Genomic DNA, 56956 nt, shown 5'->3' on the forward strand with positions numbered 1-56956 from the left:
GCGCCCGACCACACCACCCCCAGCAGCGCGACCAGCATGTGCGCCCGCCGCGAGCTGAGCACCGCCACCCGCGCCCCCGCCACCGCACCCCGACCGCGCAGCTCAGCACCCAACCGCGAGGCGGCCGCGACCAGTTGCCCGTAGGTCAGGACGGTCGTGCCCGACACCACCGCCACCGCGTCCGGCGCCACCTCCGCCCGCTCACGCACCAGGTCCACCAGCGTCACCGGCGGCAGCTCCACCACCGGACCGTCCCACGACGCCAGCTGCTCCCGCTCCGCCACCGGCAGCAACTCCAGCTCGCTGAGCGGAAGTTCGGGAGTGACGGTCGCCGAGCCGAGGAGGTGGAGGAAGCGCGCGACGAGGCGTTCGGCGGTCGTGCCGTCGAAGAGGTCGGTGCTGTGGATGAGGATGCCGACCATGCTGCCGTCGGGCTGCTCGTAGAGGTCGAGGGTCAGGTCGGTGCGGGCGGAGTGCCAGCCGAAGGGGAAGGGTTCGGCGTCCAGGCCCGGGAGCGGTTCGGCGACGGTGCCGTGCGTGTGCAGGGCGAAGAGTGCCTGGTAGATCGGGGTGCGGCTGAGGTCGCGCGGGACGCCGAGCGCGCCGACGAGCTGCTCGAAGGGCACGTCGGGGTGGGCGAGTCCGGACAGCACGCCGCGCCGGGTGGCGCGGACCAGGTCGGTGAAGGACGGGTCGCCGCTCAGGTCGCAGCGCAGCACCATCGTCGTTGACAAGTAGCCGACGACGCGCTCCAGTTCGGGGCGCCCACGCCCGGCGGCCGGGGTGCCGACACAGAAGTCGCTCTGCCCGCTGTGCCGCGCGAGCAGCACCTCGTAGGCCGCGAGCAGCACCATGTACGGCGTGCAGCGCGTCTGCCGGGCCAACGCCTTTACCCCGTCCGCCAGTTCGGAGTCGAGGGTGAAGCGGACCTCGCCGCCGTCGGTGGTGCGTTCGGCCGGGCGTGGCCGGTCGGTGGGCAGCTCCAGGTCCGGCGCGCCGGACAGCTGCTCGACCCACCAGGCGGGGTCGGCCTGGGTGTCGCCGGCGGCGGCGACCACGTCGGCGAACTGCAACGGCGGTGCGGGCAGGGCCTGTCCGGCGTAGTGGGCCGCGACCTCGTCGCGCAGTACGTTGAAGGACCAGCCGTCGCTGTTGATGTGGTGGGTGACCACGCACAGCACATGGTCGTCCGGCGCGATCCGTACCAGCGTGACGCGCAGCGGCGGTGCGGCGGTGAGGTCGAAGGGGGCGGTGGCGCGGGCGGCGACGACGCGTTCGGCGTGCTCGGCCGACTCCGCCGCCGTGACCTCGACGCGCACCGGGCTCGGGTCCTCGACCACCGCGAGGGCCGTGCCGTCCTGTGCGGTGAAGCGCGTGCGCAGCGCCTCGTGCCGGGCGACGACGGCGGTGAAGGCCGCCTCCAGCGCGGGAACGTCCGGTGCGCCGCGCAGCCGGTAGGCGTAACCGGCGTTGTGCGAGGGGTCCTCGGGGTCGAACTGGTGCAGGAACCACAGTCTCTGCTGCCCGAACGAGAGCGGTCCGGTCTTCACAGGTCTCTCCCCCGTGCTGTGCTGTGCGGTACGTGTGCGGGTACGCCTGCCAGGCGATGGTGCGTGCGGTACGTGGCCTCGGATCCGTCACGGTGCGTGTGCGTGGCGCGACCATCCGGAGCAGGTGCAGCCGGGAAGAGAGCCACGGGATGGCGGTCTCGGGGCGGCTGTGACGGATGCGGCGGCGGTGAATTTCGTAAACTCAGCCGACACATTTTCGAGGGTTGACGGTTCTGGGTGACGATGCCAGGGTGAGGCCCGCTCAGTCAATGAGCGTATTTCGGGGGATGCGCTGCACCGCGCTGTGGCGTCGATCCCGTCAATTGACCGGCTATTGCCCGGTTTTGGCACAGGGGGATCAGCACGTGAGTACGATCCTTTCCGAATTGCTGCGCGCCCGCGCGGTAACGGAAGCCGATCGTCCGGCTTTGAAAGTTGCGGGGGCAGGAAACCTTACTTTCGAAAGCTGGTGGCGCCGCTCCGACGCTGTCGCCGCAGGTCTGCTGCGCCGCGGTGTCACTCCCGGCGACCGTGTCGGGCTCGTCTTCGGCAACGCCGACTGGATCGACTACGCGGTGGCCTTCCTCGGCACCCTCAAGGCCCGTGCCGTCGCCGTACCGCTGTCCGACCAGCTCGGGCCCGCCGATATCGACGCCCGGCTGGCCCACTGCGGCGCCGCGCTCGTGCTGCGTGCCGGTGAGCTGCCCGCGGCCGAGGCGGAACCGGGTACGGACCTGGTCCGGCCCGCCCCCGGCGACCTCGCCCAGATCCTCTACACGTCCGGAACGACCGGCCGTCCCAAGGGAGTCGCGGCCACCCACGCCAACCTCGGCCACGGCTGGGGCGGCCGCCGCAAGCCCTTCACGCACTCCGAGACACTCGCGCACGCCTTCCCGATCGGCACCCAGGCCGGGCAGTGGATGCTCGCCAACGCTGTGGGCGCGCACCCCACCGTGGTCACCCTCGGCCGCTTCACGCCCGGCCGCTTCGCCCGCGTGATCGAGGAGCACCGCGCGGGCACCGTCTTCCTCGTCCCCACCATGGCCATCGAACTGCTGGCCAGCGGGGCGCACCTGAAAGCCGACCTGTCCAGCGTGCTGCTGCTCGGTTCGGCCGCGGCGCCGCTGCCCGCGCGGATCGCCGGCGAACTCGCCGCAGCCTTCCCGCGTGCGACGATCGCCAACTACTACACCTCGACCGAGGCCGCGCCCGCGCAGACCGTGATGCTCTACAGCGCCGGGCGCCCCGGCAGTGTCGGCCGTCCCGCCTCCGCGGGCGACGTCCGGGTGGCCACCGCGGAGGGCGAGCCGCTGCCCGCGGGCGAGACCGGCGAGGTCTGGATGCGCTCGCCCACCGCGAGCCGCAGCTACTACGGCGACGCGGCCGCCTCCGCGGGCGTCTTCCGCGACGGCTGGGTGCGCATGGGCGACCTCGGCTACCTCGACGCGGACGGCTACCTCTACCTGGTCGACCGGGAGAGCGACGTCGTCAAGTCCGGGGCCCACAAGGTGTCCACGCTGCACGTCGAGGAGGCCGTCTACGCGCACCCGGACGTCGTGGAGGCCGCCGCGTTCGGGGTGCCGCACCCCGCGCTGGGCACCGCGGTCGCCGTCGCCGTCGTCGGCCCCGCCGACCACACCGCCCTGCGTGCCTTCCTCAAGACCCGGCTGGCGTCCCACGAACAGCCGCACCACCTGATCACGCTCGACGCCCTGCCGCGCAACCACGGCGGCAAGGTGGACAAACGCGCCCTGCGAGAGGTCGTCCGATGAAACGCCAACTCTCCTTCACGCAGCACGGAATGTGGATCGCCGCGCGCATGGGCGCCGGCACCGCCTACCACATGCCCCTTGTCATCGCCCTGGACGGCGACGTGGACCGCGGCGCGCTCGCCAAGGCCTGCCACGCCGTCGTCGAGCGCCACCCGCTGCTCGGCTGCGCGCTGAGCGACGCGGACGGCGACCCGGCGCTCGTCCCCGCCGGGCGGCTGCCCGCGCTGGAGGAGGCCGGAACCGTGGCCGAGGCCGTGACCCGGCCCTTCGACCTGCACACCGGGCCGCTGGTGCGCTTCGTGCTGGTCGGCGGTGACACGCTGGTGGTCGTCGCCCACCACCTGGTCTTCGACGGGGCTTCCAAGGACCTGCTGGTCGCGGACCTCGCCACGTACTACGAGGGCGGCATCCCCGCCGAGCTGGAGGAGACCGACCACGCTGCCGCCCAGCGCGAGCGCGTCGCCGAACTCCTCCCGCAGGCAGCCGAGTTCTGGGCCGCGCGGTGGCACGAGCCCGCCGCCACCGCCGTGCCCGGGGGCGCGCTGCGCTCGCGTGGCGCCGCCGACGCCGACGTGCTGGAGATGCCGCTGTCGCTGCCCCGCCTCGACGGCCTGACGTCCTTCGAGGTGCTGGTCGCCGCGGTGCACGTGCTGCTCGCCTCGTACGGCAACGCCGAGGTCGTCACCGCGCTCGACCTCGCCACGCGTACGGAGGCCGAGGCCGCGCACATCGGGGCGTACGTCAACGAACTCCCGCTGTTCTCCCGGCCGTCGGGGCAGCAGGTCTTCGCCGACTTCGCCGCCGGGCTGCGGACGGAGCTGCGCGAGATCTACCGCTACCGCGAGGTGCCGCTCGCCCGCGCCGTGCCCGGACTGCGGCCGCACGCCGCGCTCGCCCCGGTGTCGATCAGCTACCGGCGGCTGCCGGACACCCGCAGCCCGCTCGGCGAGGTGCGGTGGCTCGCCTTCAACCACAGTGTGCGCGGCGCGCTCCAGCTCCAGGTCGCGCACGGCCCGGCGGGCGCGGTCGCGAGCCTGCGCTACGACCCGCTCGAACTCCCCGCCGCCGGGCGCTTCGTGGACGACCTCACGCGGCTGCTCGACGCGGCCGGACGCGACCCGCGGCAACGGCTCGCCGACCTCGTCGACTTCACCGCGCCGGTCGTCCAGGGCGAGGAGGACGCGGACGAGGCGCCCGCCGCCGCCCCGGCCGACGACGCGCTCGCCGCGGGCGACCCGCTGGTCGATCAGGTGCGGGAGATCTGGGAGCAGGTGCTCGACATGGCGCCGATCGGCCTGCACGACGACATCTTCGACCTCGGCGGCCACTCGCTCACGATCACCCAGATCATCGCCCGCATGCAGCAGCAACTCGGCGTGGAGATAGGCCTGGACGACTTCTTCGACAACTCCACCGTCGCGGGCGTGGTCGCGGTGATCCGGCGATGACCGTGGCGAGCACAATCTGGGAGCGCTCCCACACGCTGGGCGACGTCCCCTCCGACGACGACCTCACCCAACTGCTCACGATCCGGGCCTTCGAGCTCAAGCTCCTCGACCTCTTCGACCGCGGCATGCTCAACGGCACCACCCACACCTGCCTCGGCCAGGAGTACGTGCCCGTCGCGCTCGACGCGCTGCTCGGTCCCGCCGACCACGTCTTCAGCAACCACCGCGGCCACGGCCACTACCTCGCCCGGCACCGCGACCCCGAGGGACTGCTCGCCGAGATCATGGGCCGCCGCGGCGCGATCTGCGGGGGCGTCGGCGGCAGCCAGCACATCAAGCGCGACCGCTACCTGTCGACCGGCGTGCAGGGCGAGTCCCTGCCCGTCGCGTGCGGTGTCGCCCTGCATCTGAAGCGCACCGCACCGGGCGCGCTGGCCTGCGTCTACATCGGCGACGGGACATGGGGCGAGGGCGGCGTCTACGAGGCCCTCAACCTCGCCGCACTGTGGCAACTGCCGCTGCTCGTCGTCGTCGAGAACAACGGCATCGCCCAGTCCACGCCGACCACCCGCACCATGGCGGGCAGCATCGCCGGACGCGCCGCGGCCTTCGGGATCGACCACGTGCGGACCGCCTCCACCGACCTGGACGAGATCCGCACGCTGCTCGCGCCCGCGGTCGCCGCCGTACGCCAAGGGCGCCCGCTCGTGGCGGAGTTCGCCACGCACCGGCTCGGCCCGCACAGCAAGGGTGACGACACCCGCGGGGCCGAGGAGATCGCCGCCGCCCGCGCAGCCGACTGGTACCCGCGGCTCGCCGCTGCCGAACCCGAGCGCTTCGCCCGGCTGGACGCCGCCGTCCGGGCCCGGATCGACGCCGTCGCCGAGGACGTCACCGCCAGGGAGCCGGTATGAGGGTCGCCGAGAACCTGAACGCGGCGCTGCACGGCCTCATGGAGCAGCGGCCCGAACTCCACGTCCTCGGCGAGGACATCGCCGACCCGTACGGCGGCGCCTTCAAGATCACCCGCGGGCTGTCCACCCGCTTTCCCGAGCGCGTCCTGTCCACGCCCATCAGCGAGAACGCCATCACCGGGGTCGCGGCCGGGCTCGCGCTCGCCGGGGACAGCGCGATCGTCGAGATGATGTTCGGCGACTTCACCGCCCTCGCCTTCGACCAACTGGTCAACTTCGCCGCCAAGTCCGTGACCATGTACGGCTCCCCGGTGCCGATGCGGATGGTGCTGCGCTGCCCGGTCGGCGGCGGGCGCGGCTACGGCCCCACGCACAGCCAGAGCCTCCAGAAGCACTTCGTGGGCGTCCCGAACCTCGCGCTGTACGAGGCCTCGCCCTTCCGCGACAGCGCCGCCGTCCTCGCCGAGATGCTCGAACGCGGCGAACCCGGCGTGCTGTTCGAGGACAAGGTCCTCTACACCAAGCGGATGTACGAGGTCGAGCCGCCCTTCGCCCTCGCCGAACGCGACGGCGGCACCGCCGAGGTGAGCCTGCCCGGCGAGCGGCCCGACTGCGTCGTCATCGCGCCCGGCGGCGTCGCCCACCGCGTGCTGGACGCCATGCGCACGCTCCTCGTCGAGGAGGACATCGCCTGCACGCTGCTGGTGCCCTCCCGGCTCTACCCCTTCGACGCCGACGACCTCCAACTCCCCGACGTGCGACAGATTTTCGTCGTCGAGGAAGGCACCGCGGGCGGCACATGGGGCGCCGAGGTCGCCCACGTCCTGCACCGCCGCCTGTGGTCGCGCCTCGACGGCCCGGTGACCCTCGTCCACTCCGCCGACTCCGCCATCCCCACCGCCGCACACCTCGAACGCGCCGTCCTCGTCGGCGCGGAGGGCGTGCACCGCACGATCCTGGAGACGCTGCGTGGCTGAGCTGCTCGTACCCAAGCTCAACAACAACGACACGGAATACGTCCTGACGGACTGGCTCGTCCCGGACGGCACGGACGTCGCCGTGGGCGACCCGGTCGCCGTCGTCGAGACGTCCAAGGCCGCGGAAGAGCTGGAGGCGACGTCCCCGGGCACCCTGCGGCACGCCCTCGCGGCGGGCGCGGTGTGCCGCCCCGGCGAACGGCTCGCCGTCATCGACGACGGCACGCAGCCGGCGCCGGTCCCGGCCGCCGCCGCGGTGGGCGCCGTCGACCAGCTCGTCACGCGGCCCGCGCAGCAGCTCATGGACGAGCTGGGTGTGTCCGCGGCGGAGGTGGCCGCGCTCGGGCGCGCGGTCGTGCGGCGGGAGCACGTCGCGGCACTGCGGCCCGGTGCGGTGGTGCCGGGTGGCACCTCCGTGGGCAGCCCGGGACCGGCCGCACCCGCGGGAGCGGTGCGGACCGCAGGCACCGGAGCGGCCCCCGGCGCGTCAATGGCACCGCCCGGCCCCGTACCCGCGGCGGCCGGGCTCGCCCCCGCCGAGGGCGGACCGGTGGTCGTGGCTCCCGTGGCTCCCGCGACACCATCGGCAGTGCCGTCCGGTGGGTCGGAGGCCGCCGGCTTCGCCGGAAGCGGACCGGTGGCGGCCGACGCCCCCGGCGTCACCCGTCTCGCGCTCCCGCGCGTGCAGCGCGGGGTCGCGCGGGCCGTGGAGATCTCGCACCGCACGATCCCCGCCGCCTACACCGTCGTGCGGATGGATCTCGGGCCCGCGCTCGCGTATGCGAAGCGGGTGACGCGGGAGGTGCGGCGGCCGGTCGGGGCGGGGGAGTTGTTCGTCCGCGAAGTGGCGCTGCTGCACGCCGAGTTCCCCCGCTTCTTCGCCAGCGTCGAGGGCAGTACCGCGCTGCTCGCGGACGCCCCGCACATCGGGGTGACCGTCGATCTCGGGGAGGGCCTGTTCGTGCCGTGCGTGCGGGACGCGGCCGGGCTGTCGATCGGCGAGATCGCGACGCGGCTGATGACGTTCCGGCTCGCCGCGACGACCGGCTCGTTCCGTGAACGCGACCTCACGGGCGCGAACTTCACCGTCACCCTGCACACCGACGCCGACGTGGTGCTCGCCGTGCCCTTCGTGCTGCCCGGGACGGTGTGCGCGCTCGCGGTCACCGCGCCCGGCGACGGTTCGCCCGCGAACATCGGGCTCGCCTACGACCACCGGCTGATCAACGGGCGCGAGGCGACGCTCTTCCTGCACGCGCTCAAGAACTCCATGGAAAGGCTCGCCTGATGACGTCGGCCGTCGAACTCTCCGAGGCGAAGCGGGAACTGCTCAGGCGCAGGCTCAGCGGCAAGCGCGGCGCGCAGGGCATCCCGGCGCGCCCCGCGGACGCCCCGGCGCTGCTCGCGCCCGCGCAGGAACCGCTGTGGTTCATGGAGCAGTACATGCCCGGCACGGGCACGTACACCATCGCCCTCGCGGTGCGCCTGTCCGGACCGCTGGACGTCGCGCGGCTGACCGCGGCGCTCGCCGAACTCCCGCGCCGCCACGACAGTCTGCGGCACCGCTTCCCCGCCGACGACGAGGGCCATCCGGCCGTGCACGTCCTCGACGAGGCGCCCGTGCCGCTCGCGCGCGCGGAGGCGGCGAGCGACGAGCAGACCCTCGCGCTCATCGGCGAGGAGTGCGCGATCCCGCTGGACCCGGCGGACGGCCCGCTGCTGCGGGCGCTGCTCGTGGAGCGGCTGGACGCGGCGGAGGGCGCCGGCACCGAGACCGGCGCGGGCAGCGCCGAGCACGTCCTCGCCCTGCTCGTGCACCACCTGGTGGCCGACGGCCAGTCCGCCCAGCTGCTCGTCCGCGATCTCGTCGCCCTCTACCGGGACGAGGCCGCGCCCGCGCCCGCCGTGCGCTTCGGGGACATCGCCGCCTGGCAGCGCGACCGCACGCTGGAGCGCGAAAGCGCCTACTGGCTGCGGCAGTTGGACGGCCTGCCCCGGCTGGAGCTGACCACCGACCTGCCCCGCCCGGCCCGGCAGCGCTTCGAGGGCACCTCGACCGTACGGCTGCTGGATGCCGAACTGACCTCCCGCATCGACGCGTTGAGCCGCGAGCACGGCGCTACGCGCTTCATGGTCGTGCTCGCCGCCTTCGAGGCGCTGCTGTCCCGCTGCACCGGGCAGCGGGAGTTCGGCGTGGGCACGCCCGTCGCCGGACGGACCCGGCCGGAGTTCGAGGGCGTCGTGGGCATGTTCGTCAACACCCTCGTGCTGCGCGCCGACATGGCCGACGACCCGGCCTTCACCGAACTGCTGACGCGCACCCGGGACGTCGTGATCGACGCGCTGGACCACCAGGAACTCTCCTTCGCCCGGCTGGTCGAGGAGCTGAACGTGCCGCGCGACCCGAGCCGTCAGCCGCTCGTCGACGCGCTGTTCTCGATGCACGACTTCCCCGTGGCCACGGGTGACGACGACGGCGCCGAGGTGCGCGTCGCGGACTTCCCGCTCACGCCCGGCTCCTCGCGGCACGACCTGGAGCTGTACGTCGTACCGTCCGGCGACGGCGGTCTGGCCTGCACCTTCACGTACAAGACCTCGCTGTTCACGGCCGGGACCGTGGAGCGGATGGCCGGACACCTGGAGACGCTGCTGCGCGCCGCGCTCGACGCGCCCGGTACGGCCGTGAGCCGTCTTCCGCTGCTGGACGCCGCCGAACGCGCGCTGCTGGACGGCTGGAACGACACCGCCGCCGACTACCCGGCGGACGCGACGCTGCACGGCCTCGTCGCCGACCAGGTCCGCCGCACCCCTGACGCGCCCGCCGTCACCTTCGACGGCGCCACCCTCACCTACGCCCAGCTCGACACCCGGGCCGACCGGATCGCGCACCGGCTCGCCGCCGAGGGGGTCGGCGCCGGCTCGCTCGTCGCCGTCTGCGCCGAACGCTCCCTCGACCTGCCCGCGGCGCTGCTCGGCGTGCTGCGGACGGGCGCCGCGTACGTCCCCCTCGACCCCGAATACCCGGCGGAGCGACTGGAGTTCATGCTCCAGGACGCGGAGGCCCCGGTCGTCCTCACGCAGAAGAGGCTGCTGGACGGCACCGCGCAGGGCGCGCTCGGCGAGAACGCGGGCACCGCGCAGGCGCTCACCGCGAGCAGCGCGACCGTCCTCGTCCTGGACGACCCGGCGGTGTGGGAGGACGGGCCCGGCACCGCGTTCCCGGCGGCGGGCGAGCCGGGCGCGGCCGCGTACATGATCTACACCTCGGGCTCCACCGGCCGTCCCAAGGGTGTGCCCAACAGCCACCGCGGCATCGTCAACCGGCTGGACTGGATGCAGAAGCGCTACCGGATCGGCGCCGCCGACAGCGTGCTCCAGAAGACCCCGGCCGGATTCGACGTCTCCGTGTGGGAGTTCTTCTGGCCGCTCCTGTCCGGCGCCCGCCTGGTGCTCGCCGAGCCCGGCGGCCACCGCGACCCCGGCTACCTGCGCACGCTCATCGCCGAACAGGGCATCACCACCGCGCACTTCGTCCCGTCGATGCTCGGCCTCTTCCTCTCCGACGACTCCGTGGCCGAGTGCACGGGCCTGCGCCGCGTCATCTGCTCCGGCGAGGAACTGCCCGTCGATCTCGCCGCGCGCTGCCTGCGCACCCTGCCGGACGCCGAACTGCACAACCTCTACGGGCCGACCGAGGCCGCCATCGACGTCTCGTCCTGGCAGTGCACACCGGAAGAGCTGGAGGGTCGCGCCCGCGTGCCGATCGGCCGCCCCATCCAGAACGTCACCCTGGACATCCTCGACGCGCACGGCGAGCCCGTACCCGTGGGCGTACCCGGCGAGTTGACGATCGGCGGGGTGGCCGTCGCGCTCGGCTACCACAAGCGGCCCGAGCTGACCGCCGAGCGCTTCGCGGGCGGCCGCTACCGCACCGGCGACGCCGCCCGGCGGCTGCCCGACGGCGCGATCGAATTCCTCGGCCGCCTCGACAACCAGGTCAAGCTGCGCGGCCTGCGCATCGAACTCGGCGAGATCGAGACGGCGTTGCGCGACCGGACGGGCGCCCGCGAGGCGGCCGTCGTCGTCAGCCCCGACCAGCGGCTGATCGCCTACCTCGTCGGCGGCCCCGACGACCCGGCCGACGCGCGCGACGCCGTACGCGGCTACCTGCCCGACTACATGGTGCCCTCGCACGTCATCGCCCTCGACGCGCTGCCACTCACCCCGAACGGCAAGCTCGACCGCAGGGCGCTCCCGGAACCGGAGGTCACGACCGCCGCGTACCGCGAGCCGACCACCGAGGTGGAGCGGATCGTCGCCGCGGTGTGGGCGGAGGTCCTGGAGGCGACACGCATCGGCCTGGACGACGACTTCTTCGACCTCGGCGGCCACTCGCTGCTCGCCATCCAGGTCGTCGCCAAGCTCCGTACGGCGCTGCCCGCGGGCGGCCGCCCGGTCGGCCTGGTCGACATGTTCTCGAACCGCACCGTCGCCGAACTCGCCGACTTCGCCTCGGAGTCCGCCCCCGAGGGCCCGCGCCCCCTGCTCCAGCGCCTCACCCCGCGCCGCAAGTCCACCCGCGTGACGTACGTGTGCGTCCCGTACGGCTCCGGCAGCGCCATCGTCTACCAGCCGCTCGCCGACGAACTCCCCAAGGACGAGGCCCTCTACGCCCTCTCGATCCCCGGCAACGACATCGGACTCGACGAGGAGCCGATGGAGTTCGACGAGCTGGCCGCCCGGACCACCGAGGAGATCCTCGCGATCGAGGGCCCGTTGGTGATCTACGGGCACTGCGGGGTGGGCGCCGCGCTCGCCGTCGAGCTGTCGCGGCGCGTCGAGGCCGCCGGGCGGGAACTGGAGGCCTGCTACATCGGCGCGATCTTCCCCTTCGCCAAACCCGCGGGCATGTGGCGGCGGCTGGTCCGCCCCGAGTTCTTCGAGCGGCTGCGCAGCAGCCAGAGCGACCTGGACTCGCTCAAATCCCGCGGTGTGGACCTCGACGAGCTGGACCCGGCCGTCGCCGACCGCATCATCCGCACGATGCGGCACGACTCCCGATCCGCCGAGGAGTACTTCACCAAGCTCTTCGACCAGCCCGACCGCCGCAAACTGCGGGCCCCCGTCGTGTCGTTGATCGGCGAGCGCGACCCCGCCACGCAGATGTACGAGGAGCGCTTCAAGGAGTGGCGCGCCTTCACCGACACCGCGGCGCTCGTCGTCCTCGACGAGGGCGGCCACTTCTTCCTGCGCTACCGCGCCGCCGAGGTCGCCCTCGCCCTGCGTACCCACACCCAACTGCCCGACCCGCCACGGCGGGTGGACGGCGACACCTGGTGGGTCGAGGACGTCGCCACCGAGGAGTCCGAGGCGGCGCTGAGGGCCGACGCGGACCGGGTACGCCCCAGCATGGGCCGCTTCCTGACCATCGCCAGCGGCCAGCAGATCTCCCTCATCGGCTCCGCGCTCACCGGCTGGGCGCTGCCGCTCACCGTGCTCGTGGACAACAAGTCCCTCGCGCAGTTCTCGCTCATCGCCGTGCTCAACCTCGCCGGGCTGCTCATCTCCCCGCTCGCGGGCGCGATCGTCGACCGCGGCGACCGGCGGCGCGTCATGCTGTGGGCCGACGCCGCCTCCGGCATCATCGAGGCGATCCTGTGGGCGCTCATCCTCGCCGGCGGCATCCACGTCTGGCAGATCTACCTGCTGGTCACGGCCCTGTCGATCAGCACCACCTTCCAGCGCCTCGCCTACGGTTCCGCGGTGCCGCAACTCGTGCCCAAGCAGTACCTGGGCCACGCCATCGGCGTCACGCAGATGACCAACGGCGTCGCCCAACTCGTCGTCCCGCTCATCGCGGCGGGCATGCTCAGCGTCATCGGACTGGACGGCATCGTCCTCATCGACGTCATCAGCTACGCGTTCGCCGTCGCCGTCGTCCTCTTCGTGCGCTTCCCCAACACCCTGCCGTGGCGCCCGCGCGAGCCGCTCACCACCGAGATCGCCAAGGGTTTCAGCTACACCTGGAACGACCGCGGCCTGCGCTCCGTCCTCAGCTTCTTCGCGGTGCTCAACCTCTTCATGTCGCCGCTGCTGCTGCTCGTCTCACCGCTCGTGCTGTCCTTCGGCACGCTCGGCGACGTCGGGCGTGTGTCGGTGGTCAGCGGGCTCGGCGTCATGCTCGGCGGCACGACGATGGCGATCTGGGGCGGGCCCCGCGTCAAGCGCTTCCGCGGGGTGCTGATCACGACCGTGTGCATGGCCGCGGGCGGCTTCCTCGTCAGCCTGCGGCCGTCGCTGTGGCTCATCGGGGCGGGCGCGTTCGCCCTGACGTTCTTCCTGACGATCATGAACTCCGTCTACACGACGATCGTCCAGCTCAAGGTGCCGTACCGCTACCACGGGCGGGTGTTCGCCCTGAACACGCTCGTCGCCTGGTCCACGCTGCCCATCGGCATGGGCCTGATCGCCCCGCTCGGCTCCGACCTCTTCAACCGGCTGCTCAGCGAGCACGGGGCGCTCGCGTCGAGCGCGGGACACGTGGTGGGGACGGGTCCCGGGCGCGGGGTCGCCTTCATGTTCCTGCTGTGCTCGGCGGGCATGGCGCTGGTGGTGGTCGGGGCGCTGCGGATACGGCGGCTGGCGCGGTTCGACACCGACATGCCGGACGCGGTCGCCGACGACCTGCTGGGCGTGGAGGCGCTCGCGGAGAAGTCGCGGGCGGCGGCTTCTCCGGAGGAGGAGCTGGAGCCCGCGGCCGCGCCGGTCGGGTGATGCCGTCCCGGCTGTCGGAGCCTCGTGGCACGATGAGGGTTCGCGAGGTTCACGGTCGTTAACCGGGAGGCGGTCCGATGGGTGCTCAGGCGGATGGGGTGCGGTACGGCGAATGGGTGCGGGTCGAGCGGCCCGCACCCAGGGTCGCCGAACTGGTGCTGGACCGGCCCCGGGCGATGAACGCGGTCTCCTCCGCGATGGCCGAGTCCATCGCGGGGGCGTGCGCCGCGCTGTCCGCCGACGCGTCCGTGAGCGTCGTCGTGCTGACGTCGTCCAACGAGAAGGCGTTCTGCGTCGGGGCCGACCTCAAGGAACGCAATGCGATGACGGACGCGGAGCTGGTCGCCCAGCGGCCCGTCGCGCGGGGCGCGTACACGGGGGTGCTGGAACTGCCCGTGCCGACGGTCGCCGCCGTGCACGGGTACGCGCTCGGCGGCGGATACGAGCTGGCGCTGTCGTGCGACGTGATCGTGGTCGACGGTACGGCGGTGGTCGGCCTGCCGGAGGTGTCCGTGGGCGTCATCCCCGGGGGCGGCGGCACACAGCTCCTCCCGCGCCGGGTGGGCGCCGCGCGCGCGGCGGAGCTGGTCTTCACGGCGCGGCGGGTGGGGGCGGCCGAGGCGGTGGGCCTCGGGATGGTCGACGTGCTGGCGGAGGAGGGCACGTCCGCGCGGGACGCGGCGCTTTCCCTCGCGGGGCGGATCGCCGCGAATTCGCCCGTGGGGCTGCGGGCGGCGAAACGCGCCTTGCGGCTCGGGCACGGGCTCGACCTGCGGACGGGGCTCGACATCGAGGACGCGGGCTGGCGGACGGTCGCGTTCTCCGGTGACCGGGCGGAGGGGGTGGCGGCGTTCAACGAGCGGCGCACGCCGCGGTGGCCGGGGGTGTGACGCTCTGGGGTGCACCCTGCTGTGGGGTGCGCGATCGTCCGCCGGTGGGGGTTGCTCGCTCCGTTCTCCCCCAGAGCTTCGCCTGGGAGGTGCCCCCACGCGCCCCTTTCGCGGCGCGCCGGTGGGCGGGTCGGGGGCCGCCACGGGGCACCTCCTCGGAATGCGCCTTCACCCTCTTACCGAGTTGGTGAGGGACTGGCAGCGCATTCCTGCGGGGGCACCCCGCACCGTCCCCCTCCAGGGGCGATGGCGGCTGCCTGCCGGTGGGGGAGATGTCCCAGGTACTGCGGTTCGCCGCCGACGGCGAATGCGTCCCACAGGAAGGCCGGCACCTTTCGCTCCTACCTGCACGGGTGGTGCGGGTGGGAACACCCCGCGCCGAAGGCGCGGGAAACCCCCGCGGCGGGTGAGCCGCAAGCTCACCGCAAGGGGCCGGGTGGCGACTGAACGGCCGTTCGGAGTATTGAGCCCCCGCGGACGCGAAAAGCTTTCTAGCCTGGGGAGATGGAGGACGGGACGGCCGATCGACGGCTCGCGGCGGTCGTCGAACTGGCACAGGCGCTGGCGACGGCGCAGACCCCGCAGGAGGCGGCCCGCGCGGGCGCGCGCGGGGCGCGGCACGCGATGGGCGGCTCCTTCGCGGCGGTGTCCGCGTGGGAGCGGGAGACGGGGCGCCTGCGCGTGCTGGTGAACGACGGCGACCTCGCGCCGGGTGAGGAGCCGGAGCCCGAGGACGAGTCGTATTCGGTGCACGACTTCCCGGAGATCGCCGAGTTCCTGCACGGCAGCTGGGCCCGCGGTGGCGCCCCGCACGCGTGGGTGGAGACGGCGGAGGGTACGGGCGCCTCGCCCGGGGGCAGCTCGTGGGGGCGGGCGGCGGCGCTGCGGCGGCGGGGCCGGGGGAGCTGTGTGGTGGCGCCGCTGGTGCTGCACGGCCGGGCGTGGGGGGAGATCTATGTGGCGCGGGGCGCGGCGGAGCCGCCCTTCGCCCGGCCGGACGCGGATTTCGCGACGGTGCTGGCCGCGGTGCTGGCCTCGGGCATCGCGCAGACGGAGCGGCTCGCGGAGGTGCAGCGGCTGGCGTTCACCGATCCGCTGACGGGGCTGGGGAACCGGCGGGCGGTGGATGTGCGGCTGGACGAGGCGCTGGAGCGGCACCGGGTGGACGGTACGCAGGTGAGCCTGGTCGTGTGCGATCTCAACGGTCTGAAGACGGTGAACGACCGGCTGGGCCACGCGGTGGGGGACCGTCTGCTGGAACGGTTCGGCTCGCTGCTGAGCCTGTGCGGCGCGATGCTCCCGGGGAGTCTCGCGGCGCGGCTGGGCGGTGACGAGTTCTGCATAGTGGCGGTGGGCAGCTCCGCGGACGAGGTCGTGCGGGCGGCGGCGGAGCTGTGCCTGCGGGCGGCGAAGCTCGACGTGGGGGAGGGGGTGGCCTGCGGTGTGGCGTCCACGGGTGACCCGATCGGTCCCGTGCGGTCCGCCCGGCGTCTGTTCCGGCTCGCGGACGCGGCCCAGTACCGCGCGAAGGCGCTGCGGGCGGCGTATCCCGTGGTCGCGGGCCGGGAGGGGCCGGAGGATCCGGTGCTGCACCTCGCCGATTCCCCTCCGCCGACCGATCCGACCGAGCGCCGCCACATCCGCGGCCACCATCCGTAGGGTTTCAGCCCTTGCGGTGCAGGCGGACCGCCGAGGCGAGGAAGAAGATGCCGCCGAGCGCGGCGTATCCGGCGAGGGCGGTCAGGGACGGGTTGTCGGCGGTGGCGCTGCGGAGGAAGGACGCGCCCGCCAGGACGGAGATGCCGCCGCTGGCGATCATGGCCCACTGGCCGCCCATCGGACGGCGGACGACGCCCACGAGGAGCTGGACGAGCCCGGAGACGATCGCCCACGCGCCCCAGACGCGCAGGACGGCGGGGGTGCCCGAGGTGGCGGCGAGGGCGATGCCGAGGGTGGCGAGCGTGCTGACGGCCATGTTCGCGTAGAGGCCCCTGACCGGGCCGGTGGCTCGGGCCGACCGTGCGTCGACGACGGCCGCGGCGACGTCGAAGGCGGGGTAGACGATCAGTAGCACCTTGGCCGGGGTGGTCAGGTCGGAGCCGGAGGCGAGGAGGAGGGCCGCCCACGCGGCGGCGAAGACGAACCGGGCGGCGTAGAGGGTGCGCAGTGTGGGTGCGGCGGGGGCTGTGGGCTCGGCGGATGCGGTGGATGCCACGGTCTGCTCCTGAGGTGAGGTAGAACGTTCTCTCTCTTTTTGGAGCCTGGCACACTTCCGGCGTCGAAACAAGAGAGAACGTTCTCCCTGTTAGGCTGGGCGGTATGACGCAGACGGAAACCGGCGCGAGGGTCTCGAAGGCCCGGGAGCGGCTGCTCGCCACGGCCGCGCGGCTCTTCTACGCCGAGGGCATCCACACCGTGGGCGTCGACCGCCTGGTGGCGGAGGCGAAGGTCACCAACGCCACCTTCTACCGCCACTTCCGCAGCAAGGAGGATCTGGCGGTCGCCTACATCGGGAGCGTCGACCACGCGATCCGCGCCCAGGTCGGCGCCCTGACCGCCGCGGAGGCCCCGCCGGACGCGATCCTGCGGGGCATCGGCGCCTCCCTGGTCGAGCAGATCCGCTCACCCGGCTACCGCGGCTGCGCCTTCCTCAACGCGGCCGCGGAATTCCCCGACCCCGAACACCCCGTCCACCGGGCCGTGGTGCAGCACCGGGCCTGGTTCCTGGAGACCGTCACCGCGCTGTTCGCCGAGATCGCGACCGACTCCGCCGACCACGCCGGCCGCCACTTCGTCATGCTCCGCGACGGCGCGATGAGCGCGGGCTACCTCGGCGACCCCGTCCTCGCGGGCGAGACCCTGCTGCGCGGCATCGACGGCCTCCTCCGGATCCACGCCACGCGCGCGGACCCCCGGAGCGCCACCCCCGCGCCGCCCGCGCCCGTCCCCGGCATCGACTGCGCCCCGCCGCCCGGCGAGTAGCCGGGACCGGCCGGAGCGGGTGCGCCTGCGAGCCCGCTGTTGGTCAGTTGTTGGCGTCCCGGCCTACCGTGCGCGCCGTCGAGTCGGTGACGTGGGACGACGACGGGGAGGCGGGCATCGGTGGAGCTGCGGGACATCGAGATTTTCTTGGCGCTGGCGGAGGAACTGCACTTCGGGCGGGCTGCTGAGCGGCTGTTCGTCTCGCAGGCGCGGGTCAGTCAGGCGATCGCCAAGCAGGAGCGGCGGCTCAACGCCGTGCTCTTCGACCGGGGGAACCGGCGGGACGTGCGACTCACCGCGGTGGGGCGGCAGTTGCGGGACGACCTGCTGCCGGTCCACGCGAGCGTGCACGAGAGCCTGGAGCGGGCGCGGGTCGCCGCGCGCCGGGTCGGCAACACCGTGCGGGTGGGCATGATCCCCGGGAACGTGCACTATCTGCGGGGCTACTGGCAGGAGTTCCGCGCGCGGTGCCCGCAGCTGGCGCTGGAGTTCGGGCACGCCCCGTTCAGTGATCCCTTCGCCGCGCTCCGGGAGGGCGAGCTGGACGTCCTGGTCACCTGGTTGCCCGTCGAGGAGGACGACCTCACCGTCGGGCCGGTGCTGTTCGCGGACGGCAGGGCCGTCGCGGTGTCCGTCGACCACGAACTCGCCGGCCGGGAGCGGGTCCCGGTGGAGATGCTCGCCGACTTCGCGATCACGAGCGCCCGGATGCCCTCGTACTGGGGCGACGCCCTCGTCCCCCTGCACACCCCCGCCGGCCGGCTCATCGCACGCGGGCCGCTGGTCACCGACATGGAGCGGCTGCTGTCCCTGATCAGCCACGGGGAGGTGTTCCACCTCCTCCCCGCGCACTCCGTCCCCTACTGGTCCCGCCCCGACATCGCCTGGCGCCCGGCCGACGGCCTGCCCCCACTGACCTTCGCCATGGTGTGGCGTACCGAAAGCGAGGGCGACGCCATCCGTTCCCTGGCCCGCGTCGCCGCCGACCTGGGGCCGCTCCCCGCGGCGACGGCGTGAACGGCGTGAACGGCGTGCCGTGAGCCGGCCCGGTGACCGGCTCACGGCGTGGCTACCCGACCAGGGCGGGGATCACCTGCGGTACCAGTTCTGGTCCCGGTAGAGCATGCAGGTGTACTGGAAGGCGGTGCTCCCGTTGCCGGTCCCCTGGACGACGACGCAGCCGTTGCCGCTGTTGTCGTTCAGCAGGTGACCGATGTAGGACGGCTCGTCCTGTCCCACGCCGATGGTGTCGAAGTACCACCTCTGGTTGGCGCCGCCGGTGCAGTCCCACTGTCGTGCGGGTGCGCCGTTGTCGGTGCGCCAGTCGGCGATCTCCAGGCACTTGCCGCTGTTCTGGTTCACGTACGTGTGGCGCCCGTAGTAGTCGGTGGTCTCGAACCACTTCTGGTTGGCGCCGCCGGTGCAGTCCCACTGTCGTGCGGGTGCGCCGTTGTCGGTGCGCCAGTCGGCGATCTCCAGGCACTTGCCGCTGTTCTCGTTGACGAGCTGCACCACACCCCCGCTCGACTCCGGCGGCTGGACACTCGCCGACGCGGTCGAGGCGCCCGTGAGCATCCCGGCCCCGATGAGCCCGGCTGTCGCGGCGGCCATTGCCAGGGTCTTGCGGATGAGCATCTTTCCCCCTCGGTGACGGACCGCGGTGCGGTCCCGCGTTGGTGCGGCGCGCCCGGGACGGTGGTCTCCCGGCGTGTCCGGACGCGCCGTGACCAACCCTCGCCGGGGGGCTGGGGCCGATCAACGCCGGTTTCGCGGGGGCGCTGATTAGCCGCGCTTATGACGCTGCCGCGCGCGCTCTGACCCGGAGGGCGTGCCCTGCGGAATGCCACCACGCGTGCCTGGCGTCACTCTGGGTGGCGACCCTCGGCGAGAATGTCGTGTACCGGTGGGTCGAGCCCCGTATGCTGGCCGTGTACCGCCTGCCGGGGCATTCCACGGCTGCCTGGCGGGCGAGGAGGTGGGCGGGACATGAGCGTTGCCGTCGATCACACAGGGCCCTGGACTGTCGCCGACGTCCTCGTCTTGCAGGAAGACCGCACCACTCGCTATGAACTGCTGGGGGAGTCCCTCATCATCTCCCCCACACCTGGCGTCCGTCACCAGCGGGCCTCGTTCCGGCTCCACGTCGCCCTGGAGACAGCCGCCCGGGCCGTAGGCGCGCCGGTGGAGATCCTGGAGGGCGTCAACGTCGTCCTGCCCTCAGGCCTGGTCGTTCCCGACCTGGTGGTGGCCGATGCCGGCGCGACCGCCGACGACCCCGTTGCGGTGGACGTCGAAGCAGTCCGGCTGGTCATCGAACTCGTCTCCCCTGGCAACAGCACCATGGACCGCAAGGTCAAGCCCCTGCTGTACGCGGAGGCCGCCATCCCGTACTTCTGGCGGTTGGAGTTCGACCCGGCCCCGATGCTCGCCGTGTACGAGCTGACGAGCGGCCGGTACGTGGAGCGGACGACCGCGCTCGCGGGGGCGACCACCCGCCTGGACGAGCCCTTCCCCCTGGCCATCGACCCCGCCGGGCTCACCCGGCAGTAGCCGGCGGGGAGTTCGGGCGGCGCGTCCGGACGGTGGGTCCTCCAGGAGTGTCCGGACGCGCCGTGATCACCCGCGCCTATGACGGGCGGACGGCGGCCTCCTCCGCGCTGAGGGGGGTCAGCCAGTGGATCTCCAGGTCCTCGCGGAGGTAGTCCATGCGGGTCTCGCCGAAGCGGGCGAGTTCCGGGACGGCGAGGTGGCGGCGCAGGTCGTCCGGGGAGCGCCACAGCTCGTAGAAGACGAGGGTCGTGGGGTCGGCGGCGTCGCGGTGGACCTGGTACTGGAGCGAGCCCGGCTCGTGGCGGGTGGGCTCGACGAAGGACAGCAGCAGCTTCTCCAGCTCCGCCGCGCGTTCGGGGCGGGGGCGGGCGAATCCGTACAGGGCGACCGGACCCGTGGTCTCAGGTATGACGATGTTCATACCTCGGGACCTTAGGTCGCCCCCTTGGTACGATGCAAGCCGTACCTTTCGGAGAGGGGGCCGCTGTGGAGCTGGGCAAGGTGCTCGCCGCGCTGGCCGACGACCGCCGCCGCCGCGTCGTGGCCGAACTCGCCGCCGGCCCCGACGGCGAGGAACGCGCCTGCGGCTCCTTCGACCTCCCCGTCGGCAAGGCCACCCGCACCCACCACTACCGCGTGCTCCGCGAAGCCGGCCTCATCGACCAGCGCTTCCACGGCAACGGCAGCGCGGTGTCCCTGCGCCGGGAGGCCACCGAGCAGCACTTCCCGGGCCTGCTCGCCCTCCTTGTCGGCGAACTCCGCGAAGTCCGGGAGGACCCGGACGGGGGGCAGCATCCGGGCTGCGCCTGATCGCCCGTAGCCGCGCGTTCCGTCTGCTACGCGGGCGCGAACTCGTCCTCGACGGCGGGGTGGTGGGGGGTGTCGAGCCAGGGCGTTGCGGTGGCGGGGGTGACGGTGAGGCCGAAGCGGGTGACGTCGGGGTGTCCGGCGGCGGTCCACCAGCGGTGGGCGGTGCGGAGGGCGGTCCAGAGGTCGCGGGGGCCGGCCTGGTGGACGGTGGAGGTCGGACGGTCGTCGGTGAGGACGGTTGCCGCCCAGGAGCGGTCGGTGATCCCGTAGAGCCAGAACGACACCTGGGCGCCGCGCCGGTCCCAGGCGCTGACGCAGTCGTGGCCGATGGCCAGGCCCGCGGCGAAGGTGAAGTCCGGGTCGGTGAGGTCGGCCGCGGTCAGGTCGGTGGTGGTGGTGCGGTCGGCCGCCGCGACGACGTCCCCGCCGGGTACGTACTCGGCGTGGGGGGCGCGGCCGCCGCGGTGGGAGCGGGCCTTCATGAACTCCACCGGGCGGACGAACCGGCCCTCCGCCCGGCTGTGGTCGTCGGCGACGACGAGGCGGACGATCGCGTCGGCGTTCGAGTAGCGCGTCCCCCAGGGGGTCACGAGCACGCCGCGAGGAGCGGTCTGCCGCACCCAGGCGTAGGGGACGGAGCGCACCGCCATGGTGCTCACGATCCTGTCGTACGGCGCGCGTTGCGGCCATCCGAGCAGCCCGTCGCCGACGAGGAGGGTCGGGGCCGATCCGGCGTCGCGGAGGGAGGTCGCCGCCGCCGCGGCAACCTCGGGGTCGATCTCGATGCTGGTGACGTGCCCGTCGCCGAGGCGGCGGGCGAGCAGTCCGGCGTTCCAGCCGGTGCCGGTGCCGATCTCCAGGACCCGCATCCCGTCGTGCACGTCCAGGGCGTGGAGCATGGCGGCGACCACGGTCGGGGCCGACGCGGAGGAGGTGGGTACGCGGCCTGGTGCCAGGCCCTGGTGGCGGCCGTCGTCCCACTGCGTGGTGAGGGGTACGTCCGCGTCGGCGAAGCCGAACCAGGCGTCGGGGTCGTCCGCCCGGCTGACCGTCGTACTGGCCCTGGTCGCCATGTCGTACGGCCACATCACCGGCGGCAGGAACCGCGCCCGGTCGACGTCCTCGAACACCGCCGTCCACGGCGCGGCGAGCACGCCGGAGTCGACCAAGGAGCGCACCAGCCGCGCCCATCCCGGCCGCAGTACCGCGTCCCGCCGACCGGTCGGATTCACTTGCGGTGTTGGCCGTCACCAGGCGGCGTGTTGCCGTCCGGCGACGGCGGTTCCTCCGGAGGCGTCCACGGTGTCCCGGGATGCCCGTCCCCTTCGTCCCCGCCCTGTGCCGCACGGTTGGCCAATCCCGTGACCCGCATGGCCGCTCCCTCACGTCCGCGTCGCACAACGTCATCCATTCGCTACGGTACGCACACGGTTGGTGACGCGGCAAGTGTCGTGCGGGCCGCGGGCGGAGGCGTTACCGGATCTGCGCGGGGATGAACTCGCCGTCGGCGGCGGCGCGGTGGAAGGCCGTCCACGCGGCCGCCGTGAAGACGAGGGCGGGGCCGTGACCGTGGTCCTTGCTGTCGCGCGTGGCGACGCGGCCGTCGGGGAGGAGGGCGACTTCGACGCACGTCCCGTTGTTCTCGGAGTGGCTGGACTTGCGCCACGTCGCGCCCGTGAGGTCCGAACTCTTCATCGCCGGTGCTCCCTTGGTGGCTGTGAGGAATCGGACCTCCAGGGTGCGGTACCCGCTGGGGTCTTACGCAGAGGCGAACTCGCCATCCAGTACGCCGCCGTGGAACGCCGACCATTCGGCCGCCGTGAAGACGAGGGCGGGGCCGTTGCCCTGGTCCTTGCTGTCGCGCATCGCTACGCGGCCGTCGCTGAGGAAGGCGACCTCGACGCACTGGTGGTTGTCCGCCGAGCGGCTGGACTTGCGCCACACCGCCCCTACCAGGTCGGAACTCTTCACTTCCGTAGCTCCCTTGCTGCTTGCTGAATGAGGCGCAGTGATTCCTTCTGCCCCAAGCAACTGCCCCAGATTGCTTGGAACGCCCCGTCGTAGCGCTCGATCTCGTTCGGCTTGTCGAGATAGAGGTCGCCGGTAAATCCGGCGACGTAGACCGTGGGCGGTTCGGTCGGCTGGCCGTCACCGCCAAGCGGGAAACGGAGCGTCGTGAACGACCCGCACAGTACGCCGTAGTGCAATCCCGCGTCGTACGGCACGACCCTGACGGATACGTGAGGCAGAGCCGTCAGTTCCACCAGGTGGTCGAGCTGCGCCGCCATGACCTCCCGGCCGCCGACCGGTCGGCGCAGGATGGCCTCGTTAAGAGCCACCTCCATGGTAAGCGGACTGGTGACCCTGGTCAGCAGCGTTTGACGGGCAATCCGCACGTGTGCACGGCGCTCGATCTCCTCCTCCGCGACGTCCGGATAGCCCGCGCGGATCAACGTGCGTGCGTAGTCCGGGGTTTGTAGAAGCCCCGGCACCAACTCCGGGCTGTACTGCTGCACCCGCTCCGCCGCTTCCTCCAGCCCGATGTAGAGGTCGAAGTTCTCCGGGATCACATCACCGTACGCGTGCCACCAGCCGCGGCCCTTTGTCTCCTTGGCCAGGCCCATCAGGCCCTGCGTCAGCTCGGCAGGAGCGCCGTAGATCTTGCACATGGCCTCGACGTCGAGGCTGCGCAGGGACGTCTGGCCGGTCTCGATGCGCCAGATCTTCGGCTCGGACCACTCCAGTTCGCGGGCTGCCGCGCGCACGGTGAGGCGCGCTTTGTTGCGTAGGTCGCGCAGGTGCCGCCCGAGCTGTCTGCGCGGGACGGTCGATCCGGTCGTTCGCTCGTTCATAAGTCCGCCTTCCGCTCCGGGCAGTCTTTCACCCGGAATGTAAGCACCTCTGCATACGGTTCGCAATGCCCATATTGCTGTTCGAATTCTCGCTGACGTGGATTCAAAATGTAGTCTTGCATTGCAGAGTCCTGCGGTGCTTCACTCGTCACATCACGCAGGGCGTAACGAACTTGACGCCCCGTGATCGGTGCATCCACCGCGAGGAGGCGGGATGAAGCGAGCCGTCCACGGCTATATGCGGGCCTACGCAGCGACCCCCGACGTCGAGGTGAGGCGGGACGAGTTACGGCTGCGGTGCTGGGCGGAGCGCGAGAGGTTCGACCTCGTCCGGATCTGGCACGAGGAACAGGAAGGCGGGATCGCCGTGCTCAACGGGCTCGTCGAGGAGCTGAAGCGCAGCTCCGGCGCCGCCGTGGTCGTGCCGTCGCTGCGGGTCTTCGGCGAGAGCCAGGTACTGCGGGAGCACCTTGCCGCGTATCTCGTCGATCGCGCGGACGTGGACAACTATGAGGTGAGGGACGAGTGAACGTACCGACGCCCAGCGTCCTCTATGTCGCGAACATCCGGCTCGCCGCGGCCTTCGCGGCGGTCAGCCTCTCGCGGGAGTTCATCCGGCGCACGCTCACCGCGTGGCAGCTCGCCGAGCAGATCGACGGGGCCGAGCTGATCGGGTCCGAACTGGTCACCAACGCCGTCAAGATGAGCGGGCCCGCGGGCAGTCACCTCATCGGGGTGCAGCTCCGGGCGGCGGGGAGCAGTCTCTACGTCGAGGTGTGGGACCGGGACGGCGGAAGTCCCGTCATCCCGGCGCAGAGCGAAGACGCCGAGGGCGGGCGCGGGCTCTTCCTCGTCGAGGCGCTGAGTGCGCGGTGGGACGTCTTCTGCCCGGCCGCGCCCGGCAAGGTGGTGTGGGCCGAGCTGCCGCTCGGGGAGAAGGCGGAGTCGGCGTACGACGCGGAATGGGCCCTGGCGGAGGCGGCGTTCGGGCAGCGCGTGCTGGACGGCGTACGGCCCGTACCCCTCGGCCTCAGGTGAAAAGGGCGCGGGGCCCCGCGGACCGGCCCCCTGTGGAAGGGGGACGACGTTGACAGGACGTCGTCCGTAGGCCGGTCGCGCGGGACCCCGCGAGCCTGGAGGAGCGTCACCCGCGAAGGGGTGGACCCGCGAGGGGTCAGACGCCCAGCAGGTGGTCCATCGCCAGCTGGTCCAGCGCCTCGAAGGCCATACCGCGCTCGGCGGCGGCCTCGACGTCGAAGTCCTCGAACGCGGACTTGTCGGCCAGCAGGCCGGCCAGGCCCTCGCCCTCGGCGACGGTCGGCTGGGCCAGCTCGTCGAGGCGGGCGGCGCGCAGCGCCTCCTGGACGGCCGGGTCGGCGCGGAAGGCGGCGGCGCGGTCCTTCAGGATGAGGTAGTTGCGCATGCAGCCGGCCGCGGAGGCCCAGACGCCGTCGAAGTCCTCGGTGCGCGGGGGCTTGAAGTCGAAGTGGCGGGGGCCCTCGTAGTCCGAGTTCTCCAGCAGGTCGACCAGCCAGAAGGCCGAGCGCAGGTCGCCGGCGCCGAAGCGCAGGTCCTGGTCGTACTTGATGCCGGTCTGGCCGTTGAGGTCGATGTGGAAGAGCTTGCCGTGCCACAGGGCCTGCGCGATGCCGTGCGGGAAGTTCAGCCCGGCCATCTGCTCGTGGCCGACCTCGGGGTTGAGGCCGACCAGCTCGGGGCGCTCCAGGGAGTTGATGAACGCCAGGGCGTGGCCGATCGTCGGCAGCAGGATGTCGCCGCGCGGCTCGTTCGGCTTCGGCTCGATGGCGAAGCGGATGTCGTAGCCCTTCTCCGTGACGTAGTCACCGAGCAGGTCGAACGCCTCCTTGAAGCGGTCGAGGGCCACCCGGACGTCCTTGGCGGCGCCGGACTCGGCGCCCTCGCGGCCGCCCCAGGCGACGTACGTCTTCGCGCCCAGCTCGACGGCCAGGTCGATGTTGCGCATGGTCTTGCGCAGCGCGTAGCGGCGGACGTCGCGGTCGTTCGCGGTGAAGCCGCCGTCCTTGAAGACGGGGTGGGTGAAGAGGTTGGTGGTGGCCATCGGCACGACCAGGCCGGTCGTGTCGAGGGCGGCGCGGAAGCGCTTGATGATCGCGTCACGCTCGGCGTCGGACGACCCGAAGGGGATCAGGTCGTCGTCGTGGAAGGTCACACCGTACGCGCCCAGCTCGGCGAGCCGGTTGACGGACTCGACCGGGTCGAGCGCGGAACGGGTGGCCTCGCCGAACGGGTCGCGTCCCTGCCAGCCGACCGTCCAGAGGCCGAAGGTGAACTTGTGCTCCGGCCCCGGGGTGAGGTTCGTCTCGGAAGTCATGAGGGCTCGCTCCTATTCGTCAGACTGTTGAACAAATTAGTATGCGAGGCCGATGATGGGAAGTGGCAGCTCGCGACGGGCTCCGGAAGGGACAGGAATCACATGGGGCAGAACGGGGCGCTCGGGGCGTCGTCCGGGGCGGTCGTCCTCGGGATCGACAGTTCCACGCAATCGACGAAGGTGCTCGCCGTCGACGTCGAGACCGGCGCGGTGCTGGCCTCCGGCCAGGCGCGGCACACGGTCAGCACCGGCGCGGGCCGGGAGACCGACCCCGAGGTGTGGTGGACCGCGCTCCAGGACGCGCTGAGCCAGACGGGTGAGTTCGCCGCGCGGGCGGAGGCGGTCTCCGTGGGCGGGCAGCAGCACGGGCTCGTCGTCCTCGACGCGCAGGGCGCCCCGGTACGGCCCGCGATGCTCTGGAACGACGTGCGGTCCGCGCCGCAGGCCGCCGCGCTCGTCGAGAAGTACGGCGCCGAGCACTGGGCGCAGCGCTTCGGGTCCGTGCCCGGGGCGAGCTTCACCGTCACGAAGTGGGCGTGGCTCGCCGAGCACGAGCCGGCCGCGGCCGCCGCCGCGAAGGCGGTACGGCTGCCGCACGACTTCCTCACCGAGCGGCTGTCCGGCGCCGGGGTCACCGACCGCGGTGACGCGTCCGGCACCGGGTGGTGGCGCTCCGACACCGAGGCGTACGACGAGGGCCTCCTCGACTCGCTCGGGCTCTCGGCGGGGCTGCTGCCCACCGTCCTCGGGCCCGGCGAGACCGCGGGCGTCGTACGGGACGGGCTGCCGCTGCGAGCCGGCGCCCTCGTCGCGCCGGGGACGGGGGACAACGCGGCCGCCGCGCTCGGGCTCGGGCTCACGCCGGGGCGGGCGGCGCTCAGCCTCGGCACGTCCGGGACGGTCTACGCGGTGTCGCGGCAGCGGCCCACCGACCCCAGCGGGGTCGTGGCCGGGTTCGCCTCCGCGGACGGCGGCTGGCTGCCGCTCGCGTGCACGCTCAACTGCACGCTGGCCGTCGACAAGGTCGCCGCGCTCCTCGGGCGCGAACGGGAGGACGTCGAGCCCGGCGGCTCGGTCGCCTTCCTCCCCTTCCTCGACGGCGAACGCACGCCGAACCTGCCGTACGCGTCCGGGCTGCTCAGCGGGCTGCGGCACGACACGACCGCCGGTCAGGTGCTTCAGGGTGCGTACGACGGGGCCGTCTACGCGCTGCTGGGCGCGCTGGACGAGGTCCTCGCGGTGGACGGCGGGGCTCCCTCGGACGAGCCGCTCCTCGTCATCGGCGGTGGGTCGCGCGGGATTGCGTGGCTGGAGACGGTCCGCCGCCTGTCCGGCCGCGCCGTGCAGGTGCCCGAAGCGGGCGAGCTCGTGGCCCTCGGGGCCGCGGTGCAGGCTGCCGCCGCGCTCACGGGTGAGGCTCCTGCGGCTATCGCCGCACGCTGGAACACGACCGCTGGGCGCGTGCACGAGGCCCTGCCCCTGGACGAGGGGGCGCGTGCGCGGCTGGCCGCTGCGATGCCTCTCGCTGCGCAGCAGCGGTAGGGGGGCGCTCCGGGCTGCCGCCCGGGGTGGGCTGCGCGACCTTCCGCCGGTGGGTGGCTTGTCGCGCAGTTCCCCGCGCCCCTTCGGGGCGCTGCCCCTTGCGGTGGGCGGTCGGCTTTCCCGCCGTCGTGGCTGGTCGCGCAGTTCCCCGAGCCCCTAAAAACGCTCACCCTCCCCCGTAAGACCTGCCCCCGCAGGGGGAACGCCCTTCAAGGGCTCGCTTCCTGCCGCGCGGGGCAACAAACCAGGGGCGCGGGGAACTGCGCGCGCAACCCTTCGCCGGGGGAAGATCCCGTCACAAGGGAACGGGGCAGCCCGGAGGGCGGGGGCCAGCCCCGCAGGGGCGGGAGTTTGCGGGGGAGGGCGCGCAATCTAGGGGCGCGGGGAACTGCGCGGCCAGCCCACCACCGGCCGTAAGGTCCCGGAGGGAGAGCAAGGGGCAGCCCGGAGGGCTTGAGGGGGGACGGGTAGGGCAGGGCCCGGGTCGCACAGGCCCGAGCGTGGAAGCTGAGCACCTCCGGAGGAGAGCGTGGGGAAAGGGACCGGCGCGCAGGCTGGGCTGCGGCGGCGGAACATGGCGCTGGTCATGACCGCGCTCGCCGCGGGCGAGAACGTGACGAGGGCCGCGGTCGCCGCGGAGGTCGGGCTGACGCGGGCCACCGTGTCGACGCTCGTCGACGAGCTGCTGGCCGCCGGGCTCCTCGAAGAGCAGGGCGCGCAGCGGCCGGGCACGGTCGGCCGCCCCGGCACCGTGCTGGCGCTGACCGAGACGGGCCCCGCGGGCATCGGCGCGGAGATCGGCGTGGACCACCTCGCCGCGTGTGCGGTGGACCTGCGCGGACGGGTGCGGGCCCGCGCGGAGCGGCCCGCGGCGAACCGGGGCCGTCCCGCCGAGGCCGTGCTCGGGGAGCTGGCCGAGCTGACGGGCGAGGTGATCCGTAAGAGCACGGAAGCCGGGCTGACGGCCGTACGGACGACCGTCGCCGTACCGGGGCTCATCGGGCCGGACCACCGGACCGTGCTGCGCGCGCCCAACCTCGGGTGGGAGGACGTACCGCTGGACGCGGCCTTCCCGGAGCCGTCCACCGGTGTGGAGAACGAGGCCAACCTCGGCGCCCTGGCGGAGCTGTGGCTCGGCGGTCACGACGGCGGCCTCACGGACTTCGTGCACGTCTCCGCCGAGATCGGCATCGGTGCCGCCCTGGTCGTGGAGGGCCGGCTCTTCCGCGGGGCGCGCGGTTTCGCGGGGGAGCTGGGGCACGTGCCCGTCCGCCCGGAGGGGCCGCCGTGCTCGTGCGGGGCGACGGGCTGCCTGGAGACGTACGCGGGTGAGGAGGCGCTGCTGCGCGCCGCGGGCGTGCGGACGGGCCGCGGCCCGGCGTTGAAGGCCGCGGCGGCCGCGGGCGACCCGGCGGCGCTGCGGGCGCTGGAGGAAGCGGGCGCCGCCCTGGGCATAGCCCTGAGCGGCGCGGTGAATCTGCTGGACCCGCAGGCCGTGGTGGTCGGCGGCCCGCTCGCGGACCTGGCGCCGTGGCTGCTGCCGGGGGTGCGGCGGGAGCTGGCCGCGCGTGTCACGGACCGCCGCTGGCGGGCCCAGGACGTGGTGATCTCGCGGCTGGGCCGGGACGGCGTACTGCGCGGGGCCGCCTACAGCTCGGTGCGTACCGTGCTGGACGACCCCGCGACCTGGATCCGTGACGTCACGGAGCGGGCTACTTCAGAGCCGAGCCCGCCACCCACTGGCTCCATGTCATGTTCCAGCCGTTGAGGCCGTTGCTGGGCTGGATGACCTTGTCGGGCGAGTTGACGACCGTCACGACATCGCCGAGCAGCGAGTTGTCGTAGAACCAGGCGGCGTTGGTGGTGGGGTCGCCGCCACCCTTGACGTCCTCGATGCCGATGCAGCCGTGACTGGTGTTGACGTTGCCGAAGACGGACGGGTCGCCCCAGTAGTTGCCGTGGATGAACGTCCCGGAGTTGCTGAGCCGCATGGCGTGCGGCACGTCCGGGATGTCGTACTCGCCCTTGCCGTCGTCGTCGGTGAAGCCGACGGTGGCGCCGTTCATCCGGGTCGTCTCGTGTTTCTCCTCGATGACCATCTGGCCGTCGTAGGTGGTGTGGTCCGGGCCGCCCGCGGAGATCGGGATGGTGCGGATGACCTGGCCGTCGCGCACGACGGTCATCATGTGCGTCTGGGTGTCGACGGTGGAGACCTGCGAGCGGCCGATGTCGAAGCCGATCGTCTTGTGCTGCGTGCCGTGGACACCGGGGGCGCCCTCGACGCCCTTCCAGTTCATGGTCACGGTGACGTGCGTGCCCGCGGTCCAGTAGTTCTGCGGGCGCAGGTCCAGCCGCTTGCCGTTGAACCAGTGGCCGACCACGGTCTGCCCGCTGGTGGACGTCACGGTGACCGCGCGCTGCACACCGGCCCGGTCGCCGTTGGCTATCGCGTGGTCGAAGTTGATCGACACCGGCATGCCGACGCCGACGGTCGAGCCGTCCTCGGGCGTGAAGTAGCCGGTGAAGGTCGACGGCTTCGCGGCGGCGGTCGCGAAGGTCGCGGTCGCCGCGGTGGGCGTGCCCTGCGCGTCGGTCGCGGTCGCGGAGACCGTGTACTGGGTGCTGTGCGCGAGCGAGCCGCTCTGCGTCCACGTCTTCTTGTCCGCGGACAGCTTGCCGGTCACCGCCTTGCCGCCGGACTTGGCCTTCATCGTGACCTGCCCCAGCGTGCCGCCGCTGACCGTCACCTTCACCGCGCCGCCGACCTTCGCGCCGGTCGAGCCGTTCTTCGGGGTGATGGTGATCTTCGCGGCCGAGGCGTGCTTGGCCGCCGCCGCGTCCTCCGTGGCCTGGCTCGTCGCCGAGGGGGAGGTCGAGGGGGTGGGCGCGGAGCTGGTCGCGGACGAGGACGGGGACGCCGTACCGTCCGCGTGGCTCCCGCCGCCGCTGTTGCACGCGGTGAGGGCGACGGCACCGCCCATCAGCACGGCGACTGCCGCGAGGGTGCGGCGGGTGGTGATCTTGCGGTGCTTGGCGGGGGCCTCGGTCGGGGCGGATCCGTTCTCGGGCGGCGTCACGCAGCTCTCCAATGCGGCAGTAGTCCCCCGCGGCCGGTGGGGCCTGCGGGCTTCTTCCGACCATGGAAACAGCCACGCCGGGGCAAATCACCCTTTCTGTCCGATATTGTGTTCCATCCCACGCTCGTGGTGACGGTGTGTGCCTCGACGTCTACGCAGCGGTCCCGCCGAGGTCGCGGCCGCTGTACGCCGACAGGGCGGGGGCCCGGGGGCGTACCGGGGGGCGGCTTCCCAAGGCGTGGCGGAGGTCACTACGATCGGTGGCCACGGTCACGTCGTCGCAACCCCTGGGGGTTCCCATGGCCTCGCCCCGTCCTTACGTGGTCGCAGCCGCCGGCGCCGTCCTTGCCGCGCTCTACTTCGTGCCCACCGCGAGCGCCAGCCCCGAGCACGCCCCCGCCGCCGCCCCGGCCGCGCACTCCGCCGCCGTCGGCGTGCCGCAGGGGGACGACGGCGGCCTCGCCGACACCGGCGCCTTCAACACCAGGCCCTACCTCATCGGCGGCGCCGTCTTCCTCGTGGTCGGCGCGGGCCTGCTCGTCGAGTCGACCCGCCGCGCCCGCCAGGCCGACGAGTCCGAGCCGGACACCGCGCCCTGACCTCCGCGCGGGCTCACGCCAGCGGGCCCGTGACCTCCTCGGCCGCGCGCACCAGGGCGCCGGACCGTACGAAGAGGTAGGCCGCCTCCAGGTCGGGGGCGAGGAAACGGTCCCGGCCCGGACCCGGCACCCCGGCCGCGCGCGCCGCCGCCACCACCGCGGCCGTCGCCGGGGCGGGGGAGCCGCCGCCGAACGTCCTGATCTCCAGCGCCCGCGTCGCCGCGACCATCTCCACCGCCACGACCCGCGCGAGCGCCTCCACCGCGGTGCGCAGCTTGCGCGCCGCCGACCAGCCCATCGAGACGTGGTCCTCCTGCATCGCCGAGGACGGGATCGAGTCCACCGACGCGGGCACCGCGAGCCGCTTCAGCTCGCTGACCAGCGCGGCCTGCGTGTACTGCGCGATCATCAGCCCCGAGTCCACGCCCGGGTCGTCCGCCAGGAACGGCGGCAGGCCGTGCGAACGGTTCTTGTCCAGCAGCCGGTCGGTGCGCCGCTCCGCGATCGAGGCGAGGTCGGCGGCGGCGATCGCGAGGAAGTCCAGGACGTAGCCGACCGGGGCGCCGTGGAAATTGCCGTTCGACTCGATCCGGCCATCCTCTGTGATGACCGGGTTGTCCACGGCCGCCGCCAGCTCGCGGTCGGCGACCGTACGGGCGTGCGCGAGGGTGTCCCGGCCCGCGCCCGCGACCTGCGGGGCGCAGCGCACGGAGTATGCGTCCTGGACGCGCGGGGCGTCGTCCTGGTGATGACCCGTCAGGCCCGACCCCTGGAGCACCTTCAGCATGTTCGCCGCGCTCGCGCCCTGGCCCGGGTGCGGGCGGATCGCGTGCAGGTCGGGCGCGAGCACCTTCTCCGTACCGAGCAGCGCTTCCAGCGTCAGGGCCGCGGTGATGTCCGCGGAGGTGAAGAGGCGGGCGAGGTCCGCGCAGGCCATGACCAGCATGCCGAGCATGCCGTCCGTGCCGTTGATGAGGGCCAGGCCCTCCTTCTCCCGCAGTTCGACCGGCTCGATACCGTGCGCCGCGAGCAGCTCGCCCGCCGGGCGGACCTCGCCGTCCGGGCCCTCCGCCTCGCCCTCGCCCATCAGCACCTGGGCGCAGTGCGCGAGCGGCGCCAGGTCACCGGAGCAGCCGAGGCTGCCGTACTCGTGGACGACGGGGGTGATGCCCGCGTTCAGCAGCGCGGCCATCGTCCGCGCGACCACCGGCCGCACACCGGTACGGCCCGAGGCCAGCGTCTTGAGCCGCAGGAACATCAGCGCGCGGACGACCTCGCGTTCGACCCGCGGGCCCATCCCCGCGGCGTGCGACCGCACCAGCGAACGCTGGAGCTGCGCGCGCAGCTCGGGGCTGATGTGGCGGACGGCGAGGGCGCCGAAGCCGGTGGACACGCCGTACACCGGCTCCGGCTTCGCGGCGAGCGCGTCCACGACGCGGCGGGCCGCGGCCATCGCCTCGACGGCGCTTTCCGCGAGGCTGACCTGCGCGTTCTCACGCGCGACGGCCAGTACGTCTTCGGGGCCGGCCCCCGTGGGCCCGACGAGCACGGTGTGCATATCCATATTCACGCACCCTAAGCACTGAATCCCTCTCTGTCACGAGAGGGCTCAACGCTGTCCGCGCAGGGCACCCGTTTTTCAGGGGCGCGTGGGAGGTGCCCCCACGCGCCCCCAAAACGCTCACCGCCCTGCGCAGCAGCCCGGCGCAGGGGCCAGGTCCAGTCGCGGAGGGGGCGCGGGGAGGAGGGTTCGGGCATCGGGCCCGGGATGAGGGCGAGGGCCAGTGCGAGGAGCAGCGCCCCGACGGCACAGTCGAGCCAGTAGTGGTTGGCCGTGCCGACCACGACAAGCATCGTCAGCAGCGGATGCAGCAGCCACAGCCAGCGCCAGCGGGAGCGGTGGGACGCGATGAGGCCCACCGCGATCGCCAGGGCCCACCCGACGTGGAGCGACGGCATCGCGGCGAACTGGTTCGCCATCGAGTGCGTCTCGGGTTTGCCGTAGACCGCGGGCCCGTACACCGCCGCGGTGTCGATCATGCCGTCGCCGGGCAGCAGCCGCGGCGGCGCGAGCGGGAAGAGCAGGTGGCCGAGCAGGGCCAGCATCGTCTGGATGACGATCGCGCGCCGGATCCACAGGTAGTGCGCGCGCCGGCGCACGAACATGTAGCCCAGGAAGAGCAGCATCGCCGGGAAGTGCACCGTGGCGTAGAGGTAGTTGGCGATGTGCACGAGCGTGTGGCTGTGCAGCAGCAGTTGCTGCACGGAGTGTTCGCTCGGCAGGTGCACCGCGCGCTCGAACGACCACACGTGGTCGGCGTGGTGGAACGCCTCCTCGGTGTGGCCGTTGGCGATCTTCCGCCCGTACTTGTAGACGGCCTGGACGGCGACGAGCAGCGCCAGTTCCGGGAGGAGGTGGGGGAGCCGGTCGGGGAGCGGGATGCGGGGTGGTCGGGGGAGCAGCCTCCGGGTGCCGTACGCCGCCGACGTCGCACTTCCCATACCCATTCCTCAGCCCCTGTCGTCCGCCGCTGCTGACTTCCGGTGCCGTACCGTCCCCGTCGCCTGCCCCGCAGAGCCGACGCCAGTCCGACTGCTCCGGACATCCTGCCAAAGCGGCGGCGAAATGTCCGTGAGGTGAATCCCACACCGATCCGGCTCAACCGTCCCGTGGCGTCCGTTTTCGGCCAGGGCCTCTCCCGTCCGCCGGTTCCCGTCCGTCCCACCCGTCGCCGCAACACGCTGAACGTCGGCCGCAAGAATCGCGCAATCTCATGAAGTTGCTCGGCACGGATGCGAAATACCGCGCGCACGCACCTTGTGCGGCTGGTCCGGAGGGTCCTAAATTCACCCTCACTGCCGCCGCCCGCGCGCGGCGGAACCCCCACCTGAGGTGTCCCGAGAGAATCGAGCTGTCGATGGCGAGATGGTCAACAGGCCCGCGGCGAAGAGCCGTTGTGACGGTCGCGGCGGTCACCGCGACCGCTGCGGCGTTCGGCGTGCTGGGTGCCGGAGCGGCGGCGGCCAAGGGGGCGGGGCAGGCCGGGCAGGGCAGGGCCCAGGTCACCCGGGCGGCGCTGGATCCGGCGCTGACGGCCGGGCGCGGCGCGAGCGTCGGCTTCGCGGAGCAGGAGGCGGAGAACGCGGTCACGAACGGGACCGTCATCGGGCCGGGCCGGGACGCGTACACGCTGCCCGCGGAGGCGTCGGGCCGCAGCGCGGTGACGCTCCAGCCGGGGCAGTACGTCGAGTTCACACTGCCGAGCGCGGCCAACGCGATCAACGTGCGCTACAGCATTCCGGACGCGCCCAAGGGCGGCGGGCTCACCTCGCCGCTGAAGGTGGGCGTCGGCGGCGCGACCAAGACGATGACGCTGACCTCGCAGTACGCCTGGCTCTACAACCTCTACCCGTTCTCGAACGACCCGACCGCCGACATCCTGCACCCGGACTACTGGGTCACCGAGTGCTCCTGCGTCCCGCAGGACACCACCCCGGCGCCGGTCTTCGCCAAGCCCTTCCGGCCCAACCACTTCTACGACGAGCAACGCCTGCTGCTGGGCCGTACGTACAAGGCGGGCGAGAAGGTGCGGCTGACCGTGCCCGCGGGGGCGGCGGCCACCACCGTCGACCTGCTGGACTCGCAGCTCGTCGCGCCGCCGAAGGTGGATCTGCTGGCGGCCGACGTGCTGCTGTTCGGCGCCGACCCGACCGGGCACCGCGACTCGGCGGCGGCGATCGACAAGGCCGTCGCGTTCGCGCAGCGCGCCCACCTCAAGGTCTACATCCCGCCGGGCACGTACCAGGTCAGCCGGCACATCGTCGTCGACCACGTCACGATCGAGGGCGCGGGCAGCTGGTACACGATCCTCAAGGGCCACCAGGTGGACCTCGCCACGCCCGCGCCCGACGGCAGCGTGCACACCGGGGTCGGCTTCTACGGCAAGGACGCTGCGCAGGGCGGCAGTTCGGACGTCCACCTGTCCGGTTTCGCGATCGAGGGCGACGTCCGCGAGCGCATCGACACCGACCAGGTCAACGGCATCGGCGGCGCGCTCAGCAACTCCACGATCGACGGCCTGTACATCCAGCACACCAAGGTCGGCATGTGGTTCGACGGGCCGATGAGCAATCTGAGGATCAGCAACAACGTGATCGTCGACCAGATCGCCGACGGCATCAACTTCCACACCGGCGTGACGCGTTCGGTCATCTCGAACAACTTCCTGCGCAACACCGGTGACGACGCGCTCGCGCTGTGGTCGGACAAGGTCGAGGACGCGGGCAACACCATCGACCACAACACCGTGCAGACCCCCGTCCTCGCCAACGGCATCGCCCTGTACGGCGGTACGGACAACACCGTCTCGGCGAACCTGATCGCCGACCCCATCCGCGAGGGCAGCGCGATCCAGGTCGGCTCCCGCTTCGGCGCCGAGCCCTTCACCGGCTCGCTGAAGATCACCGACAACACCACCGTGCGCGCGGGCACGTACGAGCTGAACTGGAACATCGGGCTCGGCGCGATCTGGTTCTACGCGCTGGAGAAGAACATCGACGCCGACATCCAGGTGACCGGCGACCACTTCCTCGACAGCACCTACAACGCGATCATGCTGGTCACCGACTTCCCGGTGAAGGACCTGTACACGATCACAGGCGTGCACTTCAAGGACATCCAGGTCGACGGCACCGGCACCTCGGTGCTCAGCGCCCGGTCCGCGGGCGGCGCGACCTTCGAGAACGTCGACGCCCGCAACGTCGGGGCCGTGGGCATCAACAACTGCGGCTCGTTCAACTTCACCCCGGCCGGCTCGGAGTTCACCGTGACCGACCTCGGCGGCAACGACGGCGGCGGCACCACCGGCCCGTGGCTCGCCCCGTGGGAGCTGCCCAACACGATCACCTGCAACGACCGCCCGGACGTCGTGGCCCCGCCCGCACCGTCCGCCTGGTGACGCACCCGCACCGCTAGCACGACCGGCCGCCGGCCGCCCGGGTCCCTGACACCCGGGCGGCCGGCGGTTTCGCGCGTACCCCGGGACATCCGGCGATTCCCGGCGTTCACCCGGTCGCGCCCCGGGGTTCGCCCCGTGGTCGAGGCGGTGTCGCCGGGCCGGTGTGGGATGGCTGGTCGCACCCGTGCGGTGACAGGACCCGCGGGCCGGACGCACCACGCGCAGCGCACCACAACCCGGAGGACCCGTGTCCGCAGCCGAGGCCGTATCGGCCCAGGAGAACCCCGCAGGCCCTGCCCCCCGGCCGCCGCGACCCCCCGGCGGACGGCTGCGCGCGTGGGCCCGGGGCAGCACCGCGCTGCGGGCGGGGGCCGGGGCCGCGGTGCTGGCCTGCATGCTCTTCTGCCTCGGCGGCGCGCTCGCCGGCAGCTACCCGCTCGGCGCGCACACCCGCAACGTCGTCGACCTCGGCAACCAGTACCTGCCCTACCACGTGTACTGGCGCAAGGTGCTGACCGGCGGCGCCGACGGCGACCTCTTCGTCAACTGGAACTCCGGCTTCGGCACCAACTTCCTCGGCGACATCGGCACCTACCTGAGCAGCCCCTTCGACCTCATGGTCGTGCTCTTCCCGGCCGACCGCCCGGAGCTGGCGCTCTACGTCATCACCGTCGCCAAGGTCACCGCGGCCGGGGCGGCGATGGCGGTGCTGCTGCTGCGGCTGCGCCGCGGGCCCTGGCCGCTCGCCGCGCTGCTCGGCGCCGCCTACGCGGTGTCCGGCTGGACGCTCGACAACGGCGCGGTCGTCCCGATGTGGCTCGACGGCCTGTTCGCCTTCCCGATGCTGTGCCTGGTCGGCGAGTGGGCGCGCACCGCCCGCCGCCCGGTGATCGCCCCGCTGGTCGTCGCGCTCGCCTGGATCTCGAACTTCTACACCGCCTACATGGCCACCCTCGGCGCCGCGATCGTGCTGCTGGTGCGCCTGTTCGCCGAGGACACAGCCGAGGGCAGCGACACCGCCCGCCGGCGGCTGGTCACGCTGCTGCACGCGGCCCGCGCGATGCTCATCGGCGTCGGGCTCGCCGCCCCGCTGGTGCTGGTGATCTTCAAGGCCACCAAGGTCGCCGACCCGACCCCCAAGGTGACCTTCGAGCCCGCCGCCTGGGCCGACATCGCCGCCCGCTTCCTGCCCGCGACGACCAGCACCGCGACCCCCGCCCTCTACATCGGCACCCCCGCGCTCGTCCTCGCCCTGACCCTGCCCTTCAACCGCGCGGTCGCGGTACGGGTACGGGCCTGGTGGTCGGCCGCCGCGGTGCTCGTGACGCTGTCGCTCAACTGGGAGCCCACCCACCTGGTCTGGCACGCCGGGGCCTCGCCCAACGGGGTGCCCTACCGGCAGACCTTCGTGCTGTGCGGCCTGCTGCTGATCGCCGGATGGCTGTCCGCCGCCGACGGGCTGCCCGCGCTGCCGGCGCTGCTCGGCGGCACCGCCCTGGTGCTGCTCGTCGCGCTCGCCGGGCACGGCCGCGAGGCCGACGACCGCTGGACCTACCGCGTCTTCGCGCTCGCCCTGGTCCTCGGGCTGGCCGCAGCCGCCGCGCTGCTGCTCCGGCAGCGGTACGGGTGGGGCGCGCGGGCGCTGCCGGCCGCCGCCGTCGTCCTGCTGCTGCTCGCGCAGGGCGGGGAGTCCGCGGTGTCCGCGAGCCGGGTCGTCAAGGACCAGCTCAAGGAGGTGTCCTGGACGCCGCGGCTCGGCCCGGCCCAGCAGGACATGGCCGCCGCGGTCGCCGCCAAGGACGACTGGCCGCGCTCGCGCACCGACCCCGGCGACGTGCCCGGCGGCAACGACGAACTGGTCGTCGGCGGCCAGGGCGCCGAGTACTACAGCAGCCTCACCTCCGACATCACCTCCTGGACGCTGTCCGAGCTGGGCTTCGGCTACTACGCCAAGGGCCGCCACCCGGTGACGCTCGACAACCCGGTCACCGACGCGATCTTCTCCATCGGCACCCGCATGCACTCCACCCCCACCGCGAAGCCCAGCAGCACCGCGCTGCCGCGCGCCACCACGACGTCCACCACCACCCCGGTCCCGCCGCTGGTCACCGTCCGCCCGGACCTGAACCTCGCCCGTACGGCCCCGCGGTGGACCGACTCCGCCTTCAGCAACCAGGAACTCCTGCTCGGCACGAAGGTCTACGACCAGCCGCACGTCACCACCGCCGGCACCGGGACCGGCGCCGCGCTGCTCACCGCCACCTGCGCGCCCGGCGCACAGGTGTTCTTCTGGGCCCCGCAGTTCAAGGGCACCGCGACCCTGGACGGCGGCACGCCGGTCGGCGTCGACGGCCACCTGCCCGCGGTGCGCGCCCCGATGGTGCCCGTGGGCACCGTCCCCGCCTCCGGGCAGGCCCGGGTCGCGCTCGGCTTCTTCGGGCACCTGCGGCTCCCGCAGCAGCCCCTCGGCTGCCTGGACCGCGGTCGGCTGACCACCGCCGTGCAGAAGCTCACGGCCACCGGGGCGACCGCCGTGCACATCGACGGCCACCACCTCTCGGCCACCCTCCCGGCGGGCAGCACGGGCACCGCGCTCGTCGCCGTTCCCCGGATCGAGGGCTGGAGCTGCTCGGCCGGCGGCGGCCCGGCCAAGCCCGCCCACAAGTACCTCGGCCTCATCGCGGTGCCGCTGGACGGCAAGACCACCACGCTGGCCTGCGACTTCACCCCGCCCGGCCTCAAGCTCGGCGGCGCGGCCGGGGGCGCGGCACTTGTCGCCCTGATCGCGACGGGCCTGTGGTACCGGCGGGTGAACCGCCGTGCGGGGGCCGCCGGGGCACTACCCTCGGCGGCATGAGCGATCAGCACACCGATCAGCACGGCGGCCAGTTCGAGACCCTGGCCATCCACGCCGGGCAGCCCGCGGACGCGGCCACCGGCGCCGTCGTGACACCGATCTACCAGGTGTCGACGTACAAGCAGGACGGCGTCGGGGGCCTGCGCGGCGGCTACGAGTACAGCCGGTCGGCGAACCCGACCAGGACCGCGCTCGAAGCCAACCTCGCGGCCCTCGAAGGCGGCCGCCGCGGCCTCGCCTTCGCCTCCGGTCTCGCGGCCGAGGACTGCCTGCTGCGGACGGTCCTCGCGCCCGGCGACCACGTCGTCATCCCCAACGACGCCTACGGCGGCACCTTCCGGCTGTTCTCCCGGGTCGTGGAGCGCTGGGGCGTGTCCTGGTCGGTGGCCGACACCTCCGACGTCCAGGCGGTCCGCGCCGCGCTGCGCCCGGAGACCAAGGTCATCTGGGTCGAGACGCCGTCCAACCCGCTGCTGGGCATCTCCGACATCGCCGCGCTCGCCGGGGTCGCCCGGCAGGCGGGCGTGCGGCTGGTCGTCGACAACACCTTCGCCAGCCCCTACCTCCAGCAGCCGCTCGCGCTCGGCGCGGACGTCGTGGTGCACTCCACGACCAAGTACATGGGCGGCCACTCCGACGTCGTCGGCGGCGCCCTGGTCACCTCCGACGCCACACTCGGCGACGAACTCGCCTACCACCAGAACGCGATGGGCGCCGTGGCCGGGCCCTTCGACGCGTGGCTCGTCATGCGCGGCATCAAGACGCTCGCGGTGCGCATGGACCGGCACAGCGCCAACGCCACCCGGGTCGCCGAACTGCTGACGGCCCATCCGAAGGTCACCCACGTCCTCTACCCGGGCCTGCCCGAGCACCCGGGCCACGAGACCGCGGCCAAGCAGATGCGGGCCTTCGGCGGCATGGTGTCCTTCCGCGTCGCGGGCGGCGAGGAGGCGGCGGTCGAGGTGTGCAACCGGGCGGAGCTGTTCACGCTCGGCGAGTCGCTGGGCGGCGTCGAGTCGCTCATCGAGCACCCCGGCCGGATGACGCACGCCTCCGCGGCGGGCTCCGCGCTCGAAGTGCCCGCCGACCTGGTGCGGCTGTCGGTCGGCATCGAATCCGCCGACGACCTGCTGGCCGACCTCACGCAGGCGCTCGGCTGAGCACCCTCACCTCACGGCACGAGGGGCACGCGGGGCACGAGGGGCAGGCGGGGCAACAGCGGCGGCGGGACGCGCGCCAGGACCGTCTGCCCCCACCACGTGCCGTCACCCGCGCCGCCCCCGCCCCCGCCGCCTCCGCCGCCCGTGTCGTCCGGCCCGTACAGCACCGCGAGCACGATTCCCGCCACCAGCGCGGCCGCCAGCAGCACCCACAGCACCCGCGCCAGGACCCGGCGGCGGCGGACCGTACGCCGTCCCCGCGCGGTCGCGTGCGCGACCAGGCCCGCGGGCACGATCGGGTGCGGGGTGTCCAGCAGCCTGCGCACCTCGTCGTCACGCCGGTTGCGCGCCGGGCTCACCGGGCCGCCCCGTGCACCTCGCGGGGCGGACGGCCGACGGCCGGGGGCCCGTCGCCCGCGCGGACCTCGGCGACGCTGCGGGGCGGCGGGCCCGGCGGGCGGCTGCGCAGCGTCGCGGCGGCGCGGGCGCAGATCGCCCGGACCCGGTCGGTGGGCAGGCCCAGTTGCGCGGCGGTCTGCTCCTCGGCGACGCCCTCGAAGTAGCGCATCGTGATGATCATCCGCTCCTGGGCGGTCAGCCGGTCCAGCACCCCGCCGTGCGGCCTGCGCCAGAACGGACGGGACGCGAAACGCCGCACCAGCTCGGCCCGCGCCTGGTCGTACGGGTCCTCGGAGCGCATCCGCAGCCAGTCCGCGTAACAGCGGGCGAGCGTCGCGCCGAGCAGCCGCTCGGCCTGCTCGCGGTCGCCGGTGAGCAGGGTCGCGGTGTGCAGCAGGCGTCCTGCCGCCCCGGCGGTGAACGCCGCGAACTCGGCGTCCCGTCGGGTCTCCGCTGCCGCCCGGCGCTTCCCCACGCGGCCATGGGACGGCAACCGGGTGTTCCGGGTCAAGACCTGTGCCCGCCCCCCTTGCGGCCGGTTCACCACCGGCTCGCGCCCGGCGCGCGCGCCGCCCCGCCGGCCCGGCCGCTCACGCCCCGGCGGCCCCGCCCGCCCCGCTGGCCGCGCCCTGCACCGCCGGGTCGTCGTCGCCCCGGCTGAGCCCGGCGTGCCAGTCGGCGAGCCCGGCGTTGAAGCGGATGAGCAGCGCGGTGAACAGCTCCCGCTCCTGGTCCGTCCAGCCCTCGGTGACCTGGGCCATCAGCCGGCGGCGCGAGTCGCGTACGTCGTCCAGCCGGGCCCGGCCGCGCGGCGAGACCGCGAGCACCACGGCCCGCCCGTCGTCCGGGTGCGAGGTGCGCTTGACCAGGCCGGTGTCGACCAGCGGGGCCACCTGCCGGGTCACCGTCGAGGAGTCGATGCCCATGGACTCCGCGAGCGCCTTGACGCCCATCGGGCCCTCCCGGTCGAGCCGGTTGAGCAGCAGGTAGGCGGCGCGGTCCATGGAGTTGCGGGCCTTGCCTACGCCGCCGAGCCGGGTCTGCTCGGCGCGGCGCGCGAAGAGGGCCACCTGGTGCTGGAGGCGCTCCAGGAGTTCGGTCGAGGTCTCCGTCGGTTTGGACATGACCTTGAAGCTCGCGTTCTGTCGATTCAACAAGAGGGAGGGTGGTGCTGCGCGGTGGAACGGGGGTGGTGCGGTGGAGCAGGGGTGGTGCGGTGGAACAGGGGTGGTGCGGAGGATCGTCGGGAGGATAAGAGGCTCGAAGGGGCGGGAAGTTGGGATGAAGAGTACGCGGCCGGACCGCCCCAGTTACCCCGCACGCACAAACCGCAACCGGGTCCTGACCCTGCCGTGCGGCGCGCGGCGCACCCCTGCCCCCGGGCGTGTCACCCCACCCTGCGCGCCCCGCGCCGAACCGGCTGCGAGACTGGTCGTATGGAACGACCGGTTTCCGCCGCGACCCACCCGATCACCCTCGACGACGTGCGTGGCGCCCACAAGATGCTCTCCGGCGTGGCCCGGACGACCGCGCTGGAAAGCAGCCGCCATCTGTCGTCCGTCATCGGCTCGCCCGTCCACCTCAAGTGCGAGAACCTCCAGCGCACCGGCTCCTTCAAGATCCGCGGCGCGTACGTGCGCATCGCGGGCCTGCGCCCCGAGGAGCGCGCCGCGGGTGTGGTCGCGGCCAGCGCCGGCAACCACGCGCAGGGCGTCGCACTCGCCGCCTCGCTGCTCGGGGTGCGCTCGACCGTCTTCATGCCGGTCGGCGCCCCGCTGCCGAAGGTCGCCGCGACCCGCGACTACGGGGCCGAGGTGCGGCTGCACGGCACGGTCGTGGACGAGACGCTGCGGGCCGCGATCCGCTACGCCGAGGAGACCGGGGCGGTCTTCATCCACCCCTTCGACCACCCCGACATCATCGCCGGGCAGGGCACGGTGGGCCTGGAGATCCTGGAGCAGTGCCCCGAGGTGCGCACCATCGTGGTGGGCATCGGCGGCGGCGGCCTCGCGGCGGGTGTCGCGGTCGCGGTCAAGGCGCTGCGGCCGGACGTGCGGATCGTCGGTGTGCAGGCCGCGGGCGCCGCGGCCTACCCGCCCTCGCTCCAGGCGGGCCGCCCGGTCGCGCTCGGCCAGGTCGCCACGATGGCCGACGGCATCATGGTCGGCCGCCCCGGCGACGTACCGTTCGCGCTGATCAGGGACTTGGTCGACGACGTCGTCACGGTCTCGGAGGACGAGCTGTCGTCGGCGCTGCTGCTGTGCCTGGAGCGCGCCAAGCTGGTCGTCGAGCCCGCCGGGGCCAGCCCGGTCGCGGCGCTGCTGGCCGCGCCGGACGCGTACGAGGGGCCGGTCGTCGCGGTGCTGTCGGGCGGCAACGTCGACCCGCTGCTGCTCCAGCGCATCCTGCGGCACGGCATGTCGGCGGCGGGCCGCTACCTCTCGCTGCGGCTGCGGCTGACCGACCGCCCGGGGGCGCTCGCGACGCTCCTGGGGGTGTTGTCAGTGGTCGACGCTAACGTGCTGGACGTCAGTCATGTGCGGACCGATCCGCGCCTCGGGCTCACCGAGGCGGAGGTCGAACTGCACCTGGAGACCAAGGGTCCCGAGCACTGCGCCGCGGTCGGCACGGCGCTCGAGGACGCCGGGTACGTGGTCATCGCCTGACCCCGCGCGGGTCCGTCGCCGGTCGTGTACGCGCCAGGGTTGACGCGATATATCGCGTCTGGCATTCTCGCGGTGTATCGCGAAAGTGCCACCCCGGCCGTCCGCGTACGGCACCGGCGCATCCGGTTCTCGCCGGTTTTGCCGGGTTCGTCAGAATTTTTGGCGTTTATCCGTTCGCGCAGGGCGGGGCATCAGGCGATCATCGGCTGTCGAGCGGCAGCCGATGAGTTTCGGCCGACCGACCGGTCGTACAGCCGAGTCGTAAAGCCGTAAAGCCGTACAGCCGTACAAGCCAACCAGCAGTCGCAGCCCTCCGGGCACCACGAGGGCTTCACGCACCAAGCGCACGCTATGCAACGCGAGGGACGGGAGCGAAAAATGCCGGGCGCCATCCATGCCGAAGGTCTGGTCAAGACCTTCGGCGATGTCAGGGCACTGGGGGGAGTGGACCTTGACGTGCCGGAAGGCACGGTCCTCGGTTTGCTCGGGCCCAACGGGGCGGGGAAGACCACCGCCGTCCGCGTCCTGACCACACTTCTCCAGCCGGACAGCGGCACCGCGACCGTTGCCGGCATCGACGTGGTCAAGCACCCCAACGAGGTCCGCCGGCACATCGGCCTGTCGGGCCAGTTCGCCGCCGTCGACGAGTTCCTCACCGGCCGCGAGAACCTCCAGATGGTCGGCGAGCTCTACCAGCTCAGCGCCAAGGCCGCCCGGCGGCGGGCCGACGAGCTGCTGGAGCGCTTCAACCTCGCCGACGCCGCCAACCGCATCTCCAAGACCTACTCCGGCGGTATGCGCCGCCGTCTCGACCTGGCCGCCGCCCTCGTGGTCAGCCCGCCGGTGATGTTCATGGACGAGCCCAGCACCGGACTCGACCCGCGCAACCGCCAGCAGCTGTGGGAGGTCATGGAGGACCTGGTCGCGGGCGGCACCACCATGCTGCTCACCACGCAGTACCTGGAGGAGGCCGACCACCTGGCCCACGACATCTGCGTCATCGACCACGGCAAGGTCATCGCCCGCGGCACCTCCGACCAGCTCAAGGCGCAGACCGGCGGCGAGCGCGTCGAGGTCGTCGTGCACGACCGCGAGCGCATCGAGGACGCCGCCCGCGCCCTGCGCCAGCACGGCAAGGGCGACACCAAGATCGAGCAGCACACCCGCCGGATCACCGTCCCCATCACCGGCGGCGCCAAGCTGCTCGCCGAGATCATCCGCGACCTGGACGCCCAGGGCGTCGAGATCGACGACATCGGCCTGCGCCGCCCGACGCTCGACGACGTCTTCATCTCCCTCACCGGCCACGCCGCCGAGATGCCGGAGAACGGCGACGACGACGAGGAGTCCGGGTCCGGGGAAGGCGCCGCCGCCTCCGGCAGCACCGTGAAGGAGGGCGCCAAGTGAGCGCCACGACCGAGACCCCGCAGCTGACGCTGGCGCCCAAGCCGCGCGGCGGCATCACGCAGTCCGCCCACGACTCGCTCGTGGTCGCCAAGCGCAACCTGCTGCGGATGATGCGCATCCCCGAGGTCGTGATCTTCGGCCTCGTCCAGCCGATCATGTTCGTGGTGCTGTTCAGCTACGTCTTCGGCGGCTCCGTCAACGTCGGCAACTCCACCAGCGCCACCGACTACCGCAACTTCCTCATGGCGGGCATCTTCGCGCAGACCGTCACCTTCGCCACCGCGGGCGCCGGCGCCGGTATCGCCGACGACATGAGCAAGGGCCTCGTCGACCGCTTCCGCTCGCTGCCGATGGCCCGCGGCGCCGTCCTCACCGGCCGCACGCTCGCCGACCTGGTGCAGACCGCGCTCACCGTGGTGGTGCTCGCGTGCGTCGGCCTGCTGGTGGGCTGGCGGATCCACAACGGGCTGCCGAAGATGTTCGGCGCCTTCGCGCTGCTGCTCCTGCTGGGCTACGCGTTCTCCTGGATCGGCGCGCTCATCGGCCTGTCCGTGCGCAGCCCCGAGGCGGCCACCTCCGGCGGCCTGATCTGGCTCTTCCCGGTGACGTTCGTGTCCAACGCCTTCGTGTCGACGCAGTTCATGCCCGCGTGGCTGCGGCACGTCGCCGACTGGAACCCGTTCAGCGCCACCGTGCAGGCCTCCCGCGTGCTCTTCGGCAACCCGGGCGTGAGCCAGTCCGGCGCCTGGCCGATGGAGCACCCGGTGTGGGCGTCGCTGATCTGGTCGCTGGTCATCATCGCCGTCTTCCGCACCTGGGCGGTGCACAAGTACCGCTCCGCGACGGCCTGACGCCGCTCCGCGGACGGTCCGCGGAACGGCCTGACGCTGTTCTCGCGGACAGCCCGCGGACATGCGGGAGCCCCCGGCGGCCGGACCGCCGGGGGCTCCGCTGCGTCCCGCTCGTCCCCGCGGGTCAGCCCTGGTAGGGCTTGACCTCCAGAACCTTCACCGACGCCGACTTCCCGTTCGGCAGCTCGTACGTCGCGTCCTCGCCCGCGCGCTTGCCGGCCACACCGCGGCCCAGCGGCGACTGCGGCGAGTACGTCTCCAGGTCGCTGGAGATGCCCTCGCGCGAACCCAGCAGGAAGGTCAGGGTGTCGTCCGGGTCACCGTCGAAAGCGATCGTGACCACCATGCCCGGGGCGACGACACCGTCGTCCGCCGGGGCCTCGCCGACCTTGGCCGTCTCCAGGATCTGGGTGAGCTGCCGGATGCGCAGCTCCAGCTTGCCCTGGTCCTCGCGCGCCGCGTGGTAACCGGCGTTCTCCTTGAGATCGCCTTCCTGGCGGGCTTCCTCGATCTTGGCGACGATCTCGGCGCGCGCCGGACCAGACAGGTGGGCCAGCTCGGCCTTGAGCTGGTCGTACGCCGCCTGAGTCAGCCAGGTGACGTTGTCGCTGGTCTGGGTCACAGAGTGCTCCTCGTCGGTACTGTCGTGAAGAATTGCATTGCCACCGGTAGCCGGGACGAAACCACGAGCCTAACAATTACCGGGGACGGACGGGAGCGGATAAGTCCGCAGAACGCGTCAGAAAATCGCCCGCCCGGACGGCCGCCGCCGAGGCCCGGAAAGGGGTCGTACGGCCCGGTCAGCTGCCGGACGCAGTGGTGCAGCCGAGCAGCTCGCCGGTCTCGCCGCGGGCGGTCGTGCGCACCGTGACCAGGGTGTCCACCTGCTTGGTGTGCTGGTCGATCCGGACGTCCTTGCGGCCGACCTCGTTGTGGTCGGCGTCCACCGAGCGCAGCGTGCACACCGTGACGGCGTCCTTGCCCTTGTGGACCTCCAGGTGGATCTGCACCTCCTGGTCGGACACCGCCTCGAAGGCCACCACCTGCGCGCTGACCTTGTCACCCGAGAGCGTGTCGTAGCCGTACCAGCCGACACCGGCCGCGACGAGCACACCCGCCACGATCGCGGCGATCCGCAGCTTGCGGTCCGCGCGCGCGTCGGCGCCGGGGCCGTAGCGGCCCGCGGGCGGCGTCGGAGTACCGGTCGCACCGGCCTGCACAGCCGTCATGATCGTCACTCCCGTTCACTGGCCGCGGAATTATTCGTCCCCCCGCTCGGTCACTATAGGAGGCGTGCCCTCTCCGCCGATCGAGGGGGTTCAACGGATCACCGGACTTTGAGGACAGCAGCCTTGACCGAGCAGCTTCGACTGATGGCCGTACACGCTCACCCCGACGACGAGTCGAGCAAGGGTGCCGCCACCATGGCCAAGTACGTGTCAGAGGGGGTGGACGTGCTGGTGGCCACCTGCACCGGTGGCGAACGCGGCTCGGTCCTCAACCCCAAACTCCAGGGTGACCCCTCCATCGAGGAGCACATCCACGAGGTACGGGCCCGCGAGATGGACCTGGCGCGCGAGATCCTGGGCGTCAAGCAGTCCTGGCTCGGCTTCGTCGACTCCGGCCTGCCCGAGGGCGACCCGCTGCCCCCGCTGCCCGAGGGCTGCTTCGGCCTCCAGGACGTCGACGAGGCGGCCGGCGCGCTCGTGAAGCTGATCCGCGACTTCCGCCCGCACGTCATCACCACGTACGACGAGAACGGGGGCTACCCGCACCCCGACCACATCATGACCCACAAGATCAGCATGGTCGCGTTCGACGCCGCCGGCGACCCCGAGCGCTACCCCGAGGCCGGCGAGCCCTGGACACCGCTCAAGCTCTACTACAACCAGGGCTTCAACAAGCCCCGCACCCTCGCGCTGCACGAGGCACTCGAAGCACGTGGCATGGAATCCCCGTACGGGGAGTGGCTCAAGCGCTGGGAGGAGTTCTCCCGCCCCGAGCGCAACATCTCCACCCACGTGCCGTGCGCGGAGTTCTTCGAGATCCGCGACAAGGCGCTGCTCGCCCACGCCACCCAGATCGACCCCGACGGCGGCTGGTTCCGCGTCCCGATGGACCTCCAGCAGGAGGTCTGGCCCTACGAGGACTACGAGCTCGCGAAGTCCCGGGTGGACGTCTCCCTCCCCGAGGACGACCTCTTTGCAGGCATCAGGAAGGCCTAGGCGACAATGGGAGGCGTGATTGCATCCCAGGCCTCCCACGCCGTCTCCGGCCACCCCCTGGTTCACCTCGCCGAGGTGAACCAGGACAAGGTCACGCCGGGTCTCCTCGGATTCGTGATCTTCGCTGCGATTGCCGCGGGGCTGTGGTTCCTCATGAAGAACATGGGCAAGCAGATGAAGAAGATCGACTTCGAGGAGGAGCAAGCGCCTCCGGCGGTTGACCGCACGAAGACCTCGGCCCCCAGGACCCCCGGGTCCTGACCCCCGTCGGGGGTTGCCCTTGCGCGGGGGCGCGCTTCCTCCCGTCCGGGGGCCCTTGCGGAGGGCCGCGCCCGTTTTTGAGGGGCGCGGGGAACTGCGCGACCAGCCCCCACCGGGGCGCGGGTCGTCACCGACCCAAAGGGTCGCTTCGGTCCGTACCGGACCACCGGCCGGTGGTGGGTTGCTCGCGCAGTTCCCCGCGCCCCTAAAAAACGGGTGCCCGGCAGCGCAGCCGTGCCCTGAAAACGCGTGACCGGCGGGGCAGGGCGCGGCCCTGGGAACGCGTGACCGGCGGGGCGGGGAGGGCTAGGCCGGGACGGCCATGATCATGCGGGCCGCGCGGCCCGGGGTCATGGTGAGGCGCCACGCCTCCCAGGGGTCCCCGGGCGCGACGGACCCGCGTTCCAGCAGGAGCGCGTACGTCGCGACGTAGCCGTCCAGGTCCGGGTCCCGCCCCTGGTACGCCTCGCGCGCAGCGAGCCCGTGCAGATCGGCCAGCGCCTGCCGCGTACCCTCCGGGGAGAGCAGCGGGAGGACGGTCGCGCGCAGGAACGCCGCCCAGTCCAGGCCGCGCCGGTCGCCGAGCGAGGCGAAGAGCCCGTGCGCCTCGTCCAGCAGCGTCAGCGCCTCGACGAACCGTTCGTTGCCCGCGTCGATGACCGCCAGCTCCACGCAGCACCACGCCTCACCGTGCTCGACGCCGATCCGGCGGAAGTCCTGCCGGGCGTCCTGGAGGAGCTGCCGGGCGAAGCCGCTGTTGCGCAGGTTGCCGGTACGGGCCGCGCGCTGGTCGCGGGTGACGCGCGCGGAGTTGTGCCGGGCGCACGCCAGCCCGTAGACGTCCCGCATGCGGGAGAACATCGTCCGGGAGCGCTCCAGGGTGCGCAGGGCCGCGTCCGTGTCGCCGTTCTCCTCCAGGGCCAGGCCCAGGTAGTACAGCGACCAGGCCTCGCCGCGGGCGTCCTCGCTGGCCCGGTGCCGCTGCACCGCGGCGTCCAGGTCGGCGGACGCCTCCCGCGCCTCGCCGCGCAGCAGCCGGGCGCGGGCGAGCTGCGTCGTCGTCCAGGCGGTACCGCGCGGGTCGCGGGCCTGCGCGTACGCCTGCCCCGCGGCGCGCAGCTCGCGCTCGCCCCGGTCCAGGCGGCCGAGCAGCAGGTAGACCTGGCCGAGCTGGAGGTGCGCCCACGCCTGGCCCTGCACGCTCTCGTTGGCGCGGTGCAGCTCCAGCGACTCGTGCAGCAGCTCCAGCGCGCCCGCGAGCTGGCCCATGTCGCGCAGCACCGCGGCCAGCGCGTGCATCGTCCAGGCCCGGTCCTCCTCCAGCTCCGGGGTCTGCTGGATCGCCAGCGCCTCGCGCAGCTTCGCCTCGGCCTCGCGCAGGTTGCCCTGGTGGTGCAGGGTGATGCCGAGGCTGTCCAGCGCGCGGGCCGCGCCCGCCGGGTGCTGCGCCTCGAAGTACAGGTCCACCACCGTGCTGAGCGTCGACTTGGCGCGGTCCAGCTCGCCGAGCTGCCGGGCCGCGATGCCGGTGCGCCACTGCACCGAGCGCACCAGCACCGAGCGGTCCTCGTCCTGCCCGTCCCGGGCCGTACGGGCCTGCTGCGCCTGCGCCAGCTCGCTGATCTCGCCCAGCCGGTAGAGGTCGCCGCGCAGCAGGCAGTAGTCGCACAGCGCGCCCAGCAGCGACTGCACCGCCGCCCGGTCGACGCCCTCGGTCTCGCGCAGCGCCGCCGTGATGAAGCTGGACTCCTCGTCCAGCCAGCGCAGCGCCGGTTCCAGCGACGCGAAACCGTGCTGCCCGAAGCGGCCCGCGCGCGTCGAGGTCTTGCCCTCCACCAGCCGCACCACCGTGTTGGCCAGATCGGCGTACGAGATGATCAGCCGCTCGTGCGCAGCCGCCCGCTCCGCCGGATCCTCCTCGTCCTGCAGCCGCGCCGCCGCGAACGCGCGCACCAGGTCGTGCGGGCGGTAGCGGCTGCCGCGCACATGGTCCACGAGCCCGGCCGCCGCCAGCTCGTCCAGCCGCCGGGCCGCCTCCTGGTCGTCGGTGGCCAGCAGCGCGGCGGCCGCCGCCGCGCCGAAACTGGCCCGCCCGGCGAGCGCGAGCCGCCGCAGCAGGCGGCGGTTGGGCTCGGGCTGGTCGTGGTAGCGCAGCGCCAGTATCCGGTCCACCGCCGGCAGCGGACCGAACACCTCGATGTCGTCGGCGAGCCGGTCGTAGCCCTGGTGGTCGGCGAGCGCGGCGCCCGCGATCCGCAGCGCCAGCGGCAGACCCGCGCACAGCGCGCCGATCCGCTCCGCCTGCGCGGGGGCGGGCGCCGCCAGACCCGCGGGCTCGGCCAGCCGCCGCAGCAGCGCGTGCGTGCCCGCGGCCGACAGCGGGCCCACCGCCCGGTGGTGCACCCGCGCGTCCGGCAGGTCCAGCGCGAGCGGCTCACGCGCGGTCACCAGCACCAGGCTCTCCGACCGCTCCGGCACCAGCGCCCGCACCTGGGCCGGGTCCGTGGCGTCGTCCAGCACGATCACCACCGGCACGCCGGTCAGGTGCTGCTGGTACGTCTCGCCGAGCCGGCGCAGATGCTGCTCGTTGTCCTGCCGGTCCTGGCGGTCCTGCCGGTCGCGGAAGAGCAGCTGCTCGCGCGGCGCGCCCAGCCGGTTGAGCAGGTGCAGCAGCGCGTCGCGCGTCGGCAGGGCGGTACGCGACTCGTCCGCGCCGCGCAGATCCACGACGCACGCGCCGCGGAACTGGTCCTTCAACTGCCGTGCGGCGCGCACCGCGAGGGACGTACGGCCGCTGCCCGGATCGCCGTGCAGCACCACCACGGTGGGCTGCACCGCCACTTGGGCGCGCGACTGCTGGACGGCGCGCGTGATGAACGCGAGGTCCTCCTCGCGGCCCGTGAACGGGCCCTCCACGGTGGGAAGCTGCCCGAACGACTGGTCCAGTACGGCCCGGGTGCGGGCCGCGGCACTGCGGTCCGTGCCCGCGCCGCCGGGGCGGCGGCCCTTGGGCAGGTCCGCGGCGGAGCGGGCGAGTTGCACGAGGGGGGTGGCCTTCTTCGCGGCGGGTTTTGCCGCGGGCTGCTCGGGGGCGGGGGGCTCCGGCGTCGGCTGTGGTTCCGTCTCCGCCTCCGCCTCCGCCTCCGCTTCGAGGAAGGGGCGCACACCGCGGCGCTCCAGCGCCGACAGCCACAGCAGGCGCAGCTGCTCCGTGCCGCCGGGCGCGGTCCGCTCGTCGGCCGTCGCCGCGCGCCGGGCCGCCCGGCCGCGCGCCGCCGCCGTCCCCAGCGCGGCCACACCCGCGGCCCCCACCGCTGCGCCGGTCGCCAGCGCGGCGCCCACGGACAGGCCCTGCCCCACGTCCACGCCGAACGCCGTCAGCGCGGCCACGCCGGCGGCCACGCCCCCCGCCGTCCGGCCGCCCGCCCCGGCCGCACCGGCGCGCACGGCGGTGCGCGCTTCGAGGGCGTGCCGGTAGGCCGCGTACTCGCCCGCCGCGGCGCCCGCGATCTCGTCGATCCGCGCCCGCGCGGCCCGCACCTCCGGCGCGGTGTCCGCGGCGCCCAGCTCCGCCGCCACCCGCGCCAACAGCCGCTCGGCTGCGGCGCGGTCGGTCTCCCGCAACGCGATACGTGACTCCGGCACAGCGTCCTCCCCCGGATGATTGGTCGAATGAATTTCGTGCCCGCGCGCGGTGCGCGTCAAGCGCGTGGTTCGGACCTGAATTCGTCCCAAGTCTGTTACGCGGTAACGGAGGAGGGGGTGGACGCTGTTGCGCTCCGGGGCGGCGTGTTGCGGTTCGCCGCGCGACCTTGCGGCGGGTGGGGGCTTGTCGCGCAGTTCCCCGCGCCCCTTGGTTTGCCCGGCGGGGCATCGCGCTTCTCCCTCCGGGGGTGGGTCGGGGGCCGCCACGGGGCACCTCCTCGGAATGCGCGTTCGGCCTCTTGCCGTGTTGGTGAGCCACCGACAGCGCATTCCTGCGGGGGCACCCCGCACCGTCCCCCTCCGGGCCGGAGCAGCGGCTGCCTGCCGGTGGGGGGTGAGGGTTCTCGTTTTCAGCGGCGCGTCGGGGTACCTCCCAGGCGAAGCTTTGGGGGAGAACGGAGCGACCAGCCCCCACCGGGGAAAAGCGAACGGCTACCGCAACAGGCACCTCGCCGCGGGGGAATGTACGCCCCGCCGGGGCCAGGCCGCGGTCTTGCTACCCCTCCCCGGAGGGGAGTTCGGCGGCGCGGCGGAGGAGGAGGGTGCGTTCGGCGGTGTTGCGGGTCAGGGCGGCGGCGCGGGTGAATTCGGCGCGGGCGGCGGCGTGGCGGCCGAGGCGTGCGAGGAGGTCGCCCCGGACACTGGGGAGCAGGTGGTAGCCGTCCAGCGCCCCGCCGGAGGCGACCGCGTCGGCGACGGCGAGCCCCGCGGCGGGCCCTTCCGCCATGCCGACGGCGACCGCCCGGTTGAGCTCGACGACGGGCGAGGGCGCGGCGGCGCCCAGCGCGCGGTAGAGGTCGGCGATACGGGCCCAGTCCGTCTCCTCGGCCCGTACCGCCTGGGCGTGGCACGCGGCGATGGCGGCCTGGAGGGCGTAGGGCCCGGAGGCGCTGCCGCGGGTGCGGGCGGCGCCTTCGGCGCGGGCGAGGGCGGCGAAGCCGCGGTGGACGAGGAGGCGGTCCCAGCGTCTGCGGTCCTGGTCCAGCAGGGTGACGGGGGCGCCGTCGGGGCCGGTGCGGGCGGCGGCCCGGGAGGCCTGGATCTCCAGGAGTGCGGCGAGCCCGTGGACCTCGGGTTCCGCGGGGAGCAGCCCCTGGAGCACGCGGGCCAGCCGCAGGGCGTCCTCGCAGAGGGCGGGCCGCATCCAGTCGTCCCCGGCGGTCGCGGCGTAGCCCTCGTTGAAGATGAGGTAGACGACCTCCAGGACGGAGGCGAGCCGCGCGGCGAGCTCGTCGCCGTACGGCACTTCGAAGGGCACCTGCTCCTTGGCGAGGGTGCGTTTGGCGCGGACGATGCGCTGGGCGACGGTGGGTTCGGCGACGAGGAAGGCGCGGGCGATCTCGTCGGTGGTGAGGCCGCCGAGCAGCCGCAGGGTGAGGGCGAGGCGGGCCTCGCGGGACAGCACGGGGTGGCAGGCGACGAAGACGAGCCGCAGCAGGTCGTCCTCGATGGTGTCGTCGGCGGGTTTGTCGAAGACGGCGGCGCCCTGCGCGATCTCCAGCTCGTGCCCGAGGAGGCGCAGCTTGCGGGCGAAGGCCTCGTTGCGGCGGATGAGGTCGATGCCGCGGCGTTTGGCGGTGGTCATGAGCCAGGCGCCGGGGTTGCGCGGCACCCCCTCGTGCGGCCACTGCTCCAGCGCGGCGACCAGCGCGTCCTGGGCGAGTTCCTCGGCGACGCCTATGTCGTGGACGAGCCGGATGAGGCCCGCGACGAGCCGCGGCGACTCGATCCGCCAGACGGCCTCGACCGCGCGCCGCGCCTGCTGGTCCTGGGCTGCCGTCACGACCACCCATGACAGCAGCCGCGGGGCGCCGGCGCAAAGCCGGCGCCCCGCGCGGGCGGCTACTCGGGCTCCTCCACGAGCCGGACCTCGGCCTCGATCTCCCACTCGTCGCCGTGGATGGCGAGAAAGCGCGAGGCCCACGAGGTGGCCTCCTCCAGCGACTTGGCCTGGATGATCGCGTACCCCCCGATGACCTCCTTGGCCTCGGTGAAGGGCCCGTCCAGCACGGTCTGCTTCCCCTTGACCTGCCGGATCACCGACCCCGGCTCACTCGCCCGCAGCCCCCCGGTGTCGAGCATGACCCCCGCCTTGGCCATGTCCTCCAGCAGCTTCCCCATCTCGTCCATCAGCTCGGGACTCGGCCCCTCGTTCGGTGCCTTGGTGGGGTCGAGCCGCAGCAGCATCATGTAACGCACAGTGTTCTCCCTGAGTCCCGCTCGGTGCTCCGGCCTCCCGGCCGGGGGGCGCTCTCCCGCACCCTCACCAGTGCGTCGAACGGGGCCCGGCCGATTCGACACGACGGGAGAAACTTTTTCGGACCCGTGCCCGGACCGGGTCAGCCCAGGTTCGTGAGGTCGATGTCCACGGTGAAGGGGACTGCCGCCTTGACCGTGCCGGTGAAGATCTCGCCTTCCCGGGAGGCGTCGCTCGCCCGGTCCAGCAGGTAGGTGTACACCAGCGGCACCGCGCCCGCGGACTGCTCGATGCGCCAGTAGAAGGGGACGCCCGCGCGGGCGTACTGCTGGAGCTTGACCACCCGGGCGGTGGTCTCCGAACCCGGGGAGACGACCTCGACCAGCAGCAGCACGTGCTCCGGCCGGGTCGGGGCGATGTCGATGGTGTCCGCCCGGTTGACCACGACGTCGGGGCGGCGGTTGATCAGCGGTACGTCCTGGAGGCGGACGTCGAAGCCCGTGTCCGCGCTCCACTCGGTGCCGCCCGCCGTGTCGAGGGCGTTGGCGAGGATGCGGGCGAGGCGGTTGTACCACTTGGACGCGCTCGGGCTCACGACGACGATTCCGTCCACGACCTCGATACCGGCGCACTGCTCGGGCGACCAGGAGTCGTACTGCTCGGCGGTCACCAGCTCGTGCATCCATGCCGGCGTGATCATCTCCGCGCTCACGGCGTACCTCCTCCGTCGCCGAGCGGGCCCCTGCTCTCCGGATCTGCCTACGGGACGTGGGGTGGCAACACCGGGCAGCAGGGGCGGCGCCCCGGCGGAGGAGGACTGCGCGCTTGGCGGCGTCACGGGTCAGGGCGGTAGCCCTGGCGAATTCGGCGCGGGTAGCGGATACGTCGGCGCCGGGAATCCCCACCGCGCTGCCGCCGCCCGCCAGCACGACGCCCTCGGTCGTCACTCTTGTTGCAGACCCAGTACGGGATCGTGGCCCCCTATCCTGGGAGAGGACAGGAAGGAACCGTTGATGAGCGTCGACGCGGTCATGCACACCGAGTTCCCCGCTGGGCACGTGGTCTTCTTCGGTACGGAGGGGAAGGTGGTCATGACTCCGCAGAGCTTTGAGCACTCCAGCACGATCAAATCGATGCAGATCGACTCGCTCTCGCTCGGCCGGCATGCGAAGACCGCCTCCGACGTGTACCTCGACTTCCCGGCTGACGAGAACTCGGCCCCGGACTTCGCGATCCTGCGGGAGGACGCTCAGCGGCAGGGCAAGCGCTACGGCTTCGAGGACGTGCTGCTGATCGCCGAGGTGGTGTCGGTTTCCTCCGCCCGCAAGGACTACGACGACTGCACTGCGAAGTACGGCCGCTACGGCATCCCGGTTTACATGGTGGTGGACCCGTACGCCGCGGAGGTCGTCGTCCACACCCGGCCGACCGGCTCCGGCTACATCGCAGCGCACACGCACAAGTACGGCTCGGGCAAGCTGCCCATCGAGCTGGCCGACGGGCGGACCTACACCCTCGACCTGGATGAGCTGCCCCGGCCCGAGGCGGACGCCCGCTGATCGCACCGGCCGGTTCACGAGGGTATGCCGAACCGTCTCGTGCACGCGATCTCGCTCGCACACGCGTGGCCGTGGTGTGTTCGCTGCTGGAGTGGCACGGCCACATCGTGCAGGAGATCGACGGCGCGAACGACCACCGAGCCGTTGGGTATCTCCGGGGTGTGAAGACCCGGCTACAGAGCTTCCACCGTCTGAGAGTATTGCCGGAGCGGTGTACACCGAGGTCGCGCGGCCTCGCCAGACAGGATTGACTGAACGGGAGCCCAGATGTCGTTGGAATGGTTCTCGCTGGAGAATTACCGCTGCTTCAAAGAGCGGCAGCAGGTGGAGCTCGGAAAAATCACCGTGGTGCTGGGACAGAATAACTCCGGTAAGAGCGCGGTAGTGCGAGCGCTCCCGCTCTTGTCCACCGGCATCCGCGGCGATTCCCCGTCTCCTCTGGACTTGGACGCCCTCCACGGCTTCACTCCCTCGTTCACCGATCTGATTCATGGCTCGTCGCCCCATGGGCGCATTCACATGGGGGCATCGTTCGGCATCGATAGCGGAACGGTTATCAGCGCTACCGCCGAAGTCCAGAACATCGCCAACCAGGGAATTCAGCTGGTTTCCTCGTTGGAGATCTCCTCCGGCTCGGAGACCACGAACCTCACCTGGATCCCCAGTAGCGATGCTTATTCTTCAGAGAAGCGAGAGTATTTCGTCGAGGGGCGGGAGGAAAGGGTTGGTTTCCGCGGCCTGCTGCCCGATTCGACGGATTGGGCGGATTCCGTCGGCGGCGTTCACGGAGTCACCAGGAGGATTCGAAAAGAGTTTGACGAGATCCGGTACCTGGGTCCGTTCAGAAAGAGTCCAGAGCGTTTCTTCCGATCGCCGACCAGAGCGTCGGGAAGTGTCGGCTATCGGGGCGAGCGGGCGCTGGGTATGCTCGCCACGGACGAGATGCACGGGCGTGGTCGGATCGGTCGTGAGTTCAATGCCCTGCTGGCAAAAATCCTGCCCGGGTGGCGCCTCGAAGTGACCGATGTCGGCTCGGGAATGTACGTCCCCAAGCTGCGTTCCCTGCGCGACACCGATCTGGTTGTCCACATCGATGACGTGGGCACTGGGGTGGTCCAGTTCCTCCCGATCGTGGTCCAGCGTGCCGTGGACCGGGTGGAGCCGCCCGCGAAACCCGTGATCGAAATTGTGGAGGAACCTGAACTCCACCTCCATCCGTCGGCGCACGCCGCGATCGCCGATCTCTACGTCGACGCCGTGCGCCAGTCGCAAGTGCGATTCCTGGTGGAAACACATAGTGAGAACTTCCTCCTCAGGCTACGTCGGCGGATTGCGGAGCGGAAACTGACGCCGGAGGACGTGAAGATCTACTTCGTTGAGCAGGTCGAGGGATCCGCTTCCTTGCGAAAGATCGAAGTAGACACCCTGGGCAACCTCGACTACTGGCCGAGAGGAGTCTTCTCGGAGGACTTCGAGGAAGTTCGCGCCATCGCGGACGCGCAGGCTGAACGGACCAACGATGCGCGTTGAGATTCCGGTCGATCTGTTGAAGGATCACCAGGGTGACGAGAACGCGGAGCTCATACTGAAGCTGATCGCGTTCTTCCGGGAGGCACGACAC

Annotated in this window: 49 protein-coding genes (1 of these 49 cut by a window edge); 28 read left to right on the forward strand and 21 right to left on the reverse strand. The window is 72.6% G+C overall.

Features of this window, described 5'->3' with window-relative positions:
- Positions 1 to 1550: condensation domain-containing protein (locus ACH4PY_RS16605; RefSeq protein ID WP_398182184.1), on the reverse strand; the 1550-nt coding region annotated here is incomplete at its 3' end.
- A 287-nt stretch (positions 1551 to 1837) separates the two neighbouring features.
- On the opposite strand from ACH4PY_RS16605, the gene ACH4PY_RS16610 reads away from it, so the two are divergent.
- From ACH4PY_RS16610 to ACH4PY_RS16645, 8 genes are all read left to right on the forward strand, one after another.
- Positions 1838 to 3322 (forward strand): class I adenylate-forming enzyme family protein, encoded by a 1485-nt coding sequence (locus tag ACH4PY_RS16610; RefSeq protein ID WP_398183377.1) that lies wholly within the window; start codon positions 1838 to 1840, stop codon positions 3320 to 3322.
- On the forward strand, positions 3319 to 4770 hold the full coding sequence (locus tag ACH4PY_RS16615; protein WP_398182187.1) for a condensation domain-containing protein: 1452 nt from the start codon (positions 3319 to 3321) through the stop codon (positions 4768 to 4770). The genes ACH4PY_RS16610 and ACH4PY_RS16615 overlap by 4 nt, the downstream gene beginning before the upstream one ends.
- Before the next feature lie 2 nt (positions 4771 to 4772).
- Entirely contained in the window at positions 4773 to 5684 is a 912-nt protein-coding gene (locus ACH4PY_RS16620) for a thiamine pyrophosphate-dependent dehydrogenase E1 component subunit alpha (protein WP_398182190.1), read from the forward strand.
- Positions 5681 to 6661 (forward strand): alpha-ketoacid dehydrogenase subunit beta, encoded by a 981-nt coding sequence (locus ACH4PY_RS16625; protein WP_398182193.1) that lies wholly within the window; start codon positions 5681 to 5683, stop codon positions 6659 to 6661. The genes ACH4PY_RS16620 and ACH4PY_RS16625 overlap by 4 nt, the downstream gene beginning before the upstream one ends.
- Positions 6654 to 7949, forward strand: a complete 1296-nt coding sequence (locus ACH4PY_RS16630) for a 2-oxo acid dehydrogenase subunit E2 (protein WP_398182196.1) — start codon at positions 6654 to 6656, stop codon at positions 7947 to 7949. Before ACH4PY_RS16625 ends, ACH4PY_RS16630 begins: the two co-directional genes overlap by 8 nt.
- Positions 7949 to 13435, forward strand: a complete 5487-nt coding sequence (locus ACH4PY_RS16635; RefSeq protein ID WP_398182199.1) for an amino acid adenylation domain-containing protein — start codon at positions 7949 to 7951, stop codon at positions 13433 to 13435. The genes ACH4PY_RS16630 and ACH4PY_RS16635 overlap by 1 nt, the downstream gene beginning before the upstream one ends.
- 77 nt (positions 13436 to 13512) lie before the next feature.
- Positions 13513 to 14325: an enoyl-CoA hydratase/isomerase family protein gene (locus ACH4PY_RS16640; RefSeq protein ID WP_398182202.1), complete on the forward strand. Its 813-nt coding sequence runs from the start codon at positions 13513 to 13515 to the stop codon at positions 14323 to 14325.
- Between the two features lie 504 nt (positions 14326 to 14829).
- Complete coding sequence (locus tag ACH4PY_RS16645) at positions 14830 to 15984, forward strand: diguanylate cyclase domain-containing protein (protein WP_398182205.1); 1155 nt, start codon at positions 14830 to 14832, stop codon at positions 15982 to 15984.
- Between the two features lie 4 nt (positions 15985 to 15988).
- Here ACH4PY_RS16645 and ACH4PY_RS16650 read toward each other — a convergent pair whose 3' ends face one another.
- The gene (locus ACH4PY_RS16650) at positions 15989 to 16540 is read right to left on the reverse strand and encodes a hypothetical protein (protein WP_398182208.1); all 552 of its coding nucleotides are present in this window, start codon (positions 16538 to 16540) and stop codon (positions 15989 to 15991) included.
- 104 nt (positions 16541 to 16644) lie between these two features.
- Between ACH4PY_RS16650 and ACH4PY_RS16655 the strand changes: the two genes are divergently transcribed.
- The gene (locus tag ACH4PY_RS16655) at positions 16645 to 17307 is read left to right on the forward strand and encodes a TetR/AcrR family transcriptional regulator (protein ID WP_398182211.1); all 663 of its coding nucleotides are present in this window, start codon (positions 16645 to 16647) and stop codon (positions 17305 to 17307) included.
- Positions 17308 to 17427: 120 nt separating this feature from the next.
- Complete coding sequence (locus ACH4PY_RS16660; RefSeq protein ID WP_398182214.1) at positions 17428 to 18324, forward strand: LysR family transcriptional regulator; 897 nt, start codon at positions 17428 to 17430, stop codon at positions 18322 to 18324.
- A gap of 72 nt (positions 18325 to 18396) precedes the next feature.
- On the opposite strand, the gene ACH4PY_RS16665 is transcribed toward ACH4PY_RS16660, so the two are convergent.
- On the reverse strand, positions 18397 to 18942 hold the full coding sequence (locus ACH4PY_RS16665) for an RICIN domain-containing protein (protein ID WP_398182218.1): 546 nt from the start codon (positions 18940 to 18942) through the stop codon (positions 18397 to 18399).
- A 351-nt stretch (positions 18943 to 19293) separates the two neighbouring features.
- On the opposite strand from ACH4PY_RS16665, the gene ACH4PY_RS16670 reads away from it, so the two are divergent.
- Entirely contained in the window at positions 19294 to 19857 is a 564-nt protein-coding gene (locus ACH4PY_RS16670) for a Uma2 family endonuclease (protein WP_398182222.1), read from the forward strand.
- Positions 19858 to 19933: 76 nt separating this feature from the next.
- On the opposite strand, the gene ACH4PY_RS16675 is transcribed toward ACH4PY_RS16670, so the two are convergent.
- Entirely contained in the window at positions 19934 to 20278 is a 345-nt protein-coding gene (locus tag ACH4PY_RS16675; protein ID WP_398182224.1) for a putative quinol monooxygenase, read from the reverse strand.
- 32 nt (positions 20279 to 20310) lie between these two features.
- On the opposite strand from ACH4PY_RS16675, the gene ACH4PY_RS16680 reads away from it, so the two are divergent.
- On the forward strand, positions 20311 to 20667 hold the full coding sequence (locus ACH4PY_RS16680) for an ArsR/SmtB family transcription factor (RefSeq protein WP_398182227.1): 357 nt from the start codon (positions 20311 to 20313) through the stop codon (positions 20665 to 20667).
- 26 nt (positions 20668 to 20693) lie between these two features.
- On the opposite strand, the gene ACH4PY_RS16685 is transcribed toward ACH4PY_RS16680, so the two are convergent.
- From ACH4PY_RS16685 to ACH4PY_RS16700, 4 genes are all read right to left on the reverse strand, one after another.
- A complete protein-coding gene (locus tag ACH4PY_RS16685) occupies positions 20694 to 21845 on the reverse strand; it encodes a methyltransferase domain-containing protein (protein ID WP_398182230.1) in 1152 nt (383 codons plus the stop codon).
- A 295-nt stretch (positions 21846 to 22140) separates the two neighbouring features.
- The gene (locus tag ACH4PY_RS16690) at positions 22141 to 22362 is read right to left on the reverse strand and encodes a DUF397 domain-containing protein (RefSeq protein WP_398182232.1); all 222 of its coding nucleotides are present in this window, start codon (positions 22360 to 22362) and stop codon (positions 22141 to 22143) included.
- A 63-nt stretch (positions 22363 to 22425) separates the two neighbouring features.
- Positions 22426 to 22638 (reverse strand): DUF397 domain-containing protein, encoded by a 213-nt coding sequence (locus ACH4PY_RS16695; RefSeq protein ID WP_398182235.1) that lies wholly within the window; start codon positions 22636 to 22638, stop codon positions 22426 to 22428.
- Positions 22635 to 23519 carry a helix-turn-helix domain-containing protein gene (locus ACH4PY_RS16700; RefSeq protein WP_398182238.1) on the reverse strand — a complete coding sequence of 295 codons (885 nt, stop codon included), beginning with the start codon at positions 23517 to 23519 and terminating at the stop codon, positions 22635 to 22637. The genes ACH4PY_RS16695 and ACH4PY_RS16700 overlap by 4 nt, the downstream gene beginning before the upstream one ends.
- 214 nt (positions 23520 to 23733) lie before the next feature.
- Between ACH4PY_RS16700 and ACH4PY_RS16705 the strand changes: the two genes are divergently transcribed.
- Together ACH4PY_RS16705 and ACH4PY_RS16710 are read left to right on the forward strand one after the other, a co-directional pair.
- Positions 23734 to 24048 (forward strand): hypothetical protein, encoded by a 315-nt coding sequence (locus ACH4PY_RS16705; protein ID WP_398182241.1) that lies wholly within the window; start codon positions 23734 to 23736, stop codon positions 24046 to 24048.
- Entirely contained in the window at positions 24045 to 24557 is a 513-nt protein-coding gene (locus tag ACH4PY_RS16710) for an ATP-binding protein (protein WP_398182244.1), read from the forward strand. Before ACH4PY_RS16705 ends, ACH4PY_RS16710 begins: the two co-directional genes overlap by 4 nt.
- A gap of 136 nt (positions 24558 to 24693) precedes the next feature.
- On the opposite strand, the gene xylA is transcribed toward ACH4PY_RS16710, so the two are convergent.
- A complete protein-coding gene (gene xylA, locus ACH4PY_RS16715) occupies positions 24694 to 25872 on the reverse strand; it encodes a xylose isomerase (RefSeq protein WP_398182247.1) in 1179 nt (392 codons plus the stop codon).
- Between the two features lie 102 nt (positions 25873 to 25974).
- On the opposite strand from xylA, the gene xylB reads away from it, so the two are divergent.
- A complete protein-coding gene (gene xylB / locus ACH4PY_RS16720) occupies positions 25975 to 27414 on the forward strand; it encodes a xylulokinase (RefSeq protein ID WP_398182250.1) in 1440 nt (479 codons plus the stop codon).
- Positions 27415 to 28000: 586 nt separating this feature from the next.
- The gene (locus tag ACH4PY_RS16725; protein WP_398183380.1) at positions 28001 to 29182 is read left to right on the forward strand and encodes an ROK family protein; all 1182 of its coding nucleotides are present in this window, start codon (positions 28001 to 28003) and stop codon (positions 29180 to 29182) included.
- Here ACH4PY_RS16725 and ACH4PY_RS16730 read toward each other — a convergent pair.
- Positions 29127 to 30395, reverse strand: a complete 1269-nt coding sequence (locus ACH4PY_RS16730; RefSeq protein ID WP_398183383.1) for an Ig-like domain-containing protein — start codon at positions 30393 to 30395, stop codon at positions 29127 to 29129. The genes ACH4PY_RS16725 and ACH4PY_RS16730 overlap by 56 nt on opposite strands.
- A 416-nt stretch (positions 30396 to 30811) precedes the next feature.
- On the opposite strand from ACH4PY_RS16730, the gene ACH4PY_RS16735 reads away from it, so the two are divergent.
- A complete protein-coding gene (locus tag ACH4PY_RS16735) occupies positions 30812 to 31090 on the forward strand; it encodes a hypothetical protein (RefSeq protein WP_398182253.1) in 279 nt (92 codons plus the stop codon).
- 13 nt (positions 31091 to 31103) lie between these two features.
- On the opposite strand, the gene hutH is transcribed toward ACH4PY_RS16735, so the two are convergent.
- A complete protein-coding gene (gene hutH / locus ACH4PY_RS16740; protein ID WP_398183386.1) occupies positions 31104 to 32648 on the reverse strand; it encodes a histidine ammonia-lyase in 1545 nt (514 codons plus the stop codon).
- A 17-nt stretch (positions 32649 to 32665) separates the two neighbouring features.
- Positions 32666 to 33592: a phosphatase PAP2 family protein gene (locus ACH4PY_RS16745; protein ID WP_398182256.1), complete on the reverse strand. Its 927-nt coding sequence runs from the start codon at positions 33590 to 33592 to the stop codon at positions 32666 to 32668.
- Between the two features lie 416 nt (positions 33593 to 34008).
- Between ACH4PY_RS16745 and ACH4PY_RS16750 the strand changes: the two genes are divergently transcribed.
- From ACH4PY_RS16750 to ACH4PY_RS16760, 3 genes are all read left to right on the forward strand, one after another.
- On the forward strand, positions 34009 to 36048 hold the full coding sequence (locus tag ACH4PY_RS16750; RefSeq protein WP_398182258.1) for a glycosyl hydrolase family 28-related protein: 2040 nt from the start codon (positions 34009 to 34011) through the stop codon (positions 36046 to 36048).
- A 247-nt stretch (positions 36049 to 36295) separates the two neighbouring features.
- Positions 36296 to 38905, forward strand: coding sequence for a YfhO family protein (locus tag ACH4PY_RS16755; protein WP_398182260.1), 2610 nt, complete (start codon positions 36296 to 36298; stop codon positions 38903 to 38905).
- Entirely contained in the window at positions 38902 to 40065 is a 1164-nt protein-coding gene (locus ACH4PY_RS16760) for a cystathionine gamma-synthase (protein WP_398182263.1), read from the forward strand. The genes ACH4PY_RS16755 and ACH4PY_RS16760 overlap by 4 nt, the downstream gene beginning before the upstream one ends.
- An 11-nt stretch (positions 40066 to 40076) precedes the next feature.
- Here the strand turns inward: ACH4PY_RS16760 and ACH4PY_RS16765 are convergent, their stop codons facing one another.
- The 3 genes from ACH4PY_RS16765 to ACH4PY_RS16775 form a co-directional block, all read right to left on the reverse strand.
- The gene (locus ACH4PY_RS16765; protein ID WP_398182266.1) at positions 40077 to 40424 is read right to left on the reverse strand and encodes a hypothetical protein; all 348 of its coding nucleotides are present in this window, start codon (positions 40422 to 40424) and stop codon (positions 40077 to 40079) included.
- Positions 40421 to 40939 carry a sigma factor-like helix-turn-helix DNA-binding protein gene (locus ACH4PY_RS16770; protein ID WP_398182269.1) on the reverse strand — a complete coding sequence of 173 codons (519 nt, stop codon included), beginning with the start codon at positions 40937 to 40939 and terminating at the stop codon, positions 40421 to 40423. The genes ACH4PY_RS16765 and ACH4PY_RS16770 overlap by 4 nt, the downstream gene beginning before the upstream one ends.
- Before the next feature lie 115 nt (positions 40940 to 41054).
- Positions 41055 to 41588, reverse strand: coding sequence for a MarR family winged helix-turn-helix transcriptional regulator (locus tag ACH4PY_RS16775; RefSeq protein WP_398182273.1), 534 nt, complete (start codon positions 41586 to 41588; stop codon positions 41055 to 41057).
- Between the two features lie 312 nt (positions 41589 to 41900).
- Between ACH4PY_RS16775 and ilvA the strand changes: the two genes are divergently transcribed.
- The 3 genes from ilvA (at position 41901) to ACH4PY_RS16790 (ending at position 45388) form a co-directional block, all read left to right on the forward strand.
- Positions 41901 to 43130 (forward strand): threonine ammonia-lyase, encoded by a 1230-nt coding sequence (ilvA, locus tag ACH4PY_RS16780; RefSeq protein ID WP_398182276.1) that lies wholly within the window; start codon positions 41901 to 41903, stop codon positions 43128 to 43130.
- A 378-nt stretch (positions 43131 to 43508) separates the two neighbouring features.
- Positions 43509 to 44537, forward strand: a complete 1029-nt coding sequence (locus tag ACH4PY_RS16785) for an ATP-binding cassette domain-containing protein (RefSeq protein ID WP_398182279.1) — start codon at positions 43509 to 43511, stop codon at positions 44535 to 44537.
- On the forward strand, positions 44534 to 45388 hold the full coding sequence (locus tag ACH4PY_RS16790) for an ABC transporter permease (protein ID WP_398182282.1): 855 nt from the start codon (positions 44534 to 44536) through the stop codon (positions 45386 to 45388). Before ACH4PY_RS16785 ends, ACH4PY_RS16790 begins: the two co-directional genes overlap by 4 nt.
- Before the next feature lie 124 nt (positions 45389 to 45512).
- On the opposite strand, the gene greA is transcribed toward ACH4PY_RS16790, so the two are convergent.
- Together greA and ACH4PY_RS16800 are read right to left on the reverse strand one after the other, a co-directional pair.
- Positions 45513 to 46010 carry a transcription elongation factor GreA gene (greA, locus tag ACH4PY_RS16795; RefSeq protein ID WP_398182285.1) on the reverse strand — a complete coding sequence of 166 codons (498 nt, stop codon included), beginning with the start codon at positions 46008 to 46010 and terminating at the stop codon, positions 45513 to 45515.
- A 178-nt stretch (positions 46011 to 46188) separates the two neighbouring features.
- Positions 46189 to 46617: a DUF4307 domain-containing protein gene (locus tag ACH4PY_RS16800; protein ID WP_398182288.1), complete on the reverse strand. Its 429-nt coding sequence runs from the start codon at positions 46615 to 46617 to the stop codon at positions 46189 to 46191.
- Positions 46618 to 46740: 123 nt separating this feature from the next.
- Here ACH4PY_RS16800 and mca point away from each other — a divergent pair, with 123 nt between their 5' ends.
- Together mca and ACH4PY_RS16810 are read left to right on the forward strand one after the other, a co-directional pair.
- Positions 46741 to 47613 (forward strand): mycothiol conjugate amidase Mca, encoded by an 873-nt coding sequence (gene mca, locus ACH4PY_RS16805; protein ID WP_398182291.1) that lies wholly within the window; start codon positions 46741 to 46743, stop codon positions 47611 to 47613.
- Positions 47614 to 47628: 15 nt separating this feature from the next.
- Positions 47629 to 47874 carry a hypothetical protein gene (locus tag ACH4PY_RS16810; protein WP_398182294.1) on the forward strand — a complete coding sequence of 82 codons (246 nt, stop codon included), beginning with the start codon at positions 47629 to 47631 and terminating at the stop codon, positions 47872 to 47874.
- 306 nt (positions 47875 to 48180) lie between these two features.
- On the opposite strand, the gene ACH4PY_RS16815 is transcribed toward ACH4PY_RS16810, so the two are convergent.
- From ACH4PY_RS16815 to ACH4PY_RS16830, 4 genes are all read right to left on the reverse strand, one after another.
- Positions 48181 to 51519: a tetratricopeptide repeat protein gene (locus tag ACH4PY_RS16815; RefSeq protein ID WP_398182297.1), complete on the reverse strand. Its 3339-nt coding sequence runs from the start codon at positions 51517 to 51519 to the stop codon at positions 48181 to 48183.
- A 556-nt stretch (positions 51520 to 52075) separates the two neighbouring features.
- On the reverse strand, positions 52076 to 53368 hold the full coding sequence (locus tag ACH4PY_RS16820) for an RNA polymerase sigma factor (protein WP_398182300.1): 1293 nt from the start codon (positions 53366 to 53368) through the stop codon (positions 52076 to 52078).
- 53 nt (positions 53369 to 53421) lie between these two features.
- The gene (locus ACH4PY_RS16825; RefSeq protein WP_398183389.1) at positions 53422 to 53769 is read right to left on the reverse strand and encodes a YciI family protein; all 348 of its coding nucleotides are present in this window, start codon (positions 53767 to 53769) and stop codon (positions 53422 to 53424) included.
- A 149-nt stretch (positions 53770 to 53918) separates the two neighbouring features.
- Positions 53919 to 54488: a Uma2 family endonuclease gene (locus tag ACH4PY_RS16830; RefSeq protein ID WP_398182303.1), complete on the reverse strand. Its 570-nt coding sequence runs from the start codon at positions 54486 to 54488 to the stop codon at positions 53919 to 53921.
- A 301-nt stretch (positions 54489 to 54789) separates the two neighbouring features.
- Between ACH4PY_RS16830 and ACH4PY_RS16835 the strand changes: the two genes are divergently transcribed.
- The 3 genes from ACH4PY_RS16835 to ACH4PY_RS16845 form a co-directional block, all read left to right on the forward strand.
- Positions 54790 to 55335 (forward strand): Uma2 family endonuclease, encoded by a 546-nt coding sequence (locus ACH4PY_RS16835; RefSeq protein WP_398182306.1) that lies wholly within the window; start codon positions 54790 to 54792, stop codon positions 55333 to 55335.
- Between the two features lie 267 nt (positions 55336 to 55602).
- Complete coding sequence (locus tag ACH4PY_RS16840) at positions 55603 to 56865, forward strand: DUF3696 domain-containing protein (RefSeq protein ID WP_398182309.1); 1263 nt, start codon at positions 55603 to 55605, stop codon at positions 56863 to 56865.
- Positions 56855 to 56956, forward strand: partial view of a hypothetical protein gene (locus tag ACH4PY_RS16845; RefSeq protein WP_398182312.1) — the 5' portion only. The gene runs 924 nt beyond the window's last position; the window shows 102 of its 1026 coding nt (coding positions 1-102); it begins with the start codon at positions 56855 to 56857; the stop codon falls past the right edge of the window. The genes ACH4PY_RS16840 and ACH4PY_RS16845 overlap by 11 nt, the downstream gene beginning before the upstream one ends.

The sequence above is a fragment of the Streptomyces sp. NPDC021224 genome, from assembly GCF_044332905.1.
Classification (GTDB): domain Bacteria; phylum Actinomycetota; class Actinomycetes; order Streptomycetales; family Streptomycetaceae; genus Actinacidiphila.

Excerpts from the sequence above, each read along its gene's own strand:
- ACH4PY_RS16610 (WP_398183377.1), top strand. The coding sequence starts at position 1,838 with ATGCGCTGCACCGCGCTGTGGCGTCGATCCCGTCAATTGACCGGCTAT.
- ACH4PY_RS16760 (WP_398182263.1), top strand. The coding sequence starts at position 38,902 with ATGAGCGATCAGCACACCGATCAGCACGGCGGCCAGTTCGAGACCCTG.
- ACH4PY_RS16745 (WP_398182256.1), bottom strand. The coding sequence starts at position 33,592 with ATGGGAAGTGCGACGTCGGCGGCGTACGGCACCCGGAGGCTGCTCCCC.
- ACH4PY_RS16730 (WP_398183383.1), bottom strand. The coding sequence starts at position 30,395 with ATGGGCGGTGCCGTCGCCCTCACCGCGTGCAACAGCGGCGGCGGGAGC.
- ACH4PY_RS16675 (WP_398182224.1), bottom strand. The coding sequence starts at position 20,278 with ATGAACATCGTCATACCTGAGACCACGGGTCCGGTCGCCCTGTACGGA.
- ACH4PY_RS16625 (WP_398182193.1), top strand. The coding sequence starts at position 5,681 with ATGAGGGTCGCCGAGAACCTGAACGCGGCGCTGCACGGCCTCATGGAG.
- ACH4PY_RS16825 (WP_398183389.1), bottom strand. The coding sequence starts at position 53,769 with ATGATGCTGCTGCGGCTCGACCCCACCAAGGCACCGAACGAGGGGCCG.
- ACH4PY_RS16645 (WP_398182205.1), top strand. The coding sequence starts at position 14,830 with ATGGAGGACGGGACGGCCGATCGACGGCTCGCGGCGGTCGTCGAACTG.
- ACH4PY_RS16665 (WP_398182218.1), bottom strand. The coding sequence starts at position 18,942 with ATGCTCATCCGCAAGACCCTGGCAATGGCCGCCGCGACAGCCGGGCTC.
- ACH4PY_RS16750 (WP_398182258.1), top strand. The coding sequence starts at position 34,009 with ATGGCGAGATGGTCAACAGGCCCGCGGCGAAGAGCCGTTGTGACGGTC.
- ACH4PY_RS16615 (WP_398182187.1), top strand. The coding sequence starts at position 3,319 with ATGAAACGCCAACTCTCCTTCACGCAGCACGGAATGTGGATCGCCGCG.
- ACH4PY_RS16785 (WP_398182279.1), top strand. The coding sequence starts at position 43,509 with ATGCCGGGCGCCATCCATGCCGAAGGTCTGGTCAAGACCTTCGGCGAT.
- ilvA (WP_398182276.1), top strand. The coding sequence starts at position 41,901 with ATGGAACGACCGGTTTCCGCCGCGACCCACCCGATCACCCTCGACGAC.
- ACH4PY_RS16840 (WP_398182309.1), top strand. The coding sequence starts at position 55,603 with ATGTCGTTGGAATGGTTCTCGCTGGAGAATTACCGCTGCTTCAAAGAG.
- ACH4PY_RS16835 (WP_398182306.1), top strand. The coding sequence starts at position 54,790 with ATGAGCGTCGACGCGGTCATGCACACCGAGTTCCCCGCTGGGCACGTG.
- xylA (WP_398182247.1), bottom strand. The coding sequence starts at position 25,872 with ATGACTTCCGAGACGAACCTCACCCCGGGGCCGGAGCACAAGTTCACC.
- hutH (WP_398183386.1), bottom strand. The coding sequence starts at position 32,648 with ATGCACACCGTGCTCGTCGGGCCCACGGGGGCCGGCCCCGAAGACGTA.
- ACH4PY_RS16640 (WP_398182202.1), top strand. The coding sequence starts at position 13,513 with ATGGGTGCTCAGGCGGATGGGGTGCGGTACGGCGAATGGGTGCGGGTC.
- ACH4PY_RS16705 (WP_398182241.1), top strand. The coding sequence starts at position 23,734 with ATGAAGCGAGCCGTCCACGGCTATATGCGGGCCTACGCAGCGACCCCC.
- ACH4PY_RS16775 (WP_398182273.1), bottom strand. The coding sequence starts at position 41,588 with ATGTCCAAACCGACGGAGACCTCGACCGAACTCCTGGAGCGCCTCCAG.
- ACH4PY_RS16800 (WP_398182288.1), bottom strand. The coding sequence starts at position 46,617 with ATGACGGCTGTGCAGGCCGGTGCGACCGGTACTCCGACGCCGCCCGCG.
- ACH4PY_RS16690 (WP_398182232.1), bottom strand. The coding sequence starts at position 22,362 with ATGAAGAGTTCGGACCTCACGGGCGCGACGTGGCGCAAGTCCAGCCAC.
- ACH4PY_RS16680 (WP_398182227.1), top strand. The coding sequence starts at position 20,311 with ATGCAAGCCGTACCTTTCGGAGAGGGGGCCGCTGTGGAGCTGGGCAAG.
- ACH4PY_RS16700 (WP_398182238.1), bottom strand. The coding sequence starts at position 23,519 with ATGAACGAGCGAACGACCGGATCGACCGTCCCGCGCAGACAGCTCGGG.
- ACH4PY_RS16655 (WP_398182211.1), top strand. The coding sequence starts at position 16,645 with ATGACGCAGACGGAAACCGGCGCGAGGGTCTCGAAGGCCCGGGAGCGG.
- xylB (WP_398182250.1), top strand. The coding sequence starts at position 25,975 with ATGGGGCAGAACGGGGCGCTCGGGGCGTCGTCCGGGGCGGTCGTCCTC.
- ACH4PY_RS16725 (WP_398183380.1), top strand. The coding sequence starts at position 28,001 with ATGACCGCGCTCGCCGCGGGCGAGAACGTGACGAGGGCCGCGGTCGCC.
- ACH4PY_RS16635 (WP_398182199.1), top strand. The coding sequence starts at position 7,949 with ATGACGTCGGCCGTCGAACTCTCCGAGGCGAAGCGGGAACTGCTCAGG.
- ACH4PY_RS16670 (WP_398182222.1), top strand. The coding sequence starts at position 19,294 with ATGAGCGTTGCCGTCGATCACACAGGGCCCTGGACTGTCGCCGACGTC.